The following is a 54,895-nucleotide window of genomic DNA, read 5'->3' as shown; positions in this document are numbered from 1 at the left end:
AATCTTCAGCCCCACGAACTCCAGCCCGTAGTCGGGGGTCAACCGGGCGGGAGCATTTTTGGCGAACTCGGCGAAGTAATCGAGGACCCTGGCCTGGTTGACGATCAGATGGGGAAATTCGCTGATCTTGCCGCCGGGGTCATCCAACGCCACCGAGGATCGGGCAATGTGCGACGGATTATCGGCATCCGGGGCCCAGAACGCCATTTCGGTAATACGGTAGGCCTCTTCGGTGATTCTTCCCGCAAACCCGAACGCCTGGAACGTCTCGACACTGCGTGCCTGGATGCCGTCGGCCTGGCCGATTTCCAGACGTCCGGAGCGCCGTTCGACGATACGGGTGGTGATGTTCGGGAACTTCGCCAACTGGGCGGCGGCAATCATGCCGGCAGGTCCGCTGCCAACGATGAGTACATCCACGATGTCCGGCAGTGTTTCGGGGCGGTCAATGCCCGTGCCGGACGCTTCCTCGACCCTCGGATCAGTGGATACATATCCGTGATGGTGAAACTGCATGGTGACTTCTCCTTTTTTTGTTTTCTGGGACCGGACGGGCGGTAGTAAGACCCCTCTGTCCTGCCTCTGGTAGGAATCCGCTTTTTGTCGGTATGTGATGGCCTGATTTAATTTTGCGGAGTTAAGTCTATGCAGGAAATGTAAAAATCGGGTTTGTTATTGCACTTTTCTGTTTTGGGGCGGGTTGTCAGAACTCACGGCCTGCAGCTGCAGGCCGTTCCAGTCTCCGGCGCTTGGCCTCAGATGCGGCTTGAACCGGGAATAAATGACTCGGTGACCGAAGCCTGCGGAGCAGGAACCTTGTCGCCGCTGGCCGTGGATATCGGGAACACAGCGTTGATCTGGCCAGTCCCGGAGCTGCCGAAGTAGGGGGTCAGGACTTCGGCTTTCTGGTCGTACTCGGACCAGCCCAGTGCCCCCAGCAGCATGGCGGTGTCGTGCATGAAACCTTCACCATGGCCTTTGACGGCATACTCGGGCAGCATTTCGCAGAAATCGTCCCATTCGCCGTTTTCCCACATCCGGACCACTTCGTGATCCATGCGTTCCAGGAACGGAGACCAGGTTCTGGTAGCGAACTTTGGTGCCTGACCGTTCTGGGCAAAGCGATGGGACAGCGAGCCGCTGGCAAAAAACGCCACGGTACCGTCGTAGTGCTCCTCGATCGCCTTGCGCATTGCCCACCCCAGACGGGCACTGTCATTCAGGTAGTGAGCGGTACACATTGCGGAGACAGAGATGACCTTGAAGTGGCGGTCCTTGTTCATGTATCGCATTGGTACCAGAGTGCCGTACTCGGGATCGAGGGTGGTCTTGTCATGCGCCAGGGTTTCCACGCCCTGGGCATTGCATTCGGCGGCCAGCAGTTTGCCGAGCTCAGGATTCCCGTCGTATTCAAACTCCATATTCGAGATGAAATGAGGCAGCTCACCACTGGTGTAGTTGCCTTTGAAGTGTTCGCCACAGTTAATGTGGTAGCTGGCGTTTACCAGCCAGTGGGTATCGAAGACGACAATGGTATCTACGCCCAGCTCGCGGCAGCGGCGGCCGATCTCGATGTGGCCATCGATGGCCGGTTGACGAAAACCTTTCTGCGGACCGTCCAGCTCGGACAGATACATGGAGGGTACATGCGTGATCTTGGCGGCAAGCGCGAGTTTTCCCATGACTGTTTCCTTTTATTGTTGAACGTTGTGGGTGCATTGGGTGACAACGTGCCTTTTTGTTGATTTGGATTGGCAGCGCCTGGTTCCAGATTTTGTAACTCAATTATTCTCGGCTCTTCCTCGACAGGAAATGCAGTATTCACGTTAAAAGTTGCACTTTTCGGTTTCATTTCCCGGGCTGGCCTGATTCCCCGGCTGTCCTCAGGTGGTTTCGAACGGGGCTTACGCCTCTGCTTTCACGCGGTATCGCCGAGTGTGCGCGAAATAGTGAGCAGCGAGCGCTGCCAAGGGAGCCAGACAGATGCACACGGCAATTGGCAGAACGCCTTTGCCGAGCAGCAAGGGCATCAGCTGGGCAATCACGGAGCCGGTCAAAAGTTGTATGAACCCCATCAGCCCCGAAGCGGTAGCCGCCGATGTGGGAGAGCAGCTGATTGCTGCAGATTGTGCGTTGGGCTGGCTCAGTCCGCGGCCGAACGTAACCAGGGCCATTGGCAGAAACAGCGTGACGTAGCTCAGCTCTTCTCCGATCGCGAAACCGAGCAGTGCCAGTGCGCCGGTCAGTGAAAGCGCGTTGCCCAGTAACATGAGCTGATCGGTACTGGCGTATCTGGCCAGCCGTGTCGACAGGAAACTGCCAGACATGAATGCCAGCGAAACCGACAGGAACCAGGTGCCGAACAGGGCAGAGTTGCCACCCAGATGGTCGACTATGTAGGGAGCCGTGCCCACGAATATATAGAAAGCCGTGGCGATGAAGGTGGTGGAGAGTGCGTAGCCGAGATATCCGCCGGAGTTGAAGACACCGGCGTACCGATCAATCACCGTCCCCAGTTTCAGGTTGTCAGTTTTGTCACGGCAGGTCTCAGGTAACTGCAGTAAGGTTACGATCAGTGCGACGGCGCCCATACCCAGCGAAACAAAGAAAATGGATTGCCATCCGGCCAGGACATTCAGGTAACCGCCGAGTGTCGGCGCTATCGCCTGGGCGGTCGCAATTGCCATGACGACATAACCCATGCGGCTTGCGGCTCCCGCGCGGCCGTAGATGTCGATGATGATCGTGCGCGCCAGGACCATGGCTGCACTGCCCCCGAGTGCTTGAAGCACACGGCCGGTGATCAACAGTGCGACATCCGGCGCGAATGCCGCCAGAAGGCTTCCAAGGATATGGAGGACAAGTCCGCCCAGAAGCACAGGGCGTCGGCCGAAATGGTCTGCAAGCGGACCCGAGAGTAATTGGCCGAATGCCAGGGTAAACAGGTAAGCGGTAAAGCTGAGCTGAATAATCCCGATGTCGGCCTGGAGGTCCCGCGCAGCGTCAGGCATGGCCGGTACGAACAGATTCAGCGCCAGGGGGCTCGCCATCGCAATGAGGGTCATCAGGCCGATTGACGGTGCACTTACCGGGGTGTTGGCTGTCATTTTTGACGCTGTTTCAGTGTGGGGCGTGGACGCGGCGCCATCCGGGACCTCCCGATGCGCAGAGGTCTTCAGGGTTTTACATCGCAGAATTTGTTCAGCAGCTCTTCGAGCTTTTGCATATCACTGGACGAGAAGCGTTCGGTCATTTCCTGATAGCGTTCTTCAAGGAGTGGGCTCATCCTGGCGAACATTTCCTTGGCCTGATCGGTGAGACTGATCAGGATCCGGCGCTGATCTTCGCTGGATTTCCGGCGCTTTATGTAACCCTGCTGTTCCAGTCGGTTGATGATGCCGGTGAGGCTGGGGCTGAGAATGCAGCACAGTTCCGCCAGTTGTTTGGATTCCAGTTCCTCGAATTCGTTGAGCGCCCGGATGACCCGCCATTGCTGCTCGGTCAGCGGGATTTCCTGAAGCAGGGGGCGGAAAAAGGCCATGGCAGCCTCGCGAGCCTTGAGCAGTCGGAGGGGGAGCGAGTCATTAAACTTGCGCATGAATTGGATTACCCTGGTAGTCCGGTCTCTGGAAATTCGCCTGATAGTTGCGAAAAGCAGCAGATCGTTATTTTATTAATGTGTTAACGAATGTCTAGTGTGTTCCGCGAACCGCCGTGTGCTTGCGGAATTGCTGGGCGGTCATCCCGGTATGCTTCTTGAAGAAACGAGAGAAATAAGCGGGATCCGAGAAGCCAAGCTGGTAGCAGATCTCGTTACTGGAAAGATTGCTGAAAATCAGCAGGCGCTTGCTTTCCTGAATCATCCGGTCGTGGATCAGCCGTTTCGGGGATGTGTTGGCAATTCGCTGACACGTCTGGTTCAACCGACTTTCGGAAATTGCCATCTCCGTGGTGTAGCGAGGCAGATGCCATTGGTCGTGGAAGTGTTCCTCGATCATATCGGTGAAGCGGCGGAAAAGGCGCAGATCTTCACTGTTCACAGTCCTGCTGGCGGACCGTTTGAATGAGAGTCTGGCCATGCGGATCAGTAACAGCCGGACCAGGCTCTTCAGTGCCAGCTCCTTTGCCAGCTGATCACCTGACCATTCCAGCTGGATGTCCTCCAGTATGCCGGCCAACAGCATCCATTGGGTCCTCTGCTTCCGGGGGAGCCGATCCCGTTCCAGGCAGATGCCTCCGGTAAGGCTGGTGTCGACATCGTGCCCGACATTGTCCTGCATGAGTTGCCATACCAGTGACTGGTGGATTGTCAGGACGTGCCCCCGGGCACTGGGGTCGGTGCGAAAGGAATGGGGGATCGACGCGGGCGTATAGAAAAAGGCGGGCCCGGTTACTTTATAGATCTTGTCATCGATATGAAAATCGATGATGCCACGATCAATATAGTGAATCTGGACATACTGGGCATGTCGATGCACCGGCATGTCACGACCATAGAAAGCAGCCAGGTTTTCCAGTACATCATAGTGGATGGGCGCATCGAGATAGCGCCTGTCGTAATCCTGCCCCAGGATGATGTTGGGAATCCATTCCGTATGATCGGTTTCATTCATGGTGCGAATATAGCAGAACCCGGATAGAGCCGGAGCCCCGCGCAATGACAAGGGCTCCGGATGGTCAGGCCTGCAATTAGCCTTTGCCCAGTTGAGGTACCCGGTGGGTACCGTGTGCAATGCAGACGTTCTTGGTTTCCATGTAGAAATCGAAGCTCCAGTCGCCCCCGTCACGGCCGATACCGGACATCTTGATGCCCCCGAACGGCGACGGCAGGTTACGGTTGTTTTCGGAGTTCACCCACAGCATGCCGGCTTCCACATGCTTGGCCATGCGCATGGCGCGACCGGTGTTCTCGGTCCAGATATAGCCGGACAGTCCATAGTCCGTGTCGTTGGCGATTGCGATCGCCTCCTCCTCGGTATCGAAGGTTATTGTGGTCAGTACCGGACCGAAGATCTCCTCCTGTGCGATGCGCATCCGGCTGGTGGCTTCGGTGAACAACGTCGGTTCCAGGTAGTTGCCGGCCGGGTCCAGAGCGCCACTTGCCTCGGTGATGCGCTTGCCGCCTACGGCGACGTTGGCGCCGTCCTCTTTGGCAATGTCGAAGTAGCTCGACACCTTGTTGTAATGCTCTGTGTGGACCAGCGGACCGACTTCGGTATCCGGATCCAGCGGGTGGCCCACTTTCAAATTACGTACTCGCTGTTCCAGTGCGGCGAGGAACTTGTCACGAATGCCGCTCTGGATGAGCAGACGGCTCGAGGAGGTGCAGCGCTGGCCGTTGAGGCTGTAGATCATGAACACAACTGCATCCAGGGCCCGCTCGAAATCGGCATCATCAAACACGATCACCGGGTTTTTGCCACCGAGCTCGAAATGCATCCGCTTCAGGCTATCGGCACCTTGACGCATGACGTGGGAGCCGGTAGCGGATTCCCCGACCAGTGCCACGGCTTTGATTGCGGGGTGTTCGGTCATTCGCTTGCCAACGCTCTCACCGAAGCCGTTGACCATGTTCCAGACGCCCTTGGGCAGCACTTCATCGGCGATCTCGGCCAGGATATAGGCACTCAGTGGCGTCAGCTCGGCCGGCTTGTGGACAACCGTACAGCCCGCCGCCAATGCCGGTGCGATTTTCCAGGTAGACAGCATGAACGGTGTGTTCCAGGGCGTGATGATCCCCACGGGACCAATCGCCTTGCGGACCGTAAAGTTGGTGTGCTCCTGTTGCTGAAGGGCAAGCCCGTCCTGGGCTTCCGGCGCCTTGTCGGCGAAGAACCGGAAATTGGCAGCGCCGCGCTCTGCTGCCTTTTTCATGAAGCGGACCGCCTGGCCGCAATCCATGGACTCGACCAGGGCGATTTCGTCGGCTCGCTCAACCAGACGGTCGGCAAATTTGTTCAGCAACCGCTTGCGTTCGGCGCCCGGAGTGGCTGCCCAGGCTTCAAAGGCGTCTTCGGCGGCCTTGCAGGCGGCATCCATATCGTCCGTGGATCCGGCCATGATCTTGCCGATGGCAGTATTGTCGGTCGGCGTGATGTTGTCATATTCTTTGCCACCATTCCCCAGGGTGAATTCGCCGTTGATGTAATGGCCGGTGGTGTTGTTCCTGAAGCGCTCCAGGTAGCGCTGGGCACGTTCCAGGTTGGTCGCGTAGGTATCGCTCATGATTGCTCTCCTGCAGGCTCAGTATTTATCGCCGTAGTACTCTTTCTCGGAGACGATGCGTGTCTCGAGTGAGCAGATGTTTTCGATGGTGCAGACCACGGTGTCGCCCGGCTGCATATCGACCACGCCGTGCGGGGTGCCGGTGGCGATCATGTCACCCGGGCTCAGGGTCATGATCTTGCTCAGGTATTCCACCAGGAAGGGAATGTCGAAGATCATATCCCTGGTTGAGCCGTCCTGGGTGATCTTGCCGTTGACCTCGGTCGTCAGACGCAGGTTGTTGACGTCTGCGACGTCATCGCGATCGACAATCCAGGGACCCATCGGCAGCAGGGAGTCCCGACTCTTAACCCGCAGGTTCGGGCGATAGTAGTTTTCGAGATAGTCGCGAATGGCGAAGTCGTTGCAGACGGTATAACCCGCGACGTAATCCATCGCATCTTCACGCTTGATGTTCTTGCCCGCCTTGCCGATCACAGCCACGAGTTCGCACTCGTAATGCTGGAACTCGATGTTGTCGGGGCGATAGCTGACCTGCTTGTGGCCGGTCAGGGTGTTGGCGTGCTTGATGAACACCAGTGGTTCTTTCGGCGGCTCGAACGCCAGTTCGGTGGCGTGGTCGGCGTAGTTCAGGCCCAGCGCGAAAATGGTGCCCGGCTCCTTGACCGGTGGCAGCCAGGTAATGTCATCGGAATCCAGGGCGACGTCCAGTTCCTGACCGTCAGCGGTCGTGATGCGATCATTGGCATCAATATCGACATCGAACTCGCGGCCGTTAAAAATAATGCGTGCATGTCTCATGGATCAGGCACCTCCCAGTGTGTTGGTCAGGGTGCCGACACCCTCGATGGTTGCTTCTACCTTGTCGCCTCTGGCCACCGGAACGCGGTTTCCGGCGAAGCCGACGGCGATGACCTCTCCCGGTTGCAGAGTCATGATCCAGGAAATCGTGCTGATCAGCTCGGCAACGCTGCGCTGCATGTTCGCCAACGGAAACACACTTTTCTCTTCGCCATTGACGAAAACGCTGACGGTGAGGGCGTCCGGGTTGTCGATGGTCTCAGCCGGGACGATATCCGGGCCGACCGGTGCGGAAGAATCCAGGCATTTGCCCTTGATGTCCGGGCGGAAATAGCTCTCTTCCGGCAGGGAAAAGTCGCAGACGATGGTATAGCCACGGACATGGTCCAGCGCGTCGGCCGGGCTGACGCGGCAGGTTTCACGGCCAATGACCACGCCCAGGCTGGCGCCGACGGCCATGGCGGGCACATCGTTGCCGTCGAAATCTTTCGCCCATTCCACCTCGGCACCATCAACATTCCAGGTATTTCGGGGCTTGTAATACAGCACCGGCTGGGTCGGCGGTTTTTTGTAGGGCGCTTCGCTGAAGGTGCCCTCCAGAGCAGCCAGCTGCGACTTGTCATTCAGTGCGACGCAGACCAGCTTGCTGTTAACCAGAGTGTTTGCTGTCATGAGTAACCTTTTCCTGTTGCGGCCGTCGTTGATCAATAGCCGGCCTGAGGTTTGTCGTCTTTCACTGGAGCGCCCTGCTTGAAACGCTGCGCCAGCTTGCGGGTTTCGGTGGCCAGGATCATGGTGTCGACGCCAACGCCAACAAAGTTGGCACCTTGCCGGACGTAACTTTCCGCCAGTGATGGATCGAGACAGAGCAGGCCAGCGTATTTGCCGGCAGAGCGTATCTTGTTGAGACCCCTGTTGATGGTCTCAACAACCGCCGGGTTGCCGGCGTCGCCGATATAACCCATGGATGCGGACAGGTCGGATGGCCCGATGAAGACGCCGTCCACACCCTCCACCGCAAGGATTTCATCGAGGTTGTCCATGGCGCTGGCCGTTTCCACCTGGACGATCAGGCAGATCTCGTCGTTGGCCTTTTTGATGTAGCCGGGGATCTGGTTCCAGCCAGCCGCCCTTGCCAGTGAGGGGCCAAGGCCGCGAATGCCGTCAGGTGGATAGCGAACGGCGCGTACCAGCTGCTTTGCCTGTTCCGCGTCTTCCACCATCGGTACCAGCAGAGTCTGCGCACCGATATCCAGCAGCTGTTTGATGAGGGCGGTGTCGCCCTCGACACAGCGCACGATCGGAGCAACAGCGTAGGGTGCCATTGCCTGAAGGTGAGACAGGATGGTCCGAAGGTCGAACGGCGCATGCTCACCGTCGATGAGCAGCCAGTCAAAGCCTGCCCCGGCGGCAATTTCAGCGGCACTGTTATCCGGTAGGCCCAGCCAGAGTCCATACTGGGTTTCGCCCGTCGCCAGCCCCTGTTTGAAACGATTTTTGGGCAGTTCCATGTGTGTATCCTCGGTGCGGTCTGTTTATTCGAAGTTCAGGGTTACACCACCCAGTGAACCGAAATCCGCGTGTACGGTGTCACCGGCCTTGACCGGGACGGGGCGGGTAAAGGAACCGGACAGGATGACCTGACCCGGTTCGAGGCCGACGCCGTGGGGCGCAAAGCGCCTGCAAACCCAGGTGATACCTTTGAGCGGATTGCCCAGAACGCCGCCAGCGAGACCGGTTTCCTCGATCTGGCCGTTCAGATATAGCATGCAGCCGGCCCAACGCAGGTCGATATCCATGGGCCTGATGGGACGTCCTCCCATGACGATGCCGGCGTTGGCGGCATTGTCGGAGATCGTGTCATGGACTTTCCGGGTGTAGCCGGTCTCCGGGTCTGTCCGCAGGCACCTTGCTGCAATCAGCTCAAGGGACGGGATGATGTAATCGGTAGCGTTGATGACATCGAAAATGGTGACCTTGTCTCCGAACAATGGCTCTTTCAGTACGAAAGCCAATTCAACTTCGATCCGAGGGTCCAGGAAATCGGCTGCCTTGATGGTGGCGCCGTCCTCGAAAAGCATGTCATCCAGCAGAACACCGTAGTCCGGTTCATCAATATTCGATGACATCTGCATGGCCCGAGAAGTCAGGCCAATCTTGTATCCCAACACCTCACGACCTTCAGCTACCTTGCGATCAACCCAGGCCTTCTGGATGGCATAGGCCTCCTCCATAGTCATGTCCGGATATTCAAGGGTGAGGGCCGGGATCTGTTGGCGGTTGATCTCGGCCTCGTACAACCGGTTGGCAGCCGTTTCGATCTGATCTTTGGTCAACATGCTTGCAATGCACCTTTTTGTTGTCGGGTGGATGACCGGCGGAGGCCTGTCTTAGCCTGCTGTTGCCCGAGCCTGGAGGTCGGAGCGTGGGCCGAGTCTTGGCAATGATGATCGTCATTTTAGTTAACATATTAACTAAGTCAAGGGTGATATTTCCACCACAGAGTCGTCGTGGTCCAGGTCATTTCATGAGCGAAAGGACCGAGTTGACAAAACTTAATATGTTAATTAGATTCGATATGGCCCCTCTGCTGGGAATGCCAGTCGGGGTATTCAGCAACAACGATGAACCTTCTATCCGGGACTCATCCATGCCTCATTTCATTGTCGAGTATTCAGGTAACCTCCACGACCGTCTGGAATTCCAGTCGCTGTTCTCACGTTTGCACGAGTACGTCGTGTCCACCGGGGCTTTTCCCATCGGTGGAGTCCGTAGTCGCGCTATTCGTTGTGATGATTTCCGGGTCGCCGATGGCAGGGAAGGGTTCTCCTTTCTAAACCTGACACTGAAAATCGGCCATGGCCGGGACATGTCGTTGAAAACGAAGGTCGCCGAACGGGTGTTCGAGATTCTGTGCGACTGGATGAAGCCGGTGACCGATACCAGCTACTGCCAGATCTCCTTCGAGCTGACGGAGCTGGATCCCGTACTCAAGTTCAACAAGAACAACATTCATCCACTTTTCGCGGATACCTGAGGAGAACCTGAATCAGGACGCCGCACTGCAAGCATAATTACAAATAATCAGGAGATAGGCCGTTATGAGAACAACAAAACTCTTCACCAAAGCCGCACTTCTTTCACTAGGTCTGGCGCTATCCGGCAGCGCGTTTGCCGTCAAAACCCTGCACGTGGGCACCTGGCTACCGCCAACGAACCCACAGAACGCCGTGGTCTGGCCGACCTGGGCGAAATGGGTTGAAGAGGCAACGGAGGGCAGGGTCAAGGTTGAAATCGAACACGATCTGGGCCATCCGAAAACCATGTTCCAGCTGGTCGAAGACGGTGTCGTCGACGCGGGTTTCAGCTATCACGGCTACGTACCGGGTCGTTTTCAATTGACTGAAATTGCAGAGCTGCCGGGTCTGGGCGTCGGTGCCGAGGCAGGTTCCGTGGCCCTCTGGCGGATCTATAACAAATACTTCATGGATGCTGGCGAGTTTGAAGGCCTGACGCTTCTGGGCATGTTTTGCCACGGTCCGGGCTACATCCAGTCCATTGATCCGATTACCTCCTTCGATCAGATCAAGGGTAAGAAAATTCGTATTGGTGGTGGTGTCCAGTCCGAGCTTGGCAAACGCATGGGTGTGACTGCGGTTTCAGCGCCAGCCCCGAAAGTCTATGAGATGATGCAGCAGGGCGTGATTGACGGCGCCTTCCTGCCCATGGGCGAGCAGAAGACTCTGCGTCTCAACGAAGTCGCCCGTAACGTTACTATGCTTCCCGGCGGTATGTACCTCGGCACCTTCTCCATGTTCATCAGTCCGTACTTCCTGGACCAGTTGGAGCCCAGGGATCGCAAGGCGATCATGAGTGTATCGGGAGAGAAACTCTCCGCCCTGGCCGGACGTGCCTGGGATGGCATTGACGCAGAGGGGCTGAAGGCCGCTGAGGACGCAGGCGTCAACCTGATCCGGGTCAAGAAAGGTGATCCGATGGCGAAGAATTTCCAGAAGCTGATTGAAGGTATGGACGAACAGTGGATCGAGAAAGTGTCCGATCGTGACTCCGATGCCCGGCAGGCGCTCAAGGAACTGCGGACGGTAGCTCGAGAGTATCAGCGTGAGCACCAGGAGTAATCGCATGTCTCTCGCTACCTGGGTCAACCGACATTATAGCGAGAAGGGGCCAGCCAAGTGGCTGGCCTTCCTCCTGGAGCTGGTGGCAGCGTCCGTTCTGTTCCTGTTGATGCTGACCACCTGCCTTGATGTGGCAGGGCGCTATCTGTTCAATAACCCGGTTCCGGGGGCTACCGAACTCACCCGTCTGGGGCTTGCCCTTATGGTTTTCGCGGCCATGCCGGTGATTACCTGGCGGGCCGGACACATCGTGGTGGACCTGCTCGACCGGGTGCTGGGAAAGAAGGTTGTAAAAGCGCTCGGGCTGGTTTCGGCCCTGATGATTTCCTCTTCGATGTATTTCCTGGCGGTCCGGATCTTTGAGCTGGGCGAGCGGTCACTCCGGCGTGGTGTAGTGACAGAATTCCTCGGTTTGCCCAGTGGGTACATTGTCCAGTACATCGCCATCATGAGCTGGCTTACAGCTGCCGGCGTGATAACGCTCGGCGTTTATCGAATTCTCTTTATTTCTCATAAATAAACCAACCAGTTACGGAAAATGCTATGACCGTTGTACTGACCGGCTTTGCCGTGCTCATTTTCCTCATTGTGGTTATGCGGATGCCAATTGCCTTCGCCATGGGCCTGGTTGGTTTTTTCGGCTTCGCTTTTCTGATGGGGCTGGATCTGAACAACTTCATGGATTTTCGCTGGCGGGGCGCTCTGTCCATGGCATCGAACCGGGTGGTCGATACCGTCCAGAATTACGGTCTGTCGGTCATTCCGCTGTTTGTGTTGATGGGCAACCTGGTCACCCGTTCGGGGCTGTCCCAGGAGCTCTACGACGTTTCCAACGCCTTCCTGGGACATCGCAAGGGAGGGCTGTCCATGGCAACGGTTGTTGCCTGTGGCGGATTCTCGGCGATCTGTGGCTCCAGCCTTGCCACTTCCGCGACCATGGCCAAAGTGGCCATGCCGTCGATGCGCAAATATGGCTACTCGGACGCGCTGGCAACGGCTTCTATCGCCGCTGGTGGTACTCTGGGTATCCTGATTCCGCCAAGCATTATCCTTGTGATCTATGGCTTGTTGACCGAATCGAGTATTCGCGAACTGTTTGCGGCCGGTTTTATTCCGGGACTGCTGGGAGTGTTGCTGTATCTGGCGGCGGTCTGGTTCGTCGTGAAGCGCAATCCCGATGCCGGGCCCGCCGGGGATAAGGCTCCGTGGGCGGAGCGCCTGGAGGCCCTCAAGAGCGTATGGGGCGTGCTTGCGCTGTTTACCGTGGTGATGGGCGGCATCTACCTGGGCGTCTTCACCCCAACCGAAGCGGCAGGCATTGGGGCTGGCGGGGCATTCGTGATTGCCCTGGCCCGGCGCCGGCTGACCCTCTCGACGCTTTTCGAAACACTGGCGGACACCGCGCGTACGTCGGCGATGCTGTTTGCCGTGGTGATCGGTGCGCTGATCTTTTCGGACTTTATTAACCGGGCTGGTCTGCCGGACCTTCTGCTGGGATTTGTGAACTCCCTGGATGTAGCCCCGCTGGTGGTCATACTGGCCATCCTTGGGATCTATATCCTGCTTGGCATGGTGTTCGAGAGTCTTTCCATGCTGCTGCTGACGGTTCCGGTGTTCTACCCGCTGGTGCAAAGCCTTGGTTTTGATCTTGTCTGGTTCGGGATTGTCGTTGTGGTCGTCACCGAAATCAGTCTGATTACGCCGCCGGTGGGAATGAACGTGTTTGTGCTCAGTGCGGTTCTCAGGGACGTCCGTACCGGCACCATCTTCAAAGGGGTGACGCCCTTCTGGTGCGCCGACATCGTCCGCCTTGCCCTGATTACCTTTGTGACTCCGATTTCCCTGTTCCTTCCCGGGTTGCTGTATGGCTGAAGCCCGAGGGCTTCGGCCAGTCCGGAATAGTTGATTGGCCAGACATTGCTGGGTCTATGGTAGTGTCGGAGGATCAATACGAGCTGACAGACAGGAGATCCCATGGAACTGAACCCTTTGCAAGACAAAGTCGCAGTCATCACTGGTGCCTCCAGTGGTATTGGTATGGCCGCCGCCCGGCAACTGGCCGCTGAGGGTGTGAATGTGGTTCTGGTGGCCCGAAGTGCCGACAAACTTGAGGCGCTCGCCCAGGAGATTGGAGACCGTGCCACAGTGCAGGCTGTCGATGTCGGGGATCGCGACGCCGTGAGCCGGTTGTTCGAAACGGTCAAGTCGCGGTTTGGTGGTCTGGACCTGCTGTTCAACAACGCTGGCGTGGGCTACAGCAACCCGTTTGAGAAGAGCACGCAGGAGGAGTGGCAAAAGACCATAGATGCCAACCTGTATGGTGTCCTGAACTGCACCCAGCTGGCGATTCCGCTGCTTCGCGGCCGGGAAGGGGCGATGATCAGCAGCGTTTCGAGCGTGGGTGGCCGCTATGGTCTGGCGGGTTGGTCAGTGTATAACGCCACCAAGTTCGCCGTGGTCGGCTTCCACGATGCGTTGCGCAAGGAGTTGGGGCCCGAAGGCATCCGGGTGTCCCTTATCGAGCCGGGGGCGGTGTATACCCACTGGGGCTACAACGTGCCTGAGGACAAGATGAAGGAACGCAGGGACAGTCTTGAAGCACTGGAAGCCGAGGATATTGGCCGGGCACTGGTCTACGCGTTTGCCCAGCCGCGCAATGTGAATGTCCAGGAAATGCTGGTGATGCCCACTAAGCAGACAACGCCCTGAACGGGCATGGCATGGGGCGGCCGGACGATCAGGCCGTCCCCGGTGTCGTGAGCGCGAAACTCAGTAACCATCGATTTCCGCGCTCAATCCTGGAAACCTGGTGCCGGTAAAGATCGGGCCGAAACAGAATCAGGCGCCCGAACAGATTGAACAGATTTCTCTCACAGATGAACCTGCCTCCCTGCCTGGGCTGCACCAGGACGCAATTGAGCTTGTACAGCCGGCCCTCGGAGATCATGTCGACGTGGGGCACGACCTTGTGACCTTCCGAATAGCGAACGAGATAGATGTTCAGCCGTCTGGACCTGAACAGAATCCGGGTTTTTACTAGCCCTGACATGATGGTCCTGTCTGAGGTGAATGTCTTTCAGCTTCTTTTATAGCGATTCAGGGTGGCTTCCTGCAAGGAGGAGGACCACCGGGGCAAGTTCCCCTGGTACCCGGTGTCGGGTAACGACTTCTTTGACTATCCTTTAGACAGCTGTGTGGCTCTGATTCATTGACAGCCGCGCACCCCGTGTTCCTGGCCGTGGAGTGTGCTGTGACAAAGCGAAAGGATGTCACCGTATTTTACGATGAACGGGTACTTCATCATGCCCCCGACGTGAATGCGTCTTTTCTTCCCGGGCGTCTGGACAAGCGTGTTCGCGCGATCCTTGCGGGCCTGAATGTGCAGTGGAAATACCCGGAGCACCCCGGCCGCATTCACGCGATTCTGGATTTACTCAACCGCGAAGCGGTTGAGGGCGTCCGGTTTGCCTCCGGCAAGGCCGCCACCCGGGAACAGCTCGCCCGTGTTCACACGACGTCCTACCTCGATGATGTGTTCGCCCTTCGAAACAAGAATGCCTGGCTGGACGTGGATACCACGGCCGTTTCACCGGGCAGTGTCGAGGCGGCGGAAGTTGCCGCGGGGACGACCATTGCCGCGGTTGAAGCGGTGGTTTCCGGCAGTACCGACAGCGCCTTTGCGCTGATTCGGCCTCCTGGTCACCATGCCGAACCGGTTCGGGCCAGGGGATTCTGCCTGTTCAACAACGTTGCTGTTGCCGCGGCTCATGCCCTGGCGGAGCTTGGTTGTGAGCGGGTACTGATCGTGGATTGGGATGCCCATCACGGCAATGGTACGCAGGACATTTTCTGGGCTGACCCACATGTCATGTTTTTCGATATTCATCGAGCCTCGCCATTTTACCCGGGCAGTGGCAGCTTACAGGATGTTGGGGCGGGTCTCGGAGAGGGCACCACCGTGAATGTCCCCATGCCCGGTGGTGCCGGTGATGTGGCCTATCTCCGGGCATTCAATGAAATCCTGGTGCCGGCGGCGGAGTTCTTCAAACCGGATTTGATTCTGGTGTCGGCAGGGTTCGACGCCCACTGGTATGACCTGGCGCTGAATGTGTCTTTCGAGGGCTTCGCTGCCATGACAGGCATTATACAATCGTTGGCCGACCGGCTTTGTGGGGGCCGGGTGGCCTTTGCGCTGGAAGGAGGCTACAACACGGAGTCACTGGCCCGCGGCATGCGTTCTGTGCTTGACGTGCTTGCCGGCGGGGAGGTCCCCGAGCCCAGAGTGTGTGGTATGGATGCGGTGGAGGAAGCCATTGCCTTTCATCGCGGCGCGTTTACCGAGGAGCCTTCGGACGAGTGACCTGCGCAGCCTGGTCAGAGCTGCACCTTCCCGCGAAGAGCCTTGGTTTTGCCTTTCTGGGTTTTCCGGTCAACCCTGCGCCGCTGTGATGCCCGGGTGGGGCGGGTGGCACGGCGGGCTTTCTGTTGCTTTACGGCGCTCTGGATCAGCTCCTTGAGGCGTTGAAGCGCATCCTCCCGATTCAGCTCCAGCGTCCGGAAAGACTGGGCCTTGATAACCACGATGCCGTCCTTGCTGATGCGCTGATCGGACAGCGCCATCAGTCGTTCCTTGTAAAACGGTGGAAGGGTGGAATGCAGGATGTCAAAACGAAGGTGGACCGCCGAGGCCACCTTGTTGACGTTCTGGCCCCCGGCGCCCTGGGCGCGGATCTGGGTAATCTGGATTTCCCAGTCGGCCAGCTCGACGGTGTTGGAGATTTTCAGCATGGTTCCGTTCGTGGTTGTGAAGGGCGTGATTCATCAGCCCGGGATTTTTGCTAGTATCGGGCGCCAACGACAGTCCAGCCAGGGAAGCCCTATCCAATGCCCGAAGATCCCCTGAAAGCACTTTCCGACATGGCCAGCGACGCGCATGCCCGTATCCAGGCTGCCCATCAGCACATCAACCCGGTCGTGGAGGTGCGTCGCGGCATGCGTGATGCCGGGATACCCGCCGATGTCATGACCATCGACTGCCTTCGCACCCGCCGGCGAATAACGCTCATCCTACACGATGAGCAGCCGGGTGTTCTGCTTTATCAGTTCGTGACCATTGCGGATGAAGTGGGGGAGGATTTCCTGCGGATGCCACTGTCCGACATAACCGTGGGCACTCTGTTTGAGTGGATGCAGGACTATTTCGGCTAGGCCTGGTTGTCGTCGGCTCAGGCCCTGAACGCTTCAACCATCAGGCTGCCACGATCCGGTTCCGCCCCGTGTTTTTGGCCTGATAGAGGCGTTCGTCCACCAGTGACAGGAAATCATTGATGGTCTGCTCACGGGTCGGGATGACCGTGCCAATGCCCATGCTGACCGTCACCCGCTGACCAGCCTCTGGGCTGCCGTGTGGTATCTGTGCCTTGAACAGGAGTTGCTGGCAGCGTTCGGCGACTTTTCGCGCGGCCTCTTCGTCCGATTCCGGCAGGATGATCACGAATTCCTCGCCCCCGAACCGTGCAACGAAGTCCTTGGCGCGTTTGGCGGCCGACTCCAGAAGGGTCGCAATCTGCTTGAGGCATTCATCCCCCTGCAGGTGCCCGTGCAGATCGTTGTACTGCTTGAAGTTGTCGATATCGAGGAGGATCACCGAGACCGGATGGCGGTGCCGGAGGGCATGATTCCAGGTTTCCTCCATGAGCGAGTCGAACATCCGTCGATTGGCCACGCCGGTCAGGCCATCCTTGAAAGAATACTCCTCCAGCTGTTGCTGCAGCGCCGCCAGTTCGTGTTCGGTTTTCTTGCGTTCGCTGATGTCGAACATGAAGCCGACAAGGGCCTGGACTTCTCCCTGTTCGTCACGCACGACATGGACGACATCCCTTATCCAGACGTAGTGGCCATCTTTGTGCAATGCCCGATAGTCGGCCTCATGGTCGACGCCGGACTCCGATTGGGACACACAGAAATTCACCACCCACGCCTGGTCCTCGGGGTGCATTCGGGTCGCCCAGTCCTCGACGCTGATCCAGCTTTCCGGTGTCCATCCCAGCAATGGCTCGATTTGTGGGCCTATGTAGGCAAACTGCATGGTTTTCCAGTCAATCTTCCAGGGAATAGCCCTGGTCGATTCGAGGAGTGCCTTATACACCGAACTGTCTTCGGCCAATTCAACAGGTTGGTCAGTCACGAGCGGATTCCGGAGACGTTTCGCTAAAGATAGACGATTTTACAGTCCGGGAATACTGTGACCTGTGAGGGGAGATGCCGGAGGGAAGACCCTCCGGCAGTCGTCTTACTTGAAGCGATGGGTTTCGAGGTATTCTACGGCGTCACTGCGCAATGGCAGTTTCAACGCACCCTGGAGATCTCGGCGCTCATATCCCAGGTCGGCGAGGATGTCGTCTTTCTCGGCGAGCAGGGATTTTGCCATTCTCCGGAACTGCTGACGACGCGAGTAACTTGTCACCCAGGAAGAAAGAAGCCCTGATGCCTGTTTCTGGGGGTTGCTTCGGATGCCTGGCATTGTCGTCACCTGTCTTTGCTCTGTATACCGGTACATGTCAACCAGCACCGCCGGAACCCGTCCGGGCTCCGGCGGTTTGCTACACCTATATGATGGGCTTGGTGCTGCGTTCAGACAAACGAAAAGAATTTAACTATGCCTTCAGATTTGCTTAAACTAAGCCGTATCAACAACTGTCATGGGAGCTGGAACGTGTGAATCTGCCGTTACTGGACAATGACGTGCTCCGGAGCTTTGTCGCGATTTCGGAGTGTGGGACCTTTACAGAAGCCGCCAGGGTGGTCCATAGAACGCCTTCCGCGCTGAGCATGCAGATCAAACAGCTGGAACGAAACCTCGGTAAGACCTTGTTTGTGCGGGAGCCTCGTCAGGTCACGCTCACCACCGAGGGCGAGATCCTTCTGGACTACGCCCGCCGGCTATTGCGCCTGAATGAGGAGGCCGTGCAGCACTTCATCGCTCCGGAGCTTGAGGGCCGGGTGGGTATCGGCACCTCCGACGATGTGGGCACCCGGATTCTGCCCGAGGTCCTGGCGCAGTTCGCCCGGTCGTACCCGGCGGTATTGGTGAACGTGGTCGTGGGCTCCAGCAAGCAGAACATTGCCCGCCTGGATGCGGGTAAACTGGATATGGTGCTGGTGACGGTTGCCGATGAGGCCAGGGAGGTGCGGGGCGAAGTCGTTCACCAGGAACCGCTGGTCTGGGCGGGGCGTGAGGAATCTTCGGCGTTTCAGCGATCACCTCTTCCGCTTGCCCTGGCGCACGAGGGCTGTGCCTGGCGGCGGATGACGCTGAGGGCTCTGGATCGTGCGGGCGTGCCTTACCGGATTGCCTATACCTGTGAGCATTGTTCCGGGCAGGAGGCTGCGATGATGGCGGACCTGGCCGTCGCGCCGTTTCCGGAGAGCCTTGTACGGGCACCGTTGAAGCAGGTTGTCAGTGAACATCTTCCGGAGATTGGCTCGTACCGCCTGGCGCTGGTCCGCCGTGGTTCCAATCCTCTCAATGATGCCCTGGCAACCCATGTGAAAGAGGCCTTCCAGGGCCTGGCCTGACTCGCATCATTTCTTCACGAAGGTGAGAAAGGCCCCTGCCACGGCCGCCGCGGCTCCGCCGATCAGGTACCACATGGTTTCGTCGGTAAAGCGACCCGTCAGGCTTTCGGTGAGCTGATTGCCGACGGATTGACTGGCCTGGTAGCCGAAATACAGCAGGCCGATACCCACCACAAGCAACACCAGCCCGATCAGTTTGCTTCCCATGATAGTCTCCTTGTAAGGCATAAATTGCTGATAATTGCCGGAATCTTGACACTGGCCGCGTTACCGGGCAAGGCCGTTTGGTATTTTTACGAAGTCTGCCCGGGACGCTCCGGCATTGACAGACAGGCCCCCTGAGCTAAAGCTTGTCTCAGACAACCATGGGACACGCGATATCTTTATCGCCATCAATGGCAGAGTTGAGCATGGACGATCATGGAGTTTCTTCAGTCATCACTCTCGATGGCCTGCAATGTCTGCTGGATGCATTGGCCAGGCGAGGGTATCAGGTGGTCGGGCCAAGAGTCCGCGACCAGGCCATCGTGTATGACGAGCTCGCCCGCGTCGAAGACCTCCCTGTCGGCTGGACCGATGAACAGGACGGTGGTCACTACCGGTTGAAGCAACGGGGCGATCATGCCTTGTTTGGCTATGCGGTCGGGCCGCACAGCTGGAAGCGATTTCTACACCCGCCCCGGGTCGGCCTGTGGCAGGCAACGGTTGTGAATGAGGATCGGCTTCACTTTGAGCCGGTCCGGGATGATGCACCCCGTTACGCATTTGTTGGCGTACGAGCCTGCGAACTTGCGGCCATTGCCATTCAGGATCGGGTGTTGATGGATGACAACCATGCCGACCCCCACTATCGCAGCCGCCGCGAGCAGGCGTTTCTGGTCGCCCTGAACTGTTCCGAGGCGGGCGGTACCTGTTTTTGCGATTCCATGAACACCGGCCCCGATGTCAAAACCGGATACGATCTCGTGCTCACCGAACTGCTGGAAGAGGAGTCTCACGGCTTCCTGATACAGGCAGGCTCAGACGAGGGGGCCGATATCCTGTCCGAATTGCCCGGAACGCCTGCGACCGGGGCGCACCACAGGGCCGCCCGGGAAGTGGTTGAAAGAACCCGCAGCAATATGGGCCGAAGTATGCCGCAAACCGCCATACCTGCCCTGTTGATGGACAATCTCGAACATCCGCGATGGGATGATGTCGCCGAGCGGTGTCTGAGCTGCGCCAACTGCACCATGGTTTGTCCCACCTGTTTTTGCACCACGGTGGAAGATACCTCTGATCTTGAGGGAGTGACTGCTGAAAGTAGTCGCCGCTGGGATTCCTGTTTCAACGCCGACTTTTCCTACATCCATGGCGGAAGTGTTCGCAACTCGACCCGCTCCCGGTATCGTCAGTGGATGACTCACAAACTGGCCACCTGGGTGGACCAGTTTGGCACGTCGGGCTGCGTTGGGTGTGGCAGATGCATCACCTGGTGTCCTGTGGGCATCGATATCACCGAGGAGGTGCGTGCCATTCAGGGGGACAGTTCTCAGGGAGAACAGACATGAAAAGCATCGCTCAGCTTGTATGCGAACACCCGTTCTTCCAGGGCTTGAACAGCGAATTTTGCGACCTCATGTGCGGGTGTGCCCGAAACGTCCGGTTTAATCCGGGGGAATACCTTTTTCATCAGGGCGAGGATGCCGATCACCTCTATCTGATTCGTCACGGCCAGGTGGCGCTTGAACTGGCCGTGCCTGGAAAATCGCCAGTGAGTTTTCAGACCCTTCATGATGGTGATGTTGTGGGCGTCTCCTGGGTGTTGCCGCCCTATCACTGGTCTTCCGACGCTCGCGCCATGAGCCTGACCCGGGCTATTGCGATGGACGCCCACTGCCTGCGGAAAAAATGCGACGAGGATCCGGCGCTGGGTTATGCCGTACTGAAGCGGTTACTGCCGATCCTCACCAGCCGGCTTAACGCAACGCAAATGCAGATTCTGGATGTGTATGGCGCGCCGGAGGAGCGACAGTGAGGTCTCAGCACGTCTGGTTACCTGAGCCGGTCCGGGTGCTGAGCCGAAAGCAGGAACTCGAGACGACCTGGACGCTGGAGTTGGAGCCCGGGCAATCGGGCAAAGGGGGCTTTTTGCCGGGCCAATTCAATATGCTGTATGTCTTTGGCGTCGGTGAAATCCCCATCAGCTTCAGTGGTGACCCCAGCCAGACCGAACGCCTGGTACATACGGTTCGCGCCGTGGGACCCGCATCCAGCCAGCTGGCGGCGTCGAGACCGATGGCAACCGTAGGGTTGCGAGGCCCTTTTGGAACCGGATGGCCGATGGCTGCCGCGGAAGGCTCGGATTTGCTGATCATCGCCGGTGGGTTGGGACTGGCACCGCTGAGGCCTGCGATATACCACGTACTGAATAATCGGGAGCGATACGGTCGCGTTGTGTTGCTTTATGGAACGCGCAGTCCGGACGACATTCTCTTTCGTGAGCAGTTGGAGGCGTGGAACAGGCTGTCCGACTTTGATGTTCACATCACAGTGGATCATGCGGGAAGCGATTGGACAGGCAAGGTCGGCGTGGTTCCGGCGCTGGTGCCAACACTCGCATTCGATCCGGAGGACACCGTGGCCATGGTCTGCGGCCCGGAAATCATGATGCGGTTTACTGCGAGCGCGCTGCGGGATGCCGGGGTCGACGATGAATCGATTTACCTGTCCATGGAGCGGAACATGAAATGTGCCCTGGGACACTGCGGTCATTGCCAGTTCGGATCAAACTTTGTCTGCAAGGACGGCCCGGTACTGTCGTTCGATCGGCTCCGCGGGCTACTGAGTCTCAAGGAGTTCTGATATGCCTGCCACGGATCACAAGCCCCGGCTGGGCGTCTGGAAGTTTGCCTCGTGCGACGGCTGCCAGCTGAGTCTGCTGGATTGTGAGGACGAGCTTCTGCGCGTTGCTGACGCCGTCGAAATTGCCTATTTCCCGGAAGCCACCCGCAGCCATATCCGGGGTACTTACGATCTTTCCCTGGTGGAAGGCTCGATCACCACTGCCCACGATGCCGAGCGTATCCAGGAGGTCCGCCGGCGCTCGCGGACCCTGGTGACCATCGGTGCCTGTGCCACGGCCGGGGGAATCCAGGCGTTGCGTAATTTCGCCGACATCGACGATTTCCTCACCGCCGTCTATGCCCACCCTGAGTACATTGAAACCCTGTCGACGTCCACGCCCATTTCCGATCACGTGGCTGTCGACTTTGAATTGCGCGGCTGTCCGATCAGCAAGACACAGTTACTGGAGGTTGTTTCCGCGTTTTTGCGCGGACGGCGCCCGGTCACACCGGCGCACAGTGTCTGCCTTGATTGTAAGCTCAAGGGGAATGTCTGCGTGACGGTGGCCCATGGCACGCCTTGCCTGGGGCCGGTAACTCACAGCGGCTGCGATGCCCTGTGCCCGTCCTACAATCGCGGCTGCTATGGTTGCTACGGGCCCAAGGAGAACCCGAATGCGGCGGCTCTGAGCGAACGTCTGGATCAGCTGGGTATGAACCCGTCGGAGCGCCTGCGTTTTTATCGGACCTTTAATGCCTGGGCCGATCCGTTCCGTGAGGAGAGTGAACGTCATGAGTCGTAAGACCATCAAGGTGAATTACCTTGCGCGAGTGGAAGGTGAGGGTGCGCTCAATGTGACGGTTCGGGACGGTCGGGTCAGTAACGCCGAATTGCGGATTTTCGAACCGCCGCGCTTTTTCGAGGGGCTGCTGCGCGGACGGGATTACTCAGAGGCGCCCGATGTCACCGCCCGCATCTGCGGTATCTGCCCGGTGGCGTACCAGATGAGCTCGGTCAATGCGATGGAAAACGCACTGGGCATTGGGGTGGACGGGCCGCTGAGGGCATTGCGCCGGTTGCTGTATTGCGGTGAGTGGATTGAAAGCCACGCGCTGCACATCTACATGCTGCATGCACCGGATTTTCTCGGCTACGCCGGGGCGGTGGATATGGCCAAAGACTACCCCGACGTGGTCAAGCGGGGGCTGGCCCTGAAAAAGGCCGGTAACGCCATTATGTCGCTGGTGGGTGGTCGGGAAATCCATCCCATCAATGTCCGGGTGGGCGGGTTCTACCGCACCCCGACGCGGAAGGAACTGGCGCCTCTGGCGGAGACCCTGAAACAGGCCCGCGAGGATGCGTTGGCCACCGTGCGCTGGACGGCCGGCCTGGACATCCCGGATGCCGAGCGTGACTACCACCTGGTGGCGCTGCACCATCCGGAGGAGTACCCCATGAATGCCGGGCGGATCATTTCCAATCGTGGTCTGGATATCGCGGTTGAGGACTACAACCAGCATTTCGTGGAGTCCCACGTCCAGCGGTCGACGGCGTTGCATTCGCACTTGCGGGAGCACGACTGCTATCTGGTCGGCCCTCTGGCGCGCTACAGCCTCAACTTTGCCCAGCTCTCCCCTATGGCCCGGGAGGCCGCGAAAGAAGCGGGCCTGGGCCATACCTGCGCAAATCCCTTCCAGAGCATCGTGGTGCGCAGCATTGAAGTGCTGTACGCCTGCGATGAAGCGCTGCGCTTGATAGACGCCTATGTAGAGCCTGACCAGCCCTTTGTATCCGCTGAGCCGAGGGCCTCGGAAGGTTTCGGGTGCACCGAGGCGCCAAGGGGGCTGTTGTTTCACCGCTATCAATTGAACGCAGAGGGCCAGATCCTGGAGGCGCAGATCGTACCCCCCACATCGCAGAATCAGCCCAGCATCGAGGCAGACCTCAAGGAAATGGTCGGTGACTGGCTCGACCTGCCCGCCGATGCGCTGCGCGAACGCTGCGAGCAGACCATCCGGAATTACGACCCCTGTATTTCCTGTGCAACGCATTTTTTAAAGCTGGATGTTCGCCATGAGTGAATCGTTGAGGCTCATCAGGATTATCGGTATTGGCAATCGGGATCGTGGGGATGACGCACTTGGGCCTCTGGTGGTTCAGGCGCTTCAGGGTCGCTTGCCGGAATCCGTCAGCGCTGTTGAACACAGCGGTGAAGTGTCGGGGCTGATGGACTGCCTGGAAGGCGCCGAAGCCGCGTATCTGGTGGATGCTGCGGTCATGGGTCTCGATCCTGGCAGTGTCCGGGATTTCGATGCCCGCCAGAGACCATTGCCATCGCTGGGTGGGAACTACTCCTCCCACGCGCTGGGGCTGTCCGAAGCGGTTGAACTGGCTCGGGCGCTGGATACGCTGCCTCCGGTCTGCCGCGTTTTCGCGGTGGAGGCCGCTACGTTTGAAGCGGGTGAGGGGCTTTCCGCAGCCGTGGAGGCAGCGATTCCAGGAGTTGCCCAGGCTTTACTCGATGCCGTTACGCAGGAGGATGGACATGCATGAAACCGCGCTGGTTAAAAACCTGATCCATAAGCTTCAGAGGGTTTGCGTTGAAGAGAAAGCCGAGCGCGTTGTGGAGGTTTCGGTCTGGTTGGGAGCGCTTTGCCATATGTCGCCCGATCACTTCACCGAGCACTTCCTGCAGGAGGCTTCCGGTACCTGTGCCGAGCATGCCCGTTTGCGGATTGAGGCTTCGGACGACATTGATGATCCCAACGCCCAGGATGTCCTGTTGCAGAGTCTTGAGCTGGAGACCAACGACGAGGCGCTTCCGTGACACAGGGGAATGCTGCCGAACCGCTGCTGACTCGCTGGCGGATCAGTGTTCGGGGTGTTGTTCAGGGAGTGGGTTTTCGCCCCTTCGTCTATCGTCAGGCAACGGCATTGGGGCTTTCCGGATGGGTTGAAAACTCGCCCGAGGGCGTGGAAATCGAGGCGGAAGGTGATCCCCTGGTGCTGGAGCGACTGATCTCCGAGTTGAAGCATCAGGGGCCAGTCAGCGCCCGTGTTGACGATATTCGCACGGCCCCGGTGGACCGAAACGGAGTATTTCGGGCGTTCACTATCCGGGAAAGCCAGACGCGCGGTGAGCCATCCGTAAAGTTGCCGGCAGACTGGGCGCCGTGTCCGCAATGTCTGCAGGAGCTGCATGACCCCGATAACCGCCGCTATCGGTACCCTTTTATTAACTGCACGGATTGCGGTCCCCGGTATAGCCTCATCGAGGCGTTGCCCTATGATCGGGCGAGCACCGCGATGAGACATTTTCAAATGTGTGGTCGTTGCCTGGCGGAATACCAGGACCCTGGCAGCCGTCGCTTTCATGCCGAGGCGACGGCGTGTCCGGATTGCGGCCCGCGACTGGCCTTTTGCCGAAGCGACGGCTCCATCCTTGCGCAGGATGGAGCAGCATTGGCGGAGGCGGTTGAGGTTCTGGCGGCGGGCAAAATCCTTGCGCTGAAGGGATTGGGCGGTTTCCAGCTTCTGGTGGATGCCCGCAATGCCCAGTCGGTTCAGGCATTGCGGGAGCGAAAACATCGGCCCGACAAGCCCCTGGCGGTGATGTTCGGTTCCATGGCAGCGCTGCAAAGGGTCTGCCGGGTATCGTCGGAGGAGCGTCAATTGCTCGCCGGCCCGGAGCGGCCGATTGTGCTTTCGCACACGCGTAACCATGGTCTGGCTGACAATCTGGCCCCGCGCCGGGAAGAACTGGGGGTGATGTTGCCTTCTACCCCACTGCATGAGCTGTTGCTCGGGGATCTGGGGTTTCCGGTTGTCGCTACAAGCGGCAACCGGAACGGGGAGCCTATTGCGTACGACAACGAGGACGCGCGGGCACGCCTTGGTGATATCGCCGATGGTTTTCTGATTCACGACCGTCCGATAGTGCGGCCTCTGGATGATTCCGTGGCCCGAGTGACGGCAGGGCATCCGCAGTTGCTCCGCCGGGCGCGTGGTTACTCGCCGAATCTGGCCCTGCCTTTCCCGGTATCACCAGGGTGGGGGGCGACCGGTGGCCACCTGAAAACCACGTTGGCCCTGAGCACTGACAGTGGTGTGGTATTGAGCCCGCATCTGGGGGATATGGACAGTGCTTTGGGCCGCGATGGCTTTGATCGCACCGTGGACAGTCTGCAAACACTGTTTGCTACACGGCCACAATATTGGGCTCACGACCGTCATCCGGATTACTTCACAACCGGCCGGGCAGTGGCATTGGGCTCGAAACAGTGCGCGGTTCAGCACCACGTGGCCCACATTGCGGCGGTGATGGCCGAACATGGGCTTCATGAGCCGGTGCTGGGCGTGGCCTGGGACGGTAGCGGTTTCGGTGATGATTCCACGCTCTGGGGCGGGGAATTCCTGAGTCTGGATGCCCGGGGCTACCAGCGTCTGGCGCACATGAGGCCGTTTCGCCTGCCCGGTGGCGAAGCGGCGATGCGCGAACCCCGGCGTTCGGCTCTGGGGCTGTTATATGGGGTGATGGGCGAAGGGGCAATGGAGCAAGAGACATTGCCACCGGTAAGCGACTTTACCCGGGCTGAGCGATGGCTGCTGGTGCAGGCGCTCAACGCAGGAATCAACGCTCCTGAAACCTCCAGTGTCGGTCGGTTATTTGACGCCGTGGCGGCACTTGCAGGACTCTGTCAGAAGGCCAGTTACGAAGGTCAGGCGGCGGCGGAGCTGGAAGCCATGGTGGATCGTGAGGGAAAGCCGGAGCCCTACAGGTTCGACCTGTCATCGCCCGACACTGATGGCCCCTGGCGGGTGGATTGGGGGCCGGCGATAGAAGCAGTGTTGGCGGACATGGCCCGTGGCGCCCCGGTGTCGGATATTTCCACGGCCTTCCATGCGGGCCTGGTGAATGTCATTGTCCGTGTGGCTGAACAGGCGAAGCTGTCACGCATTGTGTTGGGGGGCGGGTGTTTTCAGAACGCCAGCCTGTTGGAATCCACCATAACGGCCCTGAGGGGCGCGGGTTTCCAGGTGTTCTGGCCGTGCCAGGTGCCGGCCAATGATGGTGGCCTGGCTCTGGGGCAACTGGCCTGGGCTACCCGATTGAACCAGAAGGGAGAGGCGACATGTGCCTGGCCGTACCGGGACGCGTGATCAGTATTGAAGGCGATGATCCACTCACCCGTCAGGGGCGGGTGGATTTCGGCGGTGTCGTCAAGTCGGTTAATCTGGCCTACGTTCCGGAAGTGCAAACGGACGATTATGTATTGGTGCATGTGGGATTCGCCATCACGGTCGTAGACCCCCGCGAAGCCGAACGGGTTTTCGAGTATCTGGAAATGCTGGAGCAATGAAATACCGCGACGAATACCGCACGCCTGATGCCGCCCGGGCTTATGCAGAGGCGATCGCCCGCATCACCACGCGCCCATGGACCTTGATGGAGGTCTGTGGCGGACAGACCAACGCCATTGTGCGTTTCGGGATTGACCAGCTGCTACCGAAAGCGATCTCGCTGATTCATGGCCCCGGCTGCCCGGTGTGTGTGACGCCCATCGATTACATCGACAAGGCCCTGGAAATCGCCGGCACGCCAGGGGTCATCCTCTGTACCTTTGGCGATATGTTGCGTGTGCCCGGAACGCAATCGGACCTGGCTGCCGCCCGTGCCCGCGGAGCCGATGTCCGGGTGGTCTACTCGCCACTGGAGGCCCTTGCGGTCGCGCGGGAACATCCGGATCGCGATGTGGTTTTCTTCGCAGTTGGATTCGAGACCACGGCCCCGGCCAATGCGATGGCCGTCTACCAGGCCGAGCGCGAAGGACTCGTGAATTTTTCCGTACTGGTCTCCCAGGTACTGGTGCCACCGGCGATTCGTGCCCTGCTGGAACGTTCTGGTAACCGTGTTCAGGGGTTCCTGGCCGCGGGCCATGTCTGCACGATTACCGGATACGCCGAGTATGAGCCGATCGCGCGCCGGCACCGGGTGCCGATTGTGGTGACCGGATTCGAGCCGCTGGATATCCTGGAAGGGGTATATCGCTGTATCAGCCAGCTGGAACGGGGTGAAAGCTTTGTCGAGAATCAGTACAGCCGGGCGGTCCGCCGTCCCGGCAATCAGTTGGCCCAGCAGGTAATGGAGGCGGTGTTCCAGGTGGTTCCCCGGCAGTGGCGGGGGATGGGTGGTATCCCTGAGAGCGGTCTCGGGCTTTCCCCGGCGTACCGAAGCTTTGACGCCGAAGCCCGTTTCGGTGAGGTGAGCGACCGGGAAGAGGTTACCGGGGAATGCGCCAGCGGTGCGGTGTTGCGGGGCGAGATCCGGCCGGACCAGTGCCCGGCCTTTGGCACCCGCTGCACTCCTGAGCAGCCTTTGGGGGTGACCATGGTGTCCGAGGAGGGTGCCTGTGCCGCCTATTACCGCTATCGCAGACAGCCCGGAGGCCAGTCCCATGAGTAATATTAGCGGGGATCATTGTCCGCTGGCCCACGATGGTCAGGACGTTGTGAAAATGGCCCACGGTGGCGGAGGTCGGGCGATGGCCCAGTTGCTCGACAGCCTCTTTCGCCCGGCCTTTGATAACCCCTGGCTGGAACGCCAACACGACGGTGCTGTGTTGGACATGCCCGGATCCATAGCCTTTACGACTGACTCCTATGTGGTACGGCCGCTGTTTTTTCCGGGCTCTGATATTGGCGCCATGGCCGTCCACGGTACCGTGAACGATATTGCCATGTGCGGGGCAGAGCCCCAGTACCTGAGTGCGGGTTTTATCCTGGAGGAAGGCTTGCCTTTGGCAACGCTGCGGCAGGTTGTCGAGTCCATGGCGACCGCTGCCCGGGCGACGGGGGTGCGGATCGTTACCGGTGATCTGAAAGTCGTGGAGCGCGGTAAGGCGGATGGCCTTTACATCAATACCGCGGGCGTGGGACGAGTTGTTGCAGCCCATCCGATTGAACCCGGTCAGGTGCAGGCAGGGGACCGGCTATTACTCAGCGGTGATATTGGCCGGCACGGCATTGCGGTGATGGCGGCTCGGGAGAAACTGGACCTGGAATCGGCGATTGAGAGTGATTGTGCGTCGATTGCCGCACCGGTCCTGGCGTTACTCAACGAGGGTATCTCCGTCCGTTGTTTTCGGGATCTGACCCGGGGTGGCCTGGCCAGCGGCGTGGTGGAGGTGGCTGAAACCGCCGGCCTGGCTGCCGAGGTCCGGGAAGCCGATATTCCGGTGCGGGAGGATGTTTCCGCGGTCTGCGAGCTTCTGGGCCTGGATCCTTTGCATGTCGCCAACGAAGGCCGCTTTATTGCGGTTGTGGCACCAGAGGATGTTGATCGGGCGATCGCCATTCTCCGGCGCCACGGTGTGAGCGAAGCGGCCGTCGAGATCGGCCAGTTCATTGAGGGCAGTGCTGGGCGGGTAACCGCCCAAAGCCTTATCGGAGGCTCCCGGATCGTCGATCGACTCTCGGGAGAGCAGCTGCCCCGTATTTGTTAATTGGTCCAGATATCACCCGCAAGGCTACTGCAACCGCTCAACCCTTACACTGGCGATGGGATTATCCCAGCGTTGCACTTCTCCAAGAGTGGACGTGGTGAGTCCGTCATCTCCGGTGACCACGCCAGCGTGGAGGTACACCGCATTCCGGACATCGTCCCGTACCGGGTTGAAGCCCTCTGCGAGCCCACTGGCGGCGGGGCCCGGGACCGTATCAGCAGATTCTGTATTGGCCTCGGTGCCGGCATCGTAACTGATGGCCAGGAAAGTCTCACTCTGGCCGACATCCCATCCCGACAGCCTGGCATCAATCACACCAGCCAGCCCATCGTTGGTATTGACCGGCATGGAAACCCAGCTCAGCGACAGATCGTGATCGTTGACGAGGCCTACGGATACCGTCAACTCCTCGGTTGCCCCGGGAGCAATGATGCCTTGCCCCGTCGCTGTCGAGAGCACATCACTGTCGGCATCGGCCGCCGAAATAAAATCGCTGTTATCCCCGCCTTCCGCCAGCTTTTCCAGACCGACCGTCGCAGGCTGTCCCAGCTCCAGCGCCTGCCAGCCGGAGTGGTGAATCACCACGGCTGCGGGCGAGAAGGGTTGGCCCGTGGTGAGGTTGGTAATGGTGACCCGGTACTGATACTCCGAGCCGCTGATCAGTGGGTTGTCGTTGCTGGATCCGCAGCCGGAAACCAAAGCCGCCAGGGGCAGCACCAGGAGCGTGTGTCTTGAGAAGATCATGTCGCACCTCCTGGCTATTTAACCGTCACGGTGACGCGGGCCACCGGATTCAGCCAACGGTGCAGCGTACTGACGATATCGCTGCTGCCGCCATTGAGATCGGTGTCGCCGAGATTGCCCCGATGGATGTGAACGTAGCCTTCGGCTGAGCTGGCGACACCGGTGCCATTGTTCCCCAGCACCGGATCGAGCGGTGGAGGTACGGGCATGCCGGGCTGGCCCGGTGTCCCACTGCCGCGGACTTCATCGTTGGCTTCCGTACCGGCGTCATAGGCGTTCAGGTCATAGGTGTAGGTGCCCGGTTCGGTGGGGATCTCCAGGCTGTTCAGAGCGAGAAATCCATCGTTGGTGGGCAACAACATCGCCACAATCGACAGCCGGGTGTTGGCGGCCGCGTTGTCGGTATTGAGCGTCGTGGTGGCGGATGCTCCCGGTGCCAGCAGACCGTTGGCCGGATCCTCGACCGTGGTGGCCCCCGCGGCATTGAGGACGCTCACGAGACCCGAGAGGTCGCCACCTTCGGCCATGGCCTGTAATTCGCTGGAAGCGGCGCTGCCGGTCTCGAACAGGGCGACATTGTCCGGGTGAGCAGTGATCAGCAAGGGCGTAAAATATATCCCCCGCGTTGGATTCGTGATTTCAACGTCGAATTGCGCTGCCTGTGACAGGAAAGGTGTGGCAGCCAGTGCTACTGCCAGAATGGTCCGTTTCATTGCGGTGACTCCTGTTCGATTGTCATTGTCCAGTCTAGTATTTCAGGAGGTTGGCAATCTGTGCATCACAAAAGAATCACGGTTTGTTGAACGTTTGGTCTCGGTGGTCAGGCAGGGAAGGTGGGGCTTTGATGCGGGTTGCTGATTATGCCTACGCTGAACTGACGGCTTTCCGGCAATATGCCTGTCGTCAGGAAAATCTATGCGCTAGTTTGATGGTGACTGTTTCAAAAAGCTGAGAGGCGTAATGATGGGATCACTGGAGGCTGCTCTGGAAGCTTGGTGGCTGCCTGGTTTGTCGGCGTTGCTGGCGGTGCTGTCCACTTACGTGGTTTACCGGCTGACTCTTGCGCTGATCCGCCATTTCACCGAATCGCGAACCGTTCCCCGCCTGTTCCTTGATGCAGCGGCACGAGCGCTCGGGGCGGTTCTGTGTTTACTGGCACTCAGTGGCGCCCTCAGTGCTGCGCCGGACGATCTCCCGTTACTCGCCGGCTTCAGGCAGGCGACGACCCTTTTTTTGATTCTGGCGATGACCTGGGCAGCGGTGCGGCTCACCTCGGCGATCGGAGAGGTGATCGTTGCCATGAACCCGGTTCTGGAAGGTCAGTGGCAACGTGCCAGAAAGGTCGAAACTCAGACCCGGTTCCTCGTTCGCTGTCTCAATATCCTGATTGTGATTATCGGTTTCGGCGCTGCGCTGATGACGTTTGAATCCGTCCGTCAGGTCGGGGCGAGTGTGCTGGCATCGGCCGGTGTCGGCGGTATCATTCTGGGCTTTGCGGCCCGTCCCGTGCTGAGCAATCTGCTGGCGGGCATGCAGATTGCGTTGACCCAACCCTTCCGTATAGACGATGTGTTGCATGTGCAGGGGGAGTGGTGCTGGGTGGAAGAAGTCACTGCAACCTACGTTGTTTTGCGGGTCTGGGACCTGCGGCGTCTGGTAGTTCCCTTGCAGTGGTTCATCGAGAACCCATTCCAGAACTGGTCTAGAAAAAGTGCCGACCTTCTCGGAACCGTCTTCATCTGGGTGGATTACACCATGCCGGTGGAACCCCTGAGGGAAGAGTTCAAACGTCTGCTGGACGAATCCGATCAGTGGGATGGGAAAGTGGCCACGGTCCAGGTGACAGACTCCAATGACCAGGCGATGCAGGTGCGATTCCTGATGAGTGCTCCGGATTCCAGCAAGAACTGGGATCTCCGCTGTGCCGTGCGTGAGGGGCTGGTCACCTATGTCCAGAAACATTACCCCTCTCATCTGCCTCGAATGCGTGCGCGGCTGGTGGACGAATAATTCGGTCACTTTTCCGTCATATCTCCGAAACACCCGTTGCGGGCCGTCTGGATAGAGGTATCCTGCCTCTACCCACACAGTTATCCACAGATTCTGTGAGTAACTGTCCGGGGAAAACTGTAAATAGGCCAGAACAGGCCTGTCAGATTAATTTACAGTGTCGCGTGGAGTGCCTGCGCTCTCTTTTTTTAACCTCATGAATGTAAAGCCGAAAATCTATAGTGGTATCTGGGTTGCACCTGTAAGCGATAGTTATCAATCTGTCGCTGGAAAAGGAAGTATCCCATGTCGTTAATCACTCGTATCGCAGCACTCGGTGCCCTGGGCTTTTCGCTCGCGGTTGCCACTCCCGCCTCTGCCAATCTGATCGTGAACGGTGGGTTCGAGAGTCCGGAAGTTGCAGCTGGCAGTTGGCAATATTTCAGCTCTGCCGATGTTGACGGTTGGAATGGTGACAACATCGAAATCTGGAACGACCTGAATGGTGTAACAGCCTATGAAGGTGACCAGTTCGCCGAACTGAACGCGCATCCATACTCCGGTAGCACGTTTGGTATCTACCAGAGCTTTGCGACCACAGCCGATCAGACCTATAACCTGAGCTTTGCCTACCGAGCGCGCCAGAGCAACGATGAGAGTTTCAACGTTTCTGTCACTTCTCCCAACGTGATCGGTGGACCTCTGGAAAGCTGGCTGATGGATGATCATGTTGTCGGTGAATGGAAAGTGTTCAGTACCACCTTCGTTGCACTGTCTGAGCTGACCACGCTGACCTTTTCCACCACCAACGCCAGCACCATTGGTAATTTCCTTGATGCTGTAGATGTGTCTGTTCCCGTGCCCGAGCCCGGCACCCTTGGCCTTCTGGGTTTGGGAGTACTGGGGCTGGGTATGGCCCGTCGTCGCCAATCTGCCTGATCCATTGCGCAACAGCGCACTGAGAAGGTCGCCCCTGGGGCGACCTTTTTTGTGGGTGCTCGAAAATCGCACCTGAGTCCGGTTTCGGGATTGAAACTCGCTCGAAGGTCACCGACAATCTCCCCTCAATAAGTTAACAAACACTCACTTTATTGAGCGGAAGCCGAAAGGAGAGCCCGGTGACAGAACTTGTGACGTACGAACTGAATGACGGTGTAGCCACGATAACCCTCAGCAATGGCAAGGCCAATGCACTGAGCCACGAGGTGTTTGAGGCTCTTAACGGCGCTCTTGACCGCGCGGAGCAGGACAAGGCGGTGGTCATCCTGACTGGTCAGCCGGGCATCTTCTCGGGCGGGTACGATCTGAAGGAAATGCAGAAAGGCCCAAAGGAAGCGGCAACACTGGTCAAGGTGGGATCCACCCTGGCGCATCGCCTGGCGGGATTCCCGCTGCCGGTCATCGGTGCCTGCAGTGGTCATGCGATTGCTAAAGGGGCCTTCATTCTTCTCTCCGTGGACTACCGCGTGGGTGTTGAAGGCAACTTCAAGCTGGGCCTGAATGAGGTCGCCATCGGGATGACCATGCACCACGCGGGCATCGAGATTGCCCGCCATCGCCTGACCCCGTCCCATTTCTATCGGTCCGTTGTAAACGCCGAGATTTTCAGTCCGCAGGATGCCGTGACGGCTGGCTTCCTGGATGAAACGGTGGCCCCGGAGCAGTTGCTGGAACGGGCAAACCAGATTGCCCAGCAGTTCCGGAAGCTTGATCTTCGGGCGCACAAGCAAACCAAGGTGAAGGCCAAGGCCGAGTACCTGGAGCTGTTGGGCCGGTGCATTGAGCAGGATGCAAAGAGCCTTGGGCTCAGCGATTAATCCGTCTGCCCTGGTCGATCAATCTCTCGATAACCGCGCCATCAGGCTTTGGGTGGCGCGCTCCTGAACCGGAACAACTTCGCAAGGATGATATCCGGCAATGACTGTATCCGGGTGTTGTAGATTTTCGCACTCTCGGTGTAGCTGTTTCTGAGCAGGGCGAGGTAGTTCTCCGTTTCCGCCATCATCGCCATGAACTGCTGAACCACCGTGTTGCCCTTCAAGTCCGGATAGTTCTCGATTCTGGCCTTAAGTGCCGCGGTTACCTGCTGTTCGAAACCAATCAATTGGTCTGTTTTGCCCCGGGCGCCAAGGGCCGAGGGATCTGCTGAACGGAGCCTGCCGATGGCCTCCAGCAATTTTTTCTCGTGGGTCAGGTAGCCTTTCACCGCTTTTTCCAGATTGGGCCAGAGATCATGCCGTTGCTGCAGGATGGTATCGATGTTGGCCCGGGCCCGCTCAACACGGTTTTTCAGGAAGATAATGTCGTTGTAGTGCAGGATGCCAATGTACAGGCACAGTACAACAGGTACGGTCAGGGCAGACAGAATGAGATTGTCCGGACTGAAACTGCCATCGGATGCCATCAGCGCCGTTGCGGAAAAGAGGAAAAGGCCCAGGCTGAGGGCAACGCCAACGAATCCCCGGGCACCCCGGTCGAGGATGATGTCGTCTTCCTTGTTGGCGCTGATGAGGAAGGGTGTCCCGTCGTCTTGCTGGATCGTCAGATGGTCGGGCCTGTCCCGGTCCAGCCCGGCAAACCCGATGCAATAGACGTTGATCAGCGTATCCAGGAAGCGCACGGTGTATCGCCGGTCACCGCGGGTTTCCGAATGGCTACGGGGGTATTCGATGTCAGCACCTTCGGGCTGTACCAGAACCTGGCCCTCGGAATCTTCCAGCCAGAAGGGCGCGCATTCTGATGTGTGCTCAATGGTGTGCCACTTTTCGTCTTTACCTGAGCCCCGTCGTTCCTCCACCTTGTAGTCGAAGGCAATGCATTTCTGGTCGGTCAGCGGATCCCTCAACGGCGGAAACGCATCGTCTGTATCGACTATGCCCTTGAGTTCCGAAAGCCCGAAGCTCAGGCCCTGGGTGCTGCTGGTGGGGACTGCTTCCATCAGGCGTTTGAATTTGACGGTCCGGATTGCCAGGTAAAGGAGGCCGATCGCAAGAATAAAGCTACCCAGGGTCAGAGCCCAGCTGATCCAGCCATGCTGGTAGTGCCCGTGGGGTTGTCGGTCGACGATCTGCTGGGCCATTGCAGCAGTATTGTCATCGAGCGGTGGAACGGGCAGGCGGTTTTCAACAACGCGCTGGAACATCCATTGATCGAGCCAGCCACTGGTGCTGCGCCGGATCAACTGCTCCAGAGCCGCGACGTCAGCGAGCAGAAGGGAATTCTGTTGGGCTCCGTCCAGCGCTTCGAAACGTGTTTCGTAAAGCGAGGCTATGGCGGACCATTCCGCATTGAGCCGGGCGATGCCCAGAGTGGAGAGCCCGCCGGTGACGACCACCGAGAGGGTAAGGACGTAGATCCAGAACCGGTGAATGTTCAGGGCGGTCAGTGTCAGGGCCAACCCCAGTGCGAGCAGGCCAGTGGCAATGGAAATCCGGATGGCGGCGCCGAACAGCCGGTCACCACCGTCCACGTCCAGTGATTGGCTGGACACCATGGCTGGCAGACTGAATCGAGACAGGTCGCGGAACACCACTTCCTGGTCGGTCGGCAGATAACGGCCGACAACCCGGGCGTGGTCACCCGGAACCAGTGCCCACTCCGAGTACATCCGGTCGCCGACCTCCCGGTAATAAGAGCGGTTGAGGTGCCATTCAATACCGGATTCGGGGAAGTCCGTGGTGATTGTAACCGACCCGCTGTCGTCCTCCAGTACAAAAGGTCCCCCACGTTCGCCTGAGTCCAGGGTACGGACGTGACGATCGCCATCCGAATCCCGATACTCCTCTTCGAGCTTGTAGCGGACGTAAACGGCCTTTTGGGTCGAGTAGGGCGTGGTAACCGTGCTGGATCGATCACTGACGTTGCCGGCAATCGCATAGGGGCCGCTGGCCAGGGCCCCGATCGGTGTTTCTGGCAGGCGCTCCAGCTGACGGGCCTGGGACAACTGGTTCAGGCCCTCGTGCATCAGATAGTAGGCGCCGCCCAGAGCGGCCATTGCCAGCAAGGCCATGATGAGTCGGCCGGGTTTGCTGGCAATGTTGAAACGCCGTCGGAAGTAACTGGTTCTCAACTCGCCGGCGCCACCCTGTTCAGAAACTCGGTGATGGCTGCATTCACCGGCCCTGGATGGGACAGGTTGGCGGCATGGCCTGCTCCGGGAACGGTCACGAGTGTCGCATCGGGCAATCCGTTGGCCAGGATTTCCGCTCGCTCCATCGGGATGGCGATATCGGCTTCCCCATGAACGACCAGGGCCGGACAACGGATCTCCGGAAGACGGTCAGTGACGTCATCCCGGCTCGCCAGTGTCTGGAAGTTATTGCCCACGTTCGCGGCGGACATGGTTTTCCATTTGGACTTCCAGTAGTCGGCGTCCTCGAAATCGCTGCCCAGGATGATCTGGGCAATCGTGGTTCCGATTTCCGGTGTCAGTCCGTGTTCCATGAAGGTGCCGATCAGCGCCTGATAGGCGGGGATTTTCTCTTCCAGTTCCTTGCCTGCCTGGGTATCCAGAAGAATCAGGCCCTGAACCTTGTCCGGGTGGGTCAGGGCGCAGCGAAGGGAGAGGAAACCACCCTGGGACATGCCAGCGAGTATGGCTTTTTCGACACCCAGATGGTCGAGCAGGGCAGCCAGATCGTCAGCCGAGTCGTAGTAGGAAAATGGCGAGGGGCTGTCGACTGCGGTCTGGCCGTGCCCTCGTTCATCCCAGACGATGCAGCGATAACGGTCGCGGAAGGCCTCCACCTGCGGCGCGAACATTTCGTGATCCATCATCAGCCCGTGGGAAAACACAAGGGCCGGGCCGCTACCGCCCGTATCTTTGTAGTACAGGCGTTGACCGTTTACATCTGCAAAAGCCATGGCATGTCCTTATTTTTGTTGAGGTAAGTTCTGGAGACTAGCCAAGCTTCTGAAGGTAATCAAACACCGCTGCAAAATCGTCACGTCCGTGTCCTGCGCTGTTGGCCTGGCCATAGACGGATTTGGCAAGGCCGGCGAGGAACAGAGGCTGTTTCTCCTCGTAGGCGGTCACGTCCAGTAGATGCAGATCCTTGAGCATGAGTTCCAGGGGAAACTGGGCTTCATAATCGGCTTCTTTGATCAGTCCTGCCTTGCCCTTCAGGAAGGGCGCTGTAACCGGCAGGTTGGGCAGGGTATCCATCAGGAAATCCCGGCTGAAACCGAGTTTTTCGCCCAGCAGTGCGGTTTCGGAGTACACCAGCATGTTCTGGGCAAGCAACGCGTTGACGAGCATCTTGAAAGCGCTGCCCTGGCCGGACGGGCCGACGTGCAGGATTTTCTGGCCCATATGTTCCAGCAGCGGGCGAACCTGCTCGACATCGTCGGATTCGCCACCGAGCAGGAACGTGAGTTCGCCGGTTTCCGCGGGCATCTTGGTGCCGGCTACCGGGGCGTCCAGAAAGCGCAGTCCTGCCTTGTGCGCTCGCTCCGCGCATTCGCGAGTGTACGAAGGGTTCACGGTCGAGCAGTTGACCCAGAGTGCGTTTTCCGCCATCGCATCGACAAACCCTTCATCGCCAAATGCCACGCTCTCAACCGCCTCCGGCGCACTGAGCATGGTGAACACCACGTCCGCGTCGACAACGGCATCGCGGGCCGAGGTTGCTGTCCGGGCGCCGGCATCCTTGAGGGGCGCCATCGCCTCGGCGGACCGGTTGAAAACGGTGAGAGTGATCCCTTCATGCTTGAGCAGGTTGTTGGCCATTCGACTGCCCATGATGCCAAGCCCGATAAAAGATACCTTCATACCTGTTCTCCTGTGATGCTTCCCATGAATGTGATTCAGCTGGATTCTGCTGAAATCTCCCTGAACGCCTGGACGAGCGTATCCGGTTCCTGCGCGCCGGAGATGAGGTACTTCCTGTTTACGATGAACGCCGGCACAGCGCTGACACCTGCTTGCTGATAGGTGGCCTCGTCTTCACGCACCGCCTGTGCGTAGCGGTCAGAATCCAGTACCTGTCTGGCTTCCTGTGGTTCCAGACCGACATTTTCAACACACTGCGCAAGGACGTCATGATCTGAAACATCTTCCGCTCTTCCGAAATAGGCTTCAAACAAGGCCTTTTTCATCTCGGTCTGTTTGCCGTGTTCCTCCGCCCATTTCACCAGGCGATGGGCATCGAAGGTGTTCTGGGTGTAGCGCTCCTGCATCTTTTCAAAGTTGAGCCCGAGGTTCCGGGCGATCTCGATCATCTGGTCCTGGTTTGAACGCATCTCAGTTTCACTGCGTCCATACTTACGGGCGAGTGCCGGAAGGATGGGCTCGCCCTCACCGGTATGATCCGGGTTCAGCTCGAACGCATGCCACCGGACGGCGAACTCGTGCTCCGATTCCAGCTGTTCCATGGCCTTCTCCAGACGGGCATAGCCAATGGCGCACCAGGGGCATGCGATGTCGGAAACAATGTCGATCTGTATCTTGCTCATGGTGGCTCCTATCGATTATCGGGCCGAGTCGTGGTATATCAGCAGCCCTGTTGTTCACCTTTCCGGAATCATTAGACATGCCAAAAGCCAGCGAGATCAAAAAAAATCAGGCCATCGAATACGAGGGTCGCGTCTATTTCGTCAAGGACATCGAGCGCTCTGTCCCCCAGGGTCGTGCCGGTGGCAGTCTGTATCGGATGCGTATGTACGACGTCGTCACCAACCAGAAGCTGGACGAAACCTTCAAGGATTCCGACATGCTTAACCAGGCGGACCTGGTCCGTCGGCCAGCGACATTTTCCTACGCCGACGGCGATGAATACGTGTTCATGGACTCAGAAGATTTCACGCAGTACATGCTGAATCGGGAGGCCATCGAAGACGAACTGTTGTTTATCAACGAAGACACCCAGGGCCTGATGGTCATTCTGGTGAGCGATGCGCCGGTGGCGCTGGATCTGCCGCCGACCGTGGAACTTCAGATCGAGGAGACCGATCCATCGGTGAAGGGCGGCTCTGCAACCGCACGAACCAAGCCAGCCAGGCTCACCACCGGTCTGGTGGTTCAGGTGCCCGAGCATATCTCCACCGGTGACCGGATCAAGATCAACGTTGAGGAACGCAAGTTCCTGAGCCGCGCCTGAGCCGCCTGGCTAGGCCACCGAATCAATCTCTTCCCGGGTCAGTGGTCGATACTGCCCCGGGGCGAGATCGCCTTCCAGAATCAGATCCCCCATGCGTTCCCGGTGCAGCGACATCACCCGGTTTCCTGCCGCCCGGAACATGCGCTTGATCTGGTGGTAGCGCCCCTCGTAGATCGTGACCCGTGCTTCACGTTCCCCCAGCCGCTCCAGTATTGCCGGTGAGGTTATCAGTCCCTCGTAGGCAAACCAGATGCCTTCGGCGAACCGCTCGACAGCCTCTTGTGTAACCGGGTTTTCCGTGGTCACCCGGTAGACCTTGGGGATCTTTACCCTGGGTTCGGTCAGCCGGCGGGACCACTGGCCATCGTTGCTCAGGATCAGCAAGCCTGTACTGGCCCGGTCCAGGCGACCGCCAATATGGAGGTGGGGGCGGAGCCTGTGATCGATCAGGTCCAGTACGGTCGGATGCACGGGGTCGGTGGTGGCGCTGAGGTAGCCGGCGGGCTTGTGAAGCATGAGGTAATAGGCCGGTTCCGCCCGTTGGAGGATATTATCGTCGATCCGTACCTCCCGGAATCGGCTGATCTCCCTTTTTCCATCCCGGCAAATGCGGCCGTCGACGTAAATCCGGCCCAATGCCAGCATACGGTTGGCGTCCCGCCGGCTGATGCCGTTCTGGTTGCTGAGAATCCGGGAAAGTTTCATAGTGCTTGTCAGGACAGGTCGTCAGGATCCGGCTGCGGGATGCTGACGTTTTACAGGAGGCGGGCACGGATGGGCAAGGCTTATCGCTATACCCTGGGGCAGCGGGTGTATCGCTTCGAGGGGCTGGCGGATTTGATGGCGAGGGCGACACCGGCTCGATCGGGCGACCGGTTGGCCGGTGTGATGGCGCGTTCTGCCGAGGAACGGGTTGTTGCGCAGATGGCCCTTGCCGAGGTGCCGCTGAAATCGTTTCTGAACGAAGCGCTGATTCCCTACGAAGCGGACGAAATTACCCGCCTGATTCTGGACGACCATCAGTTGAGCGCCTTCGATCCCATTGCCCATCTGACGGTGGGTGACTTCCGGAACTGGCTGCTCAGCGATGATGCCACGCCGGAGATGCTGACGGCTCTTCGCCCCGGACTGACGCCGGAGATGGTGGCCGCAGTGAGCAAGCTGATGCGCAATCAGGATCTGATCCTGGTTGCCAAAAAGTGCCGCGTCGAGACGGCCTTTCGCAGTTCCATTGGCCAGCCCGGGCGCTTGTCGACCCGGCTGCAGCCCAACCATCCCACAGATGATGTCACCGGCATTGCGGCCAGTATCCTGGATGGACTGCTCTACGGAAACGGGGATGCCGTGATTGGCATCAATCCCGCCACGGACAATGTGTCTCAGAGCGTCCGGTTGCTCAATCTGGTTGACGATGTGATCCGTGAATACGCCATTCCCACCCAGTCCTGCGTGCTGACACACGTGACCAATACGCTTGAGGCGATGGAGCAGGGCGCGCCCGTGGATCTCGTATTCCAGTCCATTGGTGGCACCGAAGCCACGAACCGAAGTTTCGGAGTGGATCTGGCAGTTTTGAGAGAGGCCCGGGATGCGGCATTGTCACTCAAACGCGGAACCCTGGGCGACAATGTGATGTATTTCGAAACCGGGCAGGGCAGTGCCCTCTCTGCAGATGCTCACCACGGGCTGGATCAGCAGACCTGCGAGGCCCGGGCCTACGCCGTTGCACGCAAGTTTGAGCCGCTGCTGGTGAATACCGTCGTTGGTTTTATTGGTCCCGAATACCTGTTTGATGGCAAGGAAATCATCCGGGCGGGCCTGGAGGACCATTTCTGTGGCAAGTTGCTGGGCCTGCCCATGGGCTGCGACATCTGCTACACCAACCATGCGGAAGCCGACCAGAACGACATGGATAACCTGCTGACCCTGCTGGGTGTGGCCGGGTGCAACTTCATCATGGGAATCCCCGGATCGGACGACATCATGCTGAACTACCAGACCACCTCGTTTCACGATGCGTTGTACGTGCGACAGGTCCTCGGGCTCAAGCCTGCACCCGAATTTGAGCGCTGGCTGGTGGATATGCAGATCATCCAGAGCGAGACAGGGCGCTTGATGGCCTATGTGCCGGAGCGATTTGCGACGGCATTGAAGCGCCTGCCTTCCAGTGGGACAGGAGTCGGGCATGGCTGAGGGCAAAAAAACACCAACCCCGGCGGTCACCGCCAATCCCTGGCGTAGGCTGAGAGCCTATACCGATGCCCGGATCGGGCTGGGACGCGCTGGAGTCAGCCTCCCCACGAGTGAACTGCTGGCCTTTCAGCTCGCCCACGCCCAGGCCCGCGATGCCGTACACCTGGCTCTGGATATGACGACATTGTGCGAGCAACTGGAACGGATCTCAGGCCGGGCGCCGCTGCGTCTGCACAGCCGGGCCGTCGATCGGGTGACCTATCTGCAGCGTCCCGATCTGGGGCGCTGTCTGGATGAAGACTCCCGGTCCCGATTGCATATGCCGGAAGCATCCGCCGCATCGCCGGTGGATCTGGCCGTCGTGGTGGCCGATGGTCTGTCCTCCTTTGCCGTCCAGAACAATACAGGCCCCTTTCTTGAAGCCTTTCTGTCACAGCTGGATGCGTCTGGCGAAACGTGGTCCCTGGCACCGATCACGGTGGTTGAGCAGGCCCGGGTGGCGGTGGGCGATGAAATCGGCGATCTCCTGAATGCCCGGGCCGTTCTGGTGCTCGTCGGTGAACGCCCAGGGCTCAGTTCCCCTGACAGTCTGGGGCTCTACCTGACCTGGGCACCGGCACCCGGCCGGACCGATGCGGAACGCAACTGCATCTCCAACATCCGGCCGGCCGGACTTGATGTCCGGGAGGCGAGCCGACGGGCCCTGTATCTGCTGCAAGAAGCCCGGCGGTTGAAAATCTCGGGGGTGTCGCTGAAGGACCGGTCGGAAACCCCTGTTCTGGAATGCGTAACGGGCCCCGGTAATTTCCTGACGGGTTAATCCTCGGTCCGGGGGGCCAGTCTCAGGAAGACGCCCAGCGCGGCCAGTAGCAGGGCTGTGCTGACAATAATCGCAACCGGGTAGTAAAGGTTGCCTGCCAGCTCAAGCTGGCTGTACTTGATGATCATGATCAGGCCTTCCAGCGACATTGCGACGCAGGCAGTGCCAATAAATCGAGGAAGCGTGCGCCGGAGCATGGTGATGACGTCGTGGGATTCGGAATGCCCGCTGTATTCGGACCGTATCACCATGGCCAGTTCGTAAACAGCCAGGGCAATGATGCTGCCATTAACGGCCTTGATCAGAACCTGTATCAGCTCGAGCCCCGCGCCCAGCTGTTCAAACAGATCAATGGCCGTCGCTGAAATCAGACAGAACGCCAGGCCGAAAAACAGGAGTGAAAACAGTCTCGCAAACAGGGCGCGGATCGGGATGGCGGTCAGCAGGTGGATCATGGATTCTGTGCTCCGAAATCACGTTGGGAATCTGTCACGACAGGCTACCGATTCTCTTTTCGGATTTGCTTGCCGCCGTCTTAGGGTTTATTAATCTCCGAATCATTACTGAAGGCCTTTGCTGGCCTGGATGGTAGATTGAGCGCTTTCCGATGGAGAGATCCCGATTGATGTCTGCCAAGATACTTCGCTGGGTGGCCTGGACCTTCCTGGGGCTGCTGCTGATCGTGACGGCCCTGGTGCTCGTGTTCCGCTTTGTGAACCCGCCGACGTCGGCTTTCATGCTCACGTACAAGGTGACGCACCAGGCTCCGGATCTCCGGCAGGAGTGGGTGTCGTACGACCGGATCTCTGCCTGGATGTCGCTGGCGGTGGTCGCCAGTGAGGATCAGCGTTTTCCCTATCATTGGGGCGTGGATTTCCGGGCCATTCAACATGCCGTGTCGGAATACATCGATGGCGACGGACTTCGAGGTGCCAGCACCATCACCCAGCAAACGGCCAAGAATCTGTTCCTGTGGAACGGCCGGAGCTTCGTTCGAAAGGCGTTGGAAGCAGGACTGGCGCTTACGCTTGAGGCGCTCTGGTCCAAACAGCGGATCCTGGAGGTGTACCTGAACGTTGCTGAATTCGGCCCGGGTATTTATGGCGTTGGGGCCGCTAGTCAGGCCTTTTTCGGGATCCCGGCGAGTCAGTTGTCGCGGACCCAGGCGGCCATGCTGGCTGCGGTGCTTCCCAATCCGCGGATACTGCGTGTCGATCAGCCCACGTCCTATGTTTGGGAGCGGGTTCGATGGATTCGCCGTCAGATGGCGCAGTTGGGGGCCGGGTATCTTAAGCGCCTTTGAGACCGGATCAGAATCTCAGACCTCCGCAATCATCAGCTTCTTCATCAGTTTGCGCCAGCCAATGGGTAGCCTTGCCTCCAGTGCTGCCAGATGAGGCAGGTCCAACGGCCAGGGATAGAAGGGTTCCTTGCAGCCGTAAATCACCGTGTTGTTGGTCCGGCTTCTGAAGTACAGCAGGCAGGGGAATTGTCTGACCAGTTCCCGGTACAGGGGGCTGGTTTCATCGGGCGGGCGGTGATAATTCAGGATCAGCCAGCCGTCGTCGGACAGGGCCTGGCTGCAATCCTTGATGAACCGGCGCTGCGCCTGGGCCGGGCTCATCCGGTCGGCGCCATAGAGATCGGTAAAGATCATCCGGGTGCTGGCCGCGGGCAGATCCGCAACGATTTTGCGGGCATCGCCGAGGGTGATCTCAAGGCGGTCAGACCGTGGTAGCGCGAACCATTCATGGGCCACTTCGACTACTTTCGGACGAAGCTCGACCACATGCACGGCACAGTCCGGAAGCAGGTGGTACAGGCCGTGGGCGAGGGCTCCGCCGCCCATTCCCAACACGGTGACGTGGGCCGGCGTCGCGAACGCTGCGGGTAACAGCATGGCACGGCTGTATTCATGTACTGGCACGTGGGGCGCGGCGCGGGCGATCTTGCTCTGTTCAAACACCGAGTCGAAGCTGAGCACTCGGTGTTTGCGGTCGTCAATCACCAGTATATTGCCCACAGCATCCCGGGTGACATGGACTATGTCGCCCCGGATTTCCGGCTTTTGCATCGTCACTCCCCCGGCATTTGGGCTATGGTTACAGTAAGAGCCGTTGTGGCCCGGCTAAAGGAGGATACCGGAAAGTGACCGATCAAGCAGGTCATGCGCGCGCTGTCGGGGCTCTTACCGAGGGCGCCAGGCATTATGTCCTGATTCTGTTTCCCCGGCTGCTGAAGGACATTCGGCGGATCGGTGTACCGGAGGTCGTCCGTACCTCCGGGCTCGCCGAAAAGGAAGTGACCAGCCTGTATTTCCACTTCGCGGCGATTGCCCGCCTGTTACCTGACGATCCCGACCGCATCACGCCAGACCTCTGGGAACATTTCACCTATTGCGTGCAGGTGATGAGCGGCATGGTAAGTGCCGCTTCCCTGGATGACATGGTGGAGGCGAGGGAGCAGGCCGTGCGCAAATACCTGCCGCAAGCCCGGGAGTCCCTGGAACAGGAGTTCGAGGAACAGCGTCACGAGGGTACCGTTGACTTCCGGCTTGCCGGCCTGCTCCGTCAGGCGGACTCGCCGGCACATTCCCGGGAGTTGTGCATGGAGGCGATTCGTCGGGAACGGGAAGACCGGTTCGAGTCACTCAAGGCACTGAATACGTCCCGGTTGAACCGGAATCAGGCGTATGTGGTGGAGTCGGCGCGGGCATATGTGGTTCGCGAAATGGCGGCAGCACCGGAGGATTTTGCCACGATCGACCTGGTTATTCGTCTGCTTGACCTCCTGCGCGCGGTGCTGATTATGGAGAATCGGCCGGACAGTCCGGTATCGGAAGATGTATCGGTCGAGCGAATCGTATTGGGTATCGGCAATGTTCTCTACCGCAAAGAGCTTGGCCTGGCGCTTGCTGGCTGAGGTCAGCCCTGGATGGTCCCGAACCCGGCCTAGAGGCCGGCATCTTTCACGCTTTCCATAACCACAAAGGTACTGGTTTGCAGCACGTGCGGCAGGCTGGAGACCTGTTCACCCAGCACCTGTCGATACTCGGCCATGTTACGGGTCCGGATTTTCAGCAGGTAGTCAAAGTTCGCCGCCATCATGTGGCATTGCTCGACCGCCGCGATCTGTCGCACCGCCTCGTTGAAAGCGGCCAGCGCTTTGCTGCTGGTGTCGTTGAGCGTGACCTGGGCGAAGGCGATATGGGCCAGCCCCAGTTTGGTCTGGTTTAGCAGTGCGGTGTAGCCGGTGATGTAGCCCTGTTCTTCCAGGCGGCGCATCCGGACCTGGCAGGGCGTTTTGGACAGGCCGACCCTGGAGGCCAGATCCGTTACCGTGATCCGGCCGTTTCTCTGTAATTCCCGAATGATCGATAGGTCGATCCTGTCGAGTTCCGTCATGGCTGCTATCCTTTCAGAACACCAGTACAAATCCTGGCCAAAAGTCGAAATAACCAATTTTAGTGGATAGGCAGTAAAAATATACATTTTTCTGTTTTAAAAAAAGAACAATGTCGGTCAAAACCTGGGCGTAATAGGAGAATGACTTGTACAAGCTTCGCTAAAATGCGGTTAAGAGACCAACAACGAGGAGGGTACGATCATGGGACCGCAGCAATCAGCGACTCCAACGCTTGAGGAAAGCCGTCAGGCCATTCGCAGGAACTACCTGGCGGGCGAGTATGAGGTCATTCATCGACTGATTGCTGACGCTCAGTTGTCCCAGGCCGAGCGCGAGGCCATTTCCGCCCGTGCCGCAGACCTGGTGCGTAGCGTCCGCAACAATGCCAGCCCGACCATCATGGAGAAATTTCTGGCGGAGTACGGACTGACCACCAAGGAAGGCGTTGCGCTGATGTGCCTGGCCGAAGCATTGCTTCGGGTCCCGGATAACCTGACCATTCACGACCTGATCGAAGACAAGATCACCTCGGGCAACTGGGGTGCGCATGTCGGCAAGGCCAAGTCCGGCATGATCAATTCCGCGACCGTGGCTCTGCTTATGACCAGCAACCTGCTCAAGGATTCCGAGCGGCAGAGTGTTGGCGAGACCCTGCGCAAGCTGGTCAAACGCATGGGCGAGCCGGTGGTTCGCACCGTGGCTGGTCAGGCGATGAAAGAAATGGGCCGCCAGTTTGTTCTGGGGCGTGACATCGAGGAAGCCCAGGACCGGGGTAAGTCCTACGTTGAACGTGGCTACACCTATTCCTACGACATGCTCGGCGAAGCCGCCCGCACGGATGCAGACGCCCAGCGCTATTACCAGTCCTACTCCGATGCCATTGATAGCATCAGCAAGAATTGCAAAGGCGATGTGCGTACCAACCCGGGCATCTCCGTAAAGCTCTCGGCTCTGCTGGCCCGCTACGAGTATGGCCAGAAAGAACGTGTGATGAACGAACTGATGCCCCGGGCACTGAAGCTGGCTAAAAAGGCCGCCGCAGCGAACATGGGCTTCAACATCGACGCCGAAGAGCAGGATCGTCTCGATCTGTCCCTCGATGTGATTGAAGCGATCCTGTCCGATCCAGAGCTGAAGGGCTGGGATGGTTTCGGTGTCGTGGTCCAGGCGTTCGGCAAGCGCTCAGCCCAGACCCTGGACTGGCTGTACGCGCTGTCCGAGAAGCTGGACCGCCGCATCATGGTGCGCCTGGTGAAAGGCGCATACTGGGACGCTGAGATCAAGCGTGCCCAGGTTATGGGCCTGAGTGACTTCCCGGTGTTTACCCGCAAGGCATGCAGTGACGTTTCCTACCTGTCCTGCGCCAAACAACTGATGGGCATGACCGACCGGATCTACCCGCAGTTTGCGACCCATAATGCCCACTCGGTGTCGGCGGTTCTGGAGCTGGCCAAGGATCTCGACCGCTCGAAATTCGAATTCCAGCGTCTGCATGGCATGGGTGAGTCCCTGCACGATCAGGTGCTGCAGGACAGCGGCGTCCCGTGTCGGATCTACGCGCCGGTCGGTGCCCACAAGGACCTGCTGGCTTACCTTGTCCGCCGTCTGCTGGAGAACGGTGCCAACAGCTCCTTCGTGAACCAGATTGTCGATACCAGCATTACGCCCGAAGAAATTGCCAGGGATCCGATCGACGCAGTGGTCGCCCTGGGCAAGGATATCTCAAGCAAAGCCATTGTGCCGCCGGCGAAGATCTTCGGAGACCAGCGTCGTAACTCCAAGGGCTGGGACATCACCGATCCTGTTACCGTGGCAGAGATTGAAGAGGGGCGCGGCAAGTTCCGGGAGCATCAGTGGAAGGGTGGCCCCATCCTCGCTGTCGAGTCTTCCAGCGAGGACGTCCATGAGGTTCGCAACCCGGCCGACCCCGATGACCTGGTGGGACACATGACCTTCACGTCCGAAGCCGACATCAGTGCAGCACTGGACGCCGCACAGGAAGGTTTCAAGAGCTGGTCTGCCCGGTCTGCGGAGGAACGGGCTGTGTGTGTTCGCAAGGTGGGTGACCTCTACGAGGCGAATGCCCACGAGCTGTTCGCGCTGACCACCCGGGAGGCGGGTAAGTCCCTGCTGGACGCGGTGGCGGAAATCCGTGAAGCCGTGGACTTCGCGATGTTCTATGCCAATGAAGGCATCCGCTACGAACAGGATGGCGAGGCCCGGGGTGTGATGTGTTGTATCTCGCCCTGGAACTTCCCGCTGGCGATCTTTACCGGCCAGATCCTGGCGAACCTGTCCGCGGGCAATGCGGTCGTCGCCAAACCGGCTGAACACACCTCGCTTCTGGCCGCGCGGGCGGTCGAGCTGATGCACGAAGCGGGCATTCCCCGGGATGCCATCCAGTTGTTGCCGGGCACCGGCTCGACGGTTGGCTCTGCGCTGACCTCGGATGCGCGGGTGACCGGTGTGTGCTTCACTGGCTCCACGGCGACGGCCCAGCGTATCAACAAGGCCATGACCGAGAATATGGCGCCAGACGCACCGCTGGTGGCGGAAACCGGTGGTCTGAACGCCATGATCGTCGATTCGACGGCGCTGCCTGAACAGGTCGTCCGGGACGTGCTGGCGTCGTCGTTCCAGAGCGCCGGTCAGCGCTGCTCCGCACTGCGGATGCTCTATGTCCAGAAAGACATTGCCGATCACCTTCTGGAGATGCTCTACGGTGCTATGGAGGAACTCGGCATTGGCGATCCGTGGCAGCTGTCCACCGATGTGGGACCGGTAATCGATGAACCATCCCAGAAGAAGATCGTTGATCACTGCAACAAGTTCGAGCAAGCCGGCAAGCTGTTGAAGAAAATCGACGTACCCGGCAAGGGCCGTTTTGTGTCGCCCGCGGTGCTGAGGGTCAGCGGGATTGAGGAAATGGAGGAAGAGATATTCGGTCCGGTCCTGCATGTGGCAACGTTCGAGGCCAAGGACATCGACAAGGTGGTCGATGCGGTCAATGCCAAGGGCTACGGTCTGACCTTCGGTATTCATAGTCGGGTCGATCGCCGGATCGAGCATATTGCCAGCCGGATCCACGTTGGTAACACCTACGTGAACCGGAACCAGATCGGCGCCATCGTCGGTTCCCAGCCATTCGGTGGTGAGGGCCTCTCCGGCACTGGTCCGAAGGCCGGTGGTCCGTTGTATGTCCGCCGTTTCCTCAAGGGTGAGACCATCGAGAGACCGTCCAGCTCCAGCGACAAGGTCATCGGTGCGGGCAAGGTACAGAAGCTGATCGATCAGGTGGCAGCGATCAAGGCACCCAAGCCGGAGGCGCGCCAGGAGACGCTGAAACCGTTCTTCGGTGACGTTCCCGCGCCCATGGACAAGGGCTATCTGGAAATGCCCGGACCCACCGGTGAGCAGAATCATCTGTCCTTCCACGCTCGTGGTGTCGTGCTCTGTCTGGGACCCGATGCGGATTCCGCCATGGAGCAGGCAGCAACCGCGCTGTCCCAGGGCAACCAGGTTGTGGTGATTGCGCCCGATGCCGAGAAAAAAGTGGCGGATGCCGCCGGGGCCGGTCTGCCGATTGCGGCGATCGATGGTGTGTTGGACCCGGATGCGCTGACCGAGCTGTCCGGTTTCGAGGCGGCGGTCAGTGTGGCCGAGAAGCCTTTGCTGAAACAGTACCGTCAGGCCCTGGCCAAACGTGATGGGGCGTTGCTGCCGATCATCACCGAGCATACGCTGGACCAGCGCTTCGTGATCGAACGGCATCTGTGTGTTGATACTACGGCGGCAGGTGGTAACGCCAGCCTGATTGCGTCCGCCGAGTAACAACAACGCCGATTGAAAAGCCCCCGGACAGAGAGCCTGTCCGGGGGCTTTTTTATGGGTGCGCTGCCGGTTGTGTTCAGTTGGAAGCGTACCGGTCCCGAAGGATGCCCACGCGCTCGACGTAGGCCTTGGTCTCGGCGTAGGGAGGAACGCCCTTGTAGCGGGTGACGGCACCCGGGCCAGCGTTGTAGGCCGCCGTCGCCAGTCGGACATTGCCGCCAAATTTCCGAAGCATCCGGGCCAGATAGCTGACCCCGCCACGAATGTTGTCGGCCGCTTCCAGGGCATTCGATACCCCCAGTTCCCGGGCGGTTCCCGGCATGAGCTGCATCAGCCCCTGGGCGCCGCGGGGCGATACGGCATCGGCATTGAAACCGGATTCGGCATGGATGACCGCACGGACAAGGGCCGGGTCGACGTCGTACTTCCGGGCGGCGGTCCGGATCTCCTGTCGGTAGGGCTTCAGGAACAGCGGCGTTTTGCGCCAGTCGATGGTGGAATCCGGATCACAGGCATAGCACTGGAAGTGGATGACGTCGAAGGAGGCGTTGCGCGGGCGAACCCCACTGTAAGAGACCACGCCGTTCTTGTCTTTGAAACGATAGACCGTCGCGCTGGCGGTGGAGGCGATGGGCGCGTCGGAGTCTGTGCTGTTGGTGAACTCGACGGTGCCGTCGGGATGGACGATGCGTTTGATTCCCCCTCCAGCGGCCGGCAGGGACGTCAGCAGCAGACAGAGAGCAACGGCAGTTGAGAGAATGGAGTCTGATCGTCGTGTCATGGTTTGAGCCAAGCGGCCAATCGCGGAATACCCAGAGACCCTCATTATTTCAGCATGGGCGACTGAGGCAAAGGACCGGCCTCTCATTATTCGTTACGAAATGCAGCGGCAGGTTTCTCTGTGGCCGGTTCCTGTGACAGCCGGGTGCCTGACCAGTTTTCCATAAGCCGGCAGGTCACCAGGTCGCCGGTCACGTTTATTGCAGTACGACACATATCCAGAATCCGGTCTACACCCATGATCAGCGCGATGCCCGAAGCGGGAATGCCCACGGTTTCGAGTACCATTGCCAGTATCACAATGCCCACGCCTGGTGTGGCGGGTGAACCGATCGAGGCTCCGACCGCCATGGCCACCACCAGTGCCAGACTTCCCATGCCCAGATCAATGCCGTAGACCTGGGCCAGGAAGACTGTCGCTACCGCCTGGTAAAGGGCCGTGCCGTTCATGTTGATGGTCGCCCCCAGTGGAATGACAAATTCCGCAATGGAGGGTCGCACACCCAGTTTGTCCTCGGCTGTCCGAATGGACAGCGGCATGACCGCAGCGGAGCTGGATGTGGAGAAGGCCAGCAGGAGAACGTCCCGGGTATCCTTCAGGAATTTCAGAGGCGGTTGCCCGATGGCCACTTTCAGGAATACCAGGTACACGGCCATGAGTACCAGCAGGGCAATCAGGACCGTCATGACGTAGGCGGCCATGCCGAGCATAGACCGGAAACCGATCGTGGTGGTGAGCTGGGCCATCAGCCCGAATACCGCGAACGGAGCGAGTCGCATTGCCCATTTCACCACCGTCATGCAGACCTGTTGCAGGGAATCCAGCAGATCCAGCATCGGGCGGGATTTTTCCGGCGCCATCGTAACCAGTGCGATACCGACGACGATCGAGAAAATGACGATCTGCAGCATCTGACCTTCAACCATGGCGTCCAGCGGGTTACCCGGCAGCAGACCGATCAGAGTCCCGGGCAGGTCGCCGAGTGCGGGTACCGTTTGGGCGAGCTCCTGGCCGTCTGCCGGGGCGGGCGGTGCCATCAGACCGGTCATCATATCCCCCGGACTGATCAGGTTCCCGATCCAGAGGCCGATGGATGCAGCCAACGCTGTCGTTACCACGAAAAACGCCGAAACCCGCAAGCCCAGCTTGCGGAGCTGGTCGAGGTTTTCACTCGCCGCCAGTCCCCGGATAACAGACGCAATAACCAGCGGGATCACGATCATCTGGATCGTCGCAAGGAACAGTTGTCCCGGAAAGGCCAGCCAGTTACCGATCAGAGTGCCGGTGGCCGGTGATACCAGACCGACGGATGGTCCCAGGAGCGTTCCGGTGATCAGGCCCAGCCCCATGCCAATCAGAACCTTGAGCCATAGCCGGCCCTTGACCAGTCCGGACAGATACACACTGAGGTGCCGGAACGGGCGCAGAGGAGCCTCGGTGAAATTTCCCTTGTGATCTGTCATTGTTGGAGCATCCGTGTTCTTGCCATGTGTCCACCTAAGCCTAGACTGAAAGCAGTTCAATCATAAAAGGAAATAGCATGCCATTCTCTCCGAACCACCTTTCCGAACTCAATCTCTTGCTCCAGTTCCCTTCCACGTCCACCCAGGAGGGCATCAAGGTTCACAGTCATTCGGCCGCCCCCGAGACCGTACGCGCTGCCGAGAGCCTGTTTTCGAAGGGGCTGATCAGCCAGAAAGACGGCGGTTACCTGACTCCGCTGGGCAGCGAGGCGGTTGAACTGACCGAGAAGCTGCAGGGGATTCTTGCCAGCCAGTGACAACGGTGTAAGTGACTTCCACAGGTTGTGCCCTTTGGTTGTGACGGTCGGGTCGGGTTAGGCTGGTAACCGGTTGGAGCGCCTTTCAACGCGTGTCCCGATTGGCAACGGGTGGAGAGTCTGGTGTCAGAGTCCGAACCGAAACAACGAGCCAGCTGGATTACCTCCCCCCTCCTGTGGATAGCCGGCAGTGCTCTGGGGGTGGGGCTGCTTGTGGCGGCACTCTATGCATTTGGTGTCCACCACCAGATTGTGGCGCTGCTTCAGTGGTTTGATCGCCAGGGTGCCTGGGCGGCCGTTCTGTTCATTATTCTGATGGCGCTGGCCATGTTGCTTCTGTTGCCGGGCATTCTGCTGACAACCGGAGCCGGCTTTGTCTTTGGCGTCCTGCCCGGGACGGCTTATGTGGTTGCAGGAACGACGTTGGGCGCCACTCTCGCGTTCCTGATCGCCCGACACCTGTTTGGTGAAAGCGCCCATATTTACATCCGCAACCGTGCCAAGCTGTCCATGGTGACCGACGAGATGGCGCCCCATGGCTGGAAGATCGTCCTGCTGACCCGCCTGGTGCCGTTTTTCCCCGGCAAGTTGTCGAATTACCTGTTCGGGCTGACCAATTTTTCATTCTCCGGTTTTGTGGCGGGGACGTTTGTCGGCGTGATTCCGTTTTCCCTTCATAACGTTTATATCGGCTCCATTGCCGCGGATCTGTCGACAATGGGAGCGCGCGAGACGGCAAGAACGCCTCTGGAGTGGGCAATCTACGGTGCCGGTTTTGTCGGGACGGTTCTGGCCGTGGCCTTTCTCAATCGTCTTGCCCGGCGTGCCCTGGCGCAGTACCGCATGGAAACCGAGCCCATGACGAAGGAGGACTCCGAATGAGCTGGCTGAGATGGTTCCCCTGGCGCTTCATCGTCAAACGGGTGGCCCGTCGGCACGGCTTTCTGGACCCGATCGCGTTGCTGAGCAAGCTGCACGGCTTTGCCCAGCCCTCGGAAGTCGGTGAACCCATTGAACTGTTACGGGCGGGTGTGGTCTTTCATGCCCGCGGGCTGATCAACAGCCGGGTTATCCAGCACAACCTGGACTGGGTATGGCCCTATTGGGTGGAACGGCAGTTCGATCCGCTCGACCAGGCCTTCGTGCCCCGTGCCTTTTCCATCACGCACATCAATTTGACCAACCGCAACTGGACAGCGGTGGGGCAGCCCGATGTGGACGAGCTCCCCATTGTCGATCCGAGGGGCCTGTTGACGCCGTTTTACGATGGCTGGTCCCTCGATGGCTGGCTGCTTGCCGAGGACGGTCGTTGCCTGCTGCCATCCCGGGCCCGGCACAGTCGGCAATGGCAGGAACTCGGAGGCGTCCCGGCCATAGTCACCGAAACCGGGGAGGACGACCTGCGTCTCATCACCCGCAGCCGGGTTGAAGTGGAGGATGGCCGGCCGGTGTGCAAGATGACGCTGGAGGCAGACTCCAAAGTCACCGGATCGCTGGTGGTATCGCTTCGGCCCGCGAATCCTGAGGGCGTGAGCTTTGTGCACCGGGTCCAGCTCCGGGCGGATCGCGACGGCTGGTTTGTGGATGACAAACATTCAGTGAGGTTCAGTCAGGCCGTCGCCTCCCACCATGTTTCCGACTATCACCAGGGCGATGTGCACATCCACCTGAAAGATCGGATCGAAGAGACACAAGCGCATTGCGATGTGGGTATGGTAACCGCCGCTGCTTTGTTCCCTGTCCGCGCCGGTGAGCGCAGTTCCCTGACCGTAAGTGTTCCGCTGACCGATTCCGACGCAGCGATCACCGGTCCCGACGCATGGTTTCAGGAGCAGGACAAAGTGGCGCGACTGGACTGTCCGGATGACCGATACCAGTCGCTTTACCAGGCCGCAATCAACTCTCTGATCCTCCATTCGCCGGCGGATGTCTATCCGGGGCCGTATACCTACAAGCGGTTCTGGTTTCGCGACGCCGCCTTCATCGTCCACGCGTTGCTATGCGCCGGCCTGACGGAACGTGCGGAACGGGCGTTGAATCGCTTTGAAACCCGTCAGATGCGGGATGGCTATTTCCGCTCCCAGGAAGGGGAATGGGACGCCAACGGTGAAGTGCTCTGGATCATGGAGCGTTTCTGCGCCCTGACCGGCCAGCCGTTGCCCGAACACTGGAAAGAGGCGGTGCGCAAAGGAGGCCGCTGGATCGGCAACAAGCGACTGAGCGAGAATCTCGAACAACCCCATGCCGGGTTGCTTCCGGCCGGATTCAGTGCCGAGCATCTTGGCCCCAACGATTACTATTACTGGGATGACTTCTGGGGCATCGCCGGGCTTGAAGCCGCCTCGAAACTCCTGAAGGGCTCGGACGAGAGGATCAGTCGGGAATTTGCCGAGACCGCCAAGGCCTTCGCCAGAGCCGTTGACCGGAGCCTAACGACGTGCGAACAGAGACTGGGACGCCCTGGTATGCCCGCCTCGCCCTACCGTCGGCTGGACGCCGGTGCCATCGGATCTCTGGCCTTTGGATACCCCACCCAGCAGGCTGAACCGAACGATCCCCGGCTGCTGGACTGCGTGGAATTCCTGCTCGATCGGTGCTTTGTGAAAGGGGCCTTCTACCAGGATATGATTCATTCCGGGCTCAACGCCTACCTCACTTTGCATGTGGCCCAGGTTCTGTTGCGCGCGGGTGACCGGCGCCACGAGCAGTTAATGGATGCGGTGGCCGACCTGGCTTCGCCGACAGGACAGTGGCCGGAAGCAATCCATCCGGGGACGGGCGGTGGCTGTATGGGCGATGGCCATCACGTCTGGGCTGCGGCCGAATGGGTGTTGATGATTCGGAACTGCTTTGTCCGGGAAGAAGGGGATCGCCTGGTGCTGTGTTCCGGACTGCCCCGCCGTTGGTTGGAACAGGATAAACCGATTCGCTTCGGGCCGGCACCGACGGCATTCGGGCCGATCACGGTAACCGTCGAGCCGAGGCAGGGGGAACCGGCCCGGGTAACCTGGCAGGGCGATTGGTTCGGACAGCCGCCGACCGTGGACGTGCGCTTGCCGGACCAGTGACGGGAAAACTGTACCGCTTACGTGGTGGTGGCTCTGTTTCTGTCTGGCTGCCTGTTAAAGCTGTACACTGGCGGTTTGCACCTGTCAGAGAGATGGACCAGCCACTATGCCACCGG

General features: G+C 59.1%; 59 protein-coding genes (2 of these 59 cut by a window edge). 32 read left to right on the top strand and 27 right to left on the bottom strand.

The features are described 5' to 3' along the window. The 10 genes from MSNKSG1_RS10240 to hpaH form a co-directional block, all read right to left on the bottom strand. Window positions 1–516, bottom strand: partial view of an FAD-binding monooxygenase gene (locus MSNKSG1_RS10240; RefSeq protein ID WP_008939190.1) — the 5' end (the start) only. The gene continues 1,386 nt to the left of window position 1, outside the view; 516 of the gene's 1,902 nt are visible here — the first part of the coding sequence; it begins with the start codon at window positions 514–516; the stop codon falls past the left edge of the window. 239 nt (window positions 517–755) lie between these two features. Further along, window positions 756–1,682, bottom strand: coding sequence for a 3,4-dihydroxyphenylacetate 2,3-dioxygenase (gene hpaD, locus MSNKSG1_RS10235; protein ID WP_008939189.1), 927 nt, complete (start codon window positions 1,680–1,682; stop codon window positions 756–758). A gap of 222 nt (window positions 1,683–1,904) precedes the next feature. Next, window positions 1,905–3,179, bottom strand: a complete 1,275-nt coding sequence (locus MSNKSG1_RS10230; protein WP_264622969.1) for a multidrug effflux MFS transporter — start codon at window positions 3,177–3,179, stop codon at window positions 1,905–1,907. Then, the gene (gene hpaR / locus MSNKSG1_RS10225) at window positions 3,176–3,598 is read right to left on the bottom strand and encodes a homoprotocatechuate degradation operon regulator HpaR (protein ID WP_008939187.1); all 423 of its coding nucleotides are present in this window, start codon (window positions 3,596–3,598) and stop codon (window positions 3,176–3,178) included. The genes MSNKSG1_RS10230 and hpaR overlap by 4 nt, the downstream gene beginning before the upstream one ends. Window positions 3,599–3,692: 94 nt before the next feature. Continuing rightward, window positions 3,693–4,613, bottom strand: a complete 921-nt coding sequence (gene hpaA / locus MSNKSG1_RS10220) for a 4-hydroxyphenylacetate catabolism regulatory protein HpaA (protein ID WP_040886848.1) — start codon at window positions 4,611–4,613, stop codon at window positions 3,693–3,695. A gap of 76 nt (window positions 4,614–4,689) precedes the next feature. Next, entirely contained in the window at window positions 4,690–6,225 is a 1,536-nt protein-coding gene (gene hpaE / locus MSNKSG1_RS10215) for a 5-carboxymethyl-2-hydroxymuconate semialdehyde dehydrogenase (protein WP_008939185.1), read from the bottom strand. A gap of 18 nt (window positions 6,226–6,243) precedes the next feature. Next, a complete protein-coding gene (locus MSNKSG1_RS10210; protein WP_008939184.1) occupies window positions 6,244–7,026 on the bottom strand; it encodes a fumarylacetoacetate hydrolase family protein in 783 nt (260 codons plus the stop codon). A 3-nt stretch (window positions 7,027–7,029) separates the two neighbouring features. Next, the gene (locus MSNKSG1_RS10205) at window positions 7,030–7,698 is read right to left on the bottom strand and encodes a fumarylacetoacetate hydrolase family protein (RefSeq protein ID WP_008939183.1); all 669 of its coding nucleotides are present in this window, start codon (window positions 7,696–7,698) and stop codon (window positions 7,030–7,032) included. 32 nt (window positions 7,699–7,730) lie between these two features. Then, a complete protein-coding gene (gene hpaI / locus MSNKSG1_RS10200) occupies window positions 7,731–8,537 on the bottom strand; it encodes a 4-hydroxy-2-oxoheptanedioate aldolase (RefSeq protein WP_008939182.1) in 807 nt (268 codons plus the stop codon). A 24-nt stretch (window positions 8,538–8,561) separates the two neighbouring features. Then, window positions 8,562–9,365 carry a 2-oxo-hept-4-ene-1,7-dioate hydratase gene (gene hpaH, locus MSNKSG1_RS10195; protein ID WP_008939181.1) on the bottom strand — a complete coding sequence of 268 codons (804 nt, stop codon included), beginning with the start codon at window positions 9,363–9,365 and terminating at the stop codon, window positions 8,562–8,564. 311 nt (window positions 9,366–9,676) lie between these two features. Here hpaH and MSNKSG1_RS10190 point away from each other — a divergent pair, with 311 nt between their 5' ends. From MSNKSG1_RS10190 to MSNKSG1_RS10170, 5 genes are all read left to right on the top strand, one after another. Then, a complete protein-coding gene (locus tag MSNKSG1_RS10190) occupies window positions 9,677–10,063 on the top strand; it encodes a 5-carboxymethyl-2-hydroxymuconate Delta-isomerase (RefSeq protein ID WP_008939180.1) in 387 nt (128 codons plus the stop codon). Window positions 10,064–10,127: 64 nt separating this feature from the next. Next, on the top strand, window positions 10,128–11,165 hold the full coding sequence (locus MSNKSG1_RS10185) for a TRAP transporter substrate-binding protein (RefSeq protein WP_008939179.1): 1,038 nt from the start codon (window positions 10,128–10,130) through the stop codon (window positions 11,163–11,165). Window positions 11,166–11,169: 4 nt separating this feature from the next. Continuing rightward, window positions 11,170–11,685: a TRAP transporter small permease gene (locus MSNKSG1_RS10180; RefSeq protein WP_008939178.1), complete on the top strand. Its 516-nt coding sequence runs from the start codon at window positions 11,170–11,172 to the stop codon at window positions 11,683–11,685. A 23-nt stretch (window positions 11,686–11,708) separates the two neighbouring features. After that, complete coding sequence (locus tag MSNKSG1_RS10175) at window positions 11,709–13,037, top strand: TRAP transporter large permease (protein ID WP_008939177.1); 1,329 nt, start codon at window positions 11,709–11,711, stop codon at window positions 13,035–13,037. A 102-nt stretch (window positions 13,038–13,139) separates the two neighbouring features. Then, entirely contained in the window at window positions 13,140–13,874 is a 735-nt protein-coding gene (locus tag MSNKSG1_RS10170; RefSeq protein WP_008939176.1) for an SDR family oxidoreductase, read from the top strand. 28 nt (window positions 13,875–13,902) lie between these two features. On the opposite strand, the gene MSNKSG1_RS10165 is transcribed toward MSNKSG1_RS10170, so the two are convergent. Then, window positions 13,903–14,214: a 2OG-Fe(II) oxygenase gene (locus MSNKSG1_RS10165; protein WP_008939175.1), complete on the bottom strand. Its 312-nt coding sequence runs from the start codon at window positions 14,212–14,214 to the stop codon at window positions 13,903–13,905. Between the two features lie 201 nt (window positions 14,215–14,415). Between MSNKSG1_RS10165 and MSNKSG1_RS10160 the strand changes: the two genes are divergently transcribed. Next, on the top strand, window positions 14,416–15,525 hold the full coding sequence (locus MSNKSG1_RS10160) for a histone deacetylase family protein (protein WP_040886751.1): 1,110 nt from the start codon (window positions 14,416–14,418) through the stop codon (window positions 15,523–15,525). 14 nt (window positions 15,526–15,539) lie between these two features. On the opposite strand, the gene arfB is transcribed toward MSNKSG1_RS10160, so the two are convergent. Continuing rightward, on the bottom strand, window positions 15,540–15,953 hold the full coding sequence (gene arfB, locus MSNKSG1_RS10155; RefSeq protein WP_008939173.1) for an alternative ribosome rescue aminoacyl-tRNA hydrolase ArfB: 414 nt from the start codon (window positions 15,951–15,953) through the stop codon (window positions 15,540–15,542). A gap of 96 nt (window positions 15,954–16,049) precedes the next feature. On the opposite strand from arfB, the gene MSNKSG1_RS10150 reads away from it, so the two are divergent. Beyond that, window positions 16,050–16,373, top strand: a complete 324-nt coding sequence (locus MSNKSG1_RS10150; RefSeq protein WP_008939172.1) for a hypothetical protein — start codon at window positions 16,050–16,052, stop codon at window positions 16,371–16,373. Window positions 16,374–16,413: 40 nt separating this feature from the next. On the opposite strand, the gene MSNKSG1_RS10145 is transcribed toward MSNKSG1_RS10150, so the two are convergent. Continuing rightward, a complete protein-coding gene (locus MSNKSG1_RS10145) occupies window positions 16,414–17,352 on the bottom strand; it encodes a GGDEF domain-containing protein (protein WP_008939171.1) in 939 nt (312 codons plus the stop codon). Between the two features lie 105 nt (window positions 17,353–17,457). After that, a complete protein-coding gene (locus tag MSNKSG1_RS10140) occupies window positions 17,458–17,688 on the bottom strand; it encodes a hypothetical protein (protein ID WP_051067780.1) in 231 nt (76 codons plus the stop codon). Window positions 17,689–17,882: 194 nt separating this feature from the next. Between MSNKSG1_RS10140 and MSNKSG1_RS10135 the strand changes: the two genes are divergently transcribed. After that, window positions 17,883–18,743: a LysR substrate-binding domain-containing protein gene (locus MSNKSG1_RS10135; RefSeq protein WP_040886749.1), complete on the top strand. Its 861-nt coding sequence runs from the start codon at window positions 17,883–17,885 to the stop codon at window positions 18,741–18,743. 6 nt (window positions 18,744–18,749) lie between these two features. Here MSNKSG1_RS10135 and MSNKSG1_RS10130 read toward each other — a convergent pair whose 3' ends face one another. Then, a complete protein-coding gene (locus tag MSNKSG1_RS10130) occupies window positions 18,750–18,950 on the bottom strand; it encodes a DUF3185 family protein (RefSeq protein WP_008939168.1) in 201 nt (66 codons plus the stop codon). Between the two features lie 203 nt (window positions 18,951–19,153). Here MSNKSG1_RS10130 and MSNKSG1_RS10125 point away from each other — a divergent pair, with 203 nt between their 5' ends. The 11 genes from MSNKSG1_RS10125 to hypE are packed head-to-tail and all read left to right on the top strand — an operon-like array spanning window position 19,154 to window position 29,071. Beyond that, complete coding sequence (locus tag MSNKSG1_RS10125; protein WP_008939167.1) at window positions 19,154–20,293, top strand: sulfite reductase subunit A; 1,140 nt, start codon at window positions 19,154–19,156, stop codon at window positions 20,291–20,293. After that, window positions 20,290–20,760 (top strand): cyclic nucleotide-binding domain-containing protein, encoded by a 471-nt coding sequence (locus MSNKSG1_RS10120; protein WP_008939166.1) that lies wholly within the window; start codon window positions 20,290–20,292, stop codon window positions 20,758–20,760. The genes MSNKSG1_RS10125 and MSNKSG1_RS10120 overlap by 4 nt, the downstream gene beginning before the upstream one ends. Further along, on the top strand, window positions 20,757–21,587 hold the full coding sequence (locus tag MSNKSG1_RS10115) for an FAD/NAD(P)-binding protein (protein ID WP_008939165.1): 831 nt from the start codon (window positions 20,757–20,759) through the stop codon (window positions 21,585–21,587). Before MSNKSG1_RS10120 ends, MSNKSG1_RS10115 begins: the two co-directional genes overlap by 4 nt. Window position 21,588: 1 nt before the next feature. Further along, entirely contained in the window at window positions 21,589–22,371 is a 783-nt protein-coding gene (locus MSNKSG1_RS10110; protein ID WP_008939164.1) for an NADH-quinone oxidoreductase subunit B family protein, read from the top strand. After that, on the top strand, window positions 22,361–23,650 hold the full coding sequence (locus MSNKSG1_RS10105) for a Ni/Fe hydrogenase subunit alpha (protein WP_008939163.1): 1,290 nt from the start codon (window positions 22,361–22,363) through the stop codon (window positions 23,648–23,650). Before MSNKSG1_RS10110 ends, MSNKSG1_RS10105 begins: the two co-directional genes overlap by 11 nt. After that, the gene (locus tag MSNKSG1_RS10100) at window positions 23,643–24,122 is read left to right on the top strand and encodes a hydrogenase maturation protease (RefSeq protein WP_008939162.1); all 480 of its coding nucleotides are present in this window, start codon (window positions 23,643–23,645) and stop codon (window positions 24,120–24,122) included. Before MSNKSG1_RS10105 ends, MSNKSG1_RS10100 begins: the two co-directional genes overlap by 8 nt. Then, a complete protein-coding gene (locus MSNKSG1_RS10095; RefSeq protein WP_008939161.1) occupies window positions 24,115–24,396 on the top strand; it encodes a hydrogenase/urease maturation nickel metallochaperone HypA in 282 nt (93 codons plus the stop codon). Before MSNKSG1_RS10100 ends, MSNKSG1_RS10095 begins: the two co-directional genes overlap by 8 nt. Continuing rightward, window positions 24,393–26,729, top strand: a complete 2,337-nt coding sequence (gene hypF / locus MSNKSG1_RS10090; protein WP_008939160.1) for a carbamoyltransferase HypF — start codon at window positions 24,393–24,395, stop codon at window positions 26,727–26,729. The genes MSNKSG1_RS10095 and hypF overlap by 4 nt, the downstream gene beginning before the upstream one ends. Further along, entirely contained in the window at window positions 26,702–26,929 is a 228-nt protein-coding gene (locus MSNKSG1_RS10085) for a HypC/HybG/HupF family hydrogenase formation chaperone (protein WP_008939159.1), read from the top strand. Before hypF ends, MSNKSG1_RS10085 begins: the two co-directional genes overlap by 28 nt. Further along, the gene (hypD, locus tag MSNKSG1_RS10080; RefSeq protein ID WP_008939158.1) at window positions 26,926–28,032 is read left to right on the top strand and encodes a hydrogenase formation protein HypD; all 1,107 of its coding nucleotides are present in this window, start codon (window positions 26,926–26,928) and stop codon (window positions 28,030–28,032) included. Before MSNKSG1_RS10085 ends, hypD begins: the two co-directional genes overlap by 4 nt. Beyond that, a complete protein-coding gene (hypE, locus tag MSNKSG1_RS10075) occupies window positions 28,025–29,071 on the top strand; it encodes a hydrogenase expression/formation protein HypE (protein ID WP_008939157.1) in 1,047 nt (348 codons plus the stop codon). Before hypD ends, hypE begins: the two co-directional genes overlap by 8 nt. Before the next feature lie 24 nt (window positions 29,072–29,095). Here hypE and MSNKSG1_RS10070 read toward each other — a convergent pair whose 3' ends face one another. Together MSNKSG1_RS10070 and MSNKSG1_RS10065 are read right to left on the bottom strand one after the other, a co-directional pair. Then, window positions 29,096–29,815, bottom strand: a complete 720-nt coding sequence (locus MSNKSG1_RS10070; protein WP_008939156.1) for a spondin domain-containing protein — start codon at window positions 29,813–29,815, stop codon at window positions 29,096–29,098. A gap of 14 nt (window positions 29,816–29,829) precedes the next feature. Then, window positions 29,830–30,528, bottom strand: a complete 699-nt coding sequence (locus MSNKSG1_RS10065) for a spondin domain-containing protein (RefSeq protein ID WP_008939155.1) — start codon at window positions 30,526–30,528, stop codon at window positions 29,830–29,832. Window positions 30,529–30,775: 247 nt separating this feature from the next. Here MSNKSG1_RS10065 and MSNKSG1_RS10060 point away from each other — a divergent pair, with 247 nt between their 5' ends. From MSNKSG1_RS10060 to MSNKSG1_RS10050, 3 genes are all read left to right on the top strand, one after another. Continuing rightward, the gene (locus MSNKSG1_RS10060) at window positions 30,776–31,825 is read left to right on the top strand and encodes a mechanosensitive ion channel family protein (protein ID WP_040886746.1); all 1,050 of its coding nucleotides are present in this window, start codon (window positions 30,776–30,778) and stop codon (window positions 31,823–31,825) included. A gap of 285 nt (window positions 31,826–32,110) precedes the next feature. Further along, complete coding sequence (locus tag MSNKSG1_RS10055) at window positions 32,111–32,743, top strand: PEP-CTERM sorting domain-containing protein (protein ID WP_008939153.1); 633 nt, start codon at window positions 32,111–32,113, stop codon at window positions 32,741–32,743. A 179-nt stretch (window positions 32,744–32,922) separates the two neighbouring features. Continuing rightward, complete coding sequence (locus tag MSNKSG1_RS10050; RefSeq protein WP_008939152.1) at window positions 32,923–33,621, top strand: crotonase/enoyl-CoA hydratase family protein; 699 nt, start codon at window positions 32,923–32,925, stop codon at window positions 33,619–33,621. Between the two features lie 41 nt (window positions 33,622–33,662). Here MSNKSG1_RS10050 and MSNKSG1_RS10045 read toward each other — a convergent pair whose 3' ends face one another. The 4 genes from MSNKSG1_RS10045 to MSNKSG1_RS10030 are packed head-to-tail and all read right to left on the bottom strand — an operon-like array spanning window position 33,663 to window position 38,257. Next, on the bottom strand, window positions 33,663–35,873 hold the full coding sequence (locus MSNKSG1_RS10045) for a LemA family protein (protein WP_008939151.1): 2,211 nt from the start codon (window positions 35,871–35,873) through the stop codon (window positions 33,663–33,665). Then, entirely contained in the window at window positions 35,870–36,667 is a 798-nt protein-coding gene (locus MSNKSG1_RS10040; RefSeq protein ID WP_008939150.1) for an alpha/beta fold hydrolase, read from the bottom strand. Before MSNKSG1_RS10040 ends, MSNKSG1_RS10045 begins: the two co-directional genes overlap by 4 nt. A 37-nt stretch (window positions 36,668–36,704) precedes the next feature. Beyond that, window positions 36,705–37,574 carry an NAD(P)-dependent oxidoreductase gene (locus MSNKSG1_RS10035; RefSeq protein WP_008939149.1) on the bottom strand — a complete coding sequence of 290 codons (870 nt, stop codon included), beginning with the start codon at window positions 37,572–37,574 and terminating at the stop codon, window positions 36,705–36,707. Window positions 37,575–37,609: 35 nt separating this feature from the next. Next, a complete protein-coding gene (locus tag MSNKSG1_RS10030) occupies window positions 37,610–38,257 on the bottom strand; it encodes a DsbA family oxidoreductase (protein ID WP_008939148.1) in 648 nt (215 codons plus the stop codon). A 77-nt stretch (window positions 38,258–38,334) separates the two neighbouring features. On the opposite strand from MSNKSG1_RS10030, the gene efpL reads away from it, so the two are divergent. Then, window positions 38,335–38,901: an elongation factor P-like protein EfpL gene (efpL, locus tag MSNKSG1_RS10025; RefSeq protein WP_008939147.1), complete on the top strand. Its 567-nt coding sequence runs from the start codon at window positions 38,335–38,337 to the stop codon at window positions 38,899–38,901. A 9-nt stretch (window positions 38,902–38,910) separates the two neighbouring features. Here the strand turns inward: efpL and MSNKSG1_RS10020 are convergent, their stop codons facing one another. Then, entirely contained in the window at window positions 38,911–39,606 is a 696-nt protein-coding gene (locus MSNKSG1_RS10020) for a pseudouridine synthase (RefSeq protein WP_008939146.1), read from the bottom strand. A 69-nt stretch (window positions 39,607–39,675) separates the two neighbouring features. On the opposite strand from MSNKSG1_RS10020, the gene MSNKSG1_RS10015 reads away from it, so the two are divergent. Then, window positions 39,676–41,094, top strand: a complete 1,419-nt coding sequence (locus MSNKSG1_RS10015) for an ethanolamine ammonia-lyase subunit EutB (RefSeq protein WP_008939145.1) — start codon at window positions 39,676–39,678, stop codon at window positions 41,092–41,094. Next, complete coding sequence (gene eutC, locus MSNKSG1_RS10010) at window positions 41,087–41,914, top strand: ethanolamine ammonia-lyase subunit EutC (protein ID WP_008939144.1); 828 nt, start codon at window positions 41,087–41,089, stop codon at window positions 41,912–41,914. The genes MSNKSG1_RS10015 and eutC overlap by 8 nt, the downstream gene beginning before the upstream one ends. Here the strand turns inward: eutC and MSNKSG1_RS10005 are convergent. Then, on the bottom strand, window positions 41,911–42,369 hold the full coding sequence (locus MSNKSG1_RS10005; RefSeq protein WP_008939143.1) for a hypothetical protein: 459 nt from the start codon (window positions 42,367–42,369) through the stop codon (window positions 41,911–41,913). The genes eutC and MSNKSG1_RS10005 overlap by 4 nt on opposite strands. Window positions 42,370–42,539: 170 nt before the next feature. Between MSNKSG1_RS10005 and mtgA the strand changes: the two genes are divergently transcribed. Further along, window positions 42,540–43,217, top strand: a complete 678-nt coding sequence (mtgA, locus tag MSNKSG1_RS10000; RefSeq protein ID WP_008939142.1) for a monofunctional biosynthetic peptidoglycan transglycosylase — start codon at window positions 42,540–42,542, stop codon at window positions 43,215–43,217. Between the two features lie 15 nt (window positions 43,218–43,232). On the opposite strand, the gene MSNKSG1_RS09995 is transcribed toward mtgA, so the two are convergent. Next, a complete protein-coding gene (locus MSNKSG1_RS09995; RefSeq protein WP_008939141.1) occupies window positions 43,233–43,988 on the bottom strand; it encodes a spermidine synthase in 756 nt (251 codons plus the stop codon). A 74-nt stretch (window positions 43,989–44,062) separates the two neighbouring features. On the opposite strand from MSNKSG1_RS09995, the gene MSNKSG1_RS09990 reads away from it, so the two are divergent. Continuing rightward, complete coding sequence (locus MSNKSG1_RS09990) at window positions 44,063–44,836, top strand: hypothetical protein (protein WP_008939140.1); 774 nt, start codon at window positions 44,063–44,065, stop codon at window positions 44,834–44,836. A gap of 29 nt (window positions 44,837–44,865) precedes the next feature. On the opposite strand, the gene MSNKSG1_RS09985 is transcribed toward MSNKSG1_RS09990, so the two are convergent. Continuing rightward, on the bottom strand, window positions 44,866–45,318 hold the full coding sequence (locus tag MSNKSG1_RS09985) for a winged helix-turn-helix transcriptional regulator (RefSeq protein WP_008939139.1): 453 nt from the start codon (window positions 45,316–45,318) through the stop codon (window positions 44,866–44,868). Window positions 45,319–45,520: 202 nt separating this feature from the next. On the opposite strand from MSNKSG1_RS09985, the gene putA reads away from it, so the two are divergent. Further along, window positions 45,521–49,150 carry a bifunctional proline dehydrogenase/L-glutamate gamma-semialdehyde dehydrogenase PutA gene (gene putA, locus MSNKSG1_RS09980; RefSeq protein WP_008939138.1) on the top strand — a complete coding sequence of 1,210 codons (3,630 nt, stop codon included), beginning with the start codon at window positions 45,521–45,523 and terminating at the stop codon, window positions 49,148–49,150. A gap of 76 nt (window positions 49,151–49,226) precedes the next feature. Here putA and MSNKSG1_RS19610 read toward each other — a convergent pair whose 3' ends face one another. Next, window positions 49,227–49,931 carry a transglycosylase SLT domain-containing protein gene (locus MSNKSG1_RS19610; RefSeq protein WP_008939137.1) on the bottom strand — a complete coding sequence of 235 codons (705 nt, stop codon included), beginning with the start codon at window positions 49,929–49,931 and terminating at the stop codon, window positions 49,227–49,229. An 86-nt stretch (window positions 49,932–50,017) separates the two neighbouring features. Then, window positions 50,018–51,394 (bottom strand): dicarboxylate/amino acid:cation symporter, encoded by a 1,377-nt coding sequence (locus tag MSNKSG1_RS09970; RefSeq protein ID WP_008939136.1) that lies wholly within the window; start codon window positions 51,392–51,394, stop codon window positions 50,018–50,020. Window positions 51,395–51,471: 77 nt separating this feature from the next. Here MSNKSG1_RS09970 and MSNKSG1_RS09965 point away from each other — a divergent pair, with 77 nt between their 5' ends. The 4 genes from MSNKSG1_RS09965 to MSNKSG1_RS09950 all read left to right on the top strand — a co-directional run. Then, window positions 51,472–51,711 carry a TIGR02647 family protein gene (locus MSNKSG1_RS09965; RefSeq protein WP_008939135.1) on the top strand — a complete coding sequence of 80 codons (240 nt, stop codon included), beginning with the start codon at window positions 51,472–51,474 and terminating at the stop codon, window positions 51,709–51,711. A 123-nt stretch (window positions 51,712–51,834) separates the two neighbouring features. After that, window positions 51,835–52,593 (top strand): TVP38/TMEM64 family protein, encoded by a 759-nt coding sequence (locus MSNKSG1_RS09960; protein ID WP_008939134.1) that lies wholly within the window; start codon window positions 51,835–51,837, stop codon window positions 52,591–52,593. Continuing rightward, window positions 52,590–54,779, top strand: coding sequence for a hypothetical protein (locus MSNKSG1_RS09955; protein ID WP_008939133.1), 2,190 nt, complete (start codon window positions 52,590–52,592; stop codon window positions 54,777–54,779). Before MSNKSG1_RS09960 ends, MSNKSG1_RS09955 begins: the two co-directional genes overlap by 4 nt. Window positions 54,780–54,885: 106 nt before the next feature. Beyond that, window positions 54,886–54,895, top strand: partial view of a DMT family transporter gene (locus MSNKSG1_RS09950; RefSeq protein ID WP_008939132.1) — the 5' end (the start) only. 887 nt of this gene lie beyond the right edge of the window; the window shows 10 of its 897 coding nt (coding positions 1–10); its start codon is at window positions 54,886–54,888; the stop codon falls past the right edge of the window.

Origin of the sequence: Marinobacter santoriniensis NKSG1 (assembly GCF_000347775.1) — a bacterium.
GTDB lineage: Bacteria > Pseudomonadota > Gammaproteobacteria > Pseudomonadales > Oleiphilaceae > Marinobacter > Marinobacter santoriniensis.
Note: the sequence above shows the minus strand (reverse complement) of the source record. Positions and strands in the feature narration are given on the sequence as shown.

Coding starts and splice junctions, on each gene's coding strand:
- hpaD (WP_008939189.1), bottom strand. CDS start 1,682: ATGGGAAAACTCGCGCTTGCCGCCAAGATCACGCATGTACCCTCCATG.
- hpaR (WP_008939187.1), bottom strand. CDS start 3,598: ATGCGCAAGTTTAATGACTCGCTCCCCCTCCGACTGCTCAAGGCTCGC.
- hpaA (WP_040886848.1), bottom strand. CDS start 4,613: ATGAATGAAACCGATCATACGGAATGGATTCCCAACATCATCCTGGGG.
- hpaE (WP_008939185.1), bottom strand. CDS start 6,225: ATGAGCGATACCTACGCGACCAACCTGGAACGTGCCCAGCGCTACCTG.
- MSNKSG1_RS10210 (WP_008939184.1), bottom strand. CDS start 7,026: ATGAGACATGCACGCATTATTTTTAACGGCCGCGAGTTCGATGTCGAT.
- MSNKSG1_RS10205 (WP_008939183.1), bottom strand. CDS start 7,698: ATGACAGCAAACACTCTGGTTAACAGCAAGCTGGTCTGCGTCGCACTG.
- hpaI (WP_008939182.1), bottom strand. CDS start 8,537: ATGGAACTGCCCAAAAATCGTTTCAAACAGGGGCTGGCGACGGGCGAA.
- hpaH (WP_008939181.1), bottom strand. CDS start 9,365: ATGTTGACCAAAGATCAGATCGAAACGGCTGCCAACCGGTTGTACGAG.
- MSNKSG1_RS10190 (WP_008939180.1), top strand. CDS start 9,677: ATGCCTCATTTCATTGTCGAGTATTCAGGTAACCTCCACGACCGTCTG.
- MSNKSG1_RS10185 (WP_008939179.1), top strand. CDS start 10,128: ATGAGAACAACAAAACTCTTCACCAAAGCCGCACTTCTTTCACTAGGT.
- MSNKSG1_RS10180 (WP_008939178.1), top strand. CDS start 11,170: ATGTCTCTCGCTACCTGGGTCAACCGACATTATAGCGAGAAGGGGCCA.
- MSNKSG1_RS10175 (WP_008939177.1), top strand. CDS start 11,709: ATGACCGTTGTACTGACCGGCTTTGCCGTGCTCATTTTCCTCATTGTG.
- MSNKSG1_RS10170 (WP_008939176.1), top strand. CDS start 13,140: ATGGAACTGAACCCTTTGCAAGACAAAGTCGCAGTCATCACTGGTGCC.
- MSNKSG1_RS10165 (WP_008939175.1), bottom strand. CDS start 14,214: ATGTCAGGGCTAGTAAAAACCCGGATTCTGTTCAGGTCCAGACGGCTG.
- arfB (WP_008939173.1), bottom strand. CDS start 15,953: ATGCTGAAAATCTCCAACACCGTCGAGCTGGCCGACTGGGAAATCCAG.
- MSNKSG1_RS10150 (WP_008939172.1), top strand. CDS start 16,050: ATGCCCGAAGATCCCCTGAAAGCACTTTCCGACATGGCCAGCGACGCG.
- MSNKSG1_RS10140 (WP_051067780.1), bottom strand. CDS start 17,688: ATGCCAGGCATCCGAAGCAACCCCCAGAAACAGGCATCAGGGCTTCTT.
- MSNKSG1_RS10130 (WP_008939168.1), bottom strand. CDS start 18,950: ATGGGAAGCAAACTGATCGGGCTGGTGTTGCTTGTGGTGGGTATCGGC.
- MSNKSG1_RS10125 (WP_008939167.1), top strand. CDS start 19,154: ATGGACGATCATGGAGTTTCTTCAGTCATCACTCTCGATGGCCTGCAA.
- MSNKSG1_RS10120 (WP_008939166.1), top strand. CDS start 20,290: ATGAAAAGCATCGCTCAGCTTGTATGCGAACACCCGTTCTTCCAGGGC.
- MSNKSG1_RS10110 (WP_008939164.1), top strand. CDS start 21,589: ATGCCTGCCACGGATCACAAGCCCCGGCTGGGCGTCTGGAAGTTTGCC.
- MSNKSG1_RS10105 (WP_008939163.1), top strand. CDS start 22,361: ATGAGTCGTAAGACCATCAAGGTGAATTACCTTGCGCGAGTGGAAGGT.
- MSNKSG1_RS10100 (WP_008939162.1), top strand. CDS start 23,643: ATGAGTGAATCGTTGAGGCTCATCAGGATTATCGGTATTGGCAATCGG.
- MSNKSG1_RS10095 (WP_008939161.1), top strand. CDS start 24,115: ATGCATGAAACCGCGCTGGTTAAAAACCTGATCCATAAGCTTCAGAGG.
- MSNKSG1_RS10085 (WP_008939159.1), top strand. CDS start 26,702: ATGTGCCTGGCCGTACCGGGACGCGTGATCAGTATTGAAGGCGATGAT.
- hypD (WP_008939158.1), top strand. CDS start 26,926: ATGAAATACCGCGACGAATACCGCACGCCTGATGCCGCCCGGGCTTAT.
- hypE (WP_008939157.1), top strand. CDS start 28,025: ATGAGTAATATTAGCGGGGATCATTGTCCGCTGGCCCACGATGGTCAG.
- MSNKSG1_RS10070 (WP_008939156.1), bottom strand. CDS start 29,815: ATGATCTTCTCAAGACACACGCTCCTGGTGCTGCCCCTGGCGGCTTTG.
- MSNKSG1_RS10065 (WP_008939155.1), bottom strand. CDS start 30,528: ATGAAACGGACCATTCTGGCAGTAGCACTGGCTGCCACACCTTTCCTG.
- MSNKSG1_RS10060 (WP_040886746.1), top strand. CDS start 30,776: ATGATGGGATCACTGGAGGCTGCTCTGGAAGCTTGGTGGCTGCCTGGT.
- MSNKSG1_RS10055 (WP_008939153.1), top strand. CDS start 32,111: ATGTCGTTAATCACTCGTATCGCAGCACTCGGTGCCCTGGGCTTTTCG.
- MSNKSG1_RS10040 (WP_008939150.1), bottom strand. CDS start 36,667: ATGGCTTTTGCAGATGTAAACGGTCAACGCCTGTACTACAAAGATACG.
- MSNKSG1_RS10035 (WP_008939149.1), bottom strand. CDS start 37,574: ATGAAGGTATCTTTTATCGGGCTTGGCATCATGGGCAGTCGAATGGCC.
- MSNKSG1_RS10030 (WP_008939148.1), bottom strand. CDS start 38,257: ATGAGCAAGATACAGATCGACATTGTTTCCGACATCGCATGCCCCTGG.
- efpL (WP_008939147.1), top strand. CDS start 38,335: ATGCCAAAAGCCAGCGAGATCAAAAAAAATCAGGCCATCGAATACGAG.
- MSNKSG1_RS10020 (WP_008939146.1), bottom strand. CDS start 39,606: ATGAAACTTTCCCGGATTCTCAGCAACCAGAACGGCATCAGCCGGCGG.
- MSNKSG1_RS10015 (WP_008939145.1), top strand. CDS start 39,676: ATGGGCAAGGCTTATCGCTATACCCTGGGGCAGCGGGTGTATCGCTTC.
- eutC (WP_008939144.1), top strand. CDS start 41,087: ATGGCTGAGGGCAAAAAAACACCAACCCCGGCGGTCACCGCCAATCCC.
- MSNKSG1_RS10005 (WP_008939143.1), bottom strand. CDS start 42,369: ATGATCCACCTGCTGACCGCCATCCCGATCCGCGCCCTGTTTGCGAGA.
- mtgA (WP_008939142.1), top strand. CDS start 42,540: ATGTCTGCCAAGATACTTCGCTGGGTGGCCTGGACCTTCCTGGGGCTG.
- MSNKSG1_RS09995 (WP_008939141.1), bottom strand. CDS start 43,988: ATGCAAAAGCCGGAAATCCGGGGCGACATAGTCCATGTCACCCGGGAT.
- MSNKSG1_RS09985 (WP_008939139.1), bottom strand. CDS start 45,318: ATGACGGAACTCGACAGGATCGACCTATCGATCATTCGGGAATTACAG.
- putA (WP_008939138.1), top strand. CDS start 45,521: ATGGGACCGCAGCAATCAGCGACTCCAACGCTTGAGGAAAGCCGTCAG.
- MSNKSG1_RS19610 (WP_008939137.1), bottom strand. CDS start 49,931: ATGACACGACGATCAGACTCCATTCTCTCAACTGCCGTTGCTCTCTGT.
- MSNKSG1_RS09970 (WP_008939136.1), bottom strand. CDS start 51,394: ATGACAGATCACAAGGGAAATTTCACCGAGGCTCCTCTGCGCCCGTTC.
- MSNKSG1_RS09965 (WP_008939135.1), top strand. CDS start 51,472: ATGCCATTCTCTCCGAACCACCTTTCCGAACTCAATCTCTTGCTCCAG.
- MSNKSG1_RS09955 (WP_008939133.1), top strand. CDS start 52,590: ATGAGCTGGCTGAGATGGTTCCCCTGGCGCTTCATCGTCAAACGGGTG.